This is a genomic window from Gammaproteobacteria bacterium (assembly GCA_041395725.1).
Lineage (GTDB): Bacteria > Pseudomonadota > Gammaproteobacteria > Pseudomonadales > Pseudohongiellaceae > NORP240.
In genome coordinates this window covers 115,343-173,013 of record JAWKZW010000001.1, presented here as the reverse complement: position 1 = coordinate 173,013, position 57,671 = coordinate 115,343, and the positions used below count along the sequence as shown (strand labels likewise).

At 58.0% G+C, this 57,671-nt stretch carries 52 protein-coding genes, 1 pseudogene and 1 riboswitch (1 of these 54 cut by a window edge); of the genes and pseudogenes, 34 read left to right on the top strand and 19 right to left on the bottom strand.

All coding sequences use genetic code 11. The features are described 5' to 3' along the window. Window positions 1-3 precede the first annotated feature (3 nt). From R3F50_00745 to R3F50_00730, 4 genes are all read left to right on the top strand, one after another. Window positions 4-1,203, top strand: coding sequence for a DnaT-like ssDNA-binding domain-containing protein (locus tag R3F50_00745; GenBank protein ID MEZ5488833.1), 1,200 nt, complete (start codon window positions 4-6; stop codon window positions 1,201-1,203). Beyond that, window positions 1,142-1,831 (top strand): replication protein P, encoded by a 690-nt coding sequence (locus tag R3F50_00740; protein MEZ5488832.1) that lies wholly within the window; start codon window positions 1,142-1,144, stop codon window positions 1,829-1,831. The genes R3F50_00745 and R3F50_00740 overlap by 62 nt, the downstream gene beginning before the upstream one ends. A gap of 107 nt (window positions 1,832-1,938) precedes the next feature. Beyond that, a complete protein-coding gene (locus R3F50_00735) occupies window positions 1,939-2,631 on the top strand; it encodes a transposase (GenBank protein MEZ5488831.1) in 693 nt (230 codons plus the stop codon). Between the two features lie 123 nt (window positions 2,632-2,754). Then, window positions 2,755-3,849 (top strand): hypothetical protein, encoded by a 1,095-nt coding sequence (locus R3F50_00730; protein ID MEZ5488830.1) that lies wholly within the window; start codon window positions 2,755-2,757, stop codon window positions 3,847-3,849. A 53-nt stretch (window positions 3,850-3,902) separates the two neighbouring features. On the opposite strand, the gene R3F50_00725 is transcribed toward R3F50_00730, so the two are convergent. Then, window positions 3,903-4,904: a dihydrodipicolinate synthase family protein gene (locus R3F50_00725; GenBank protein ID MEZ5488829.1), complete on the bottom strand. Its 1,002-nt coding sequence runs from the start codon at window positions 4,902-4,904 to the stop codon at window positions 3,903-3,905. A gap of 259 nt (window positions 4,905-5,163) precedes the next feature. Between R3F50_00725 and zwf the strand changes: the two genes are divergently transcribed. Genes zwf through eda form a run of 4 tightly spaced genes read left to right on the top strand, consistent with a single transcriptional unit; the run spans window position 5,164 to window position 9,830 of the window. Continuing rightward, window positions 5,164-6,618, top strand: coding sequence for a glucose-6-phosphate dehydrogenase (zwf, locus tag R3F50_00720; GenBank protein MEZ5488828.1), 1,455 nt, complete (start codon window positions 5,164-5,166; stop codon window positions 6,616-6,618). Between the two features lie 6 nt (window positions 6,619-6,624). Then, window positions 6,625-7,362 (top strand): 6-phosphogluconolactonase, encoded by a 738-nt coding sequence (gene pgl, locus R3F50_00715; GenBank protein MEZ5488827.1) that lies wholly within the window; start codon window positions 6,625-6,627, stop codon window positions 7,360-7,362. After that, the gene (gene edd / locus R3F50_00710) at window positions 7,359-9,182 is read left to right on the top strand and encodes a phosphogluconate dehydratase (protein MEZ5488826.1); all 1,824 of its coding nucleotides are present in this window, start codon (window positions 7,359-7,361) and stop codon (window positions 9,180-9,182) included. The genes pgl and edd overlap by 4 nt, the downstream gene beginning before the upstream one ends. Before the next feature lie 12 nt (window positions 9,183-9,194). Beyond that, the gene (eda, locus tag R3F50_00705) at window positions 9,195-9,830 is read left to right on the top strand and encodes a bifunctional 4-hydroxy-2-oxoglutarate aldolase/2-dehydro-3-deoxy-phosphogluconate aldolase (GenBank protein MEZ5488825.1); all 636 of its coding nucleotides are present in this window, start codon (window positions 9,195-9,197) and stop codon (window positions 9,828-9,830) included. 136 nt (window positions 9,831-9,966) lie between these two features. Here eda and R3F50_00700 read toward each other — a convergent pair whose 3' ends face one another. The 8 genes from R3F50_00700 to ettA all read right to left on the bottom strand — a co-directional run bounded on the left by R3F50_00700 (window position 9,967) and on the right by ettA (window position 24,880). Continuing rightward, window positions 9,967-11,556 (bottom strand): glycogen/starch synthase, encoded by a 1,590-nt coding sequence (locus R3F50_00700; GenBank protein ID MEZ5488824.1) that lies wholly within the window; start codon window positions 11,554-11,556, stop codon window positions 9,967-9,969. Between the two features lie 23 nt (window positions 11,557-11,579). Next, a complete protein-coding gene (gene glgC / locus R3F50_00695; GenBank protein MEZ5488823.1) occupies window positions 11,580-12,842 on the bottom strand; it encodes a glucose-1-phosphate adenylyltransferase in 1,263 nt (420 codons plus the stop codon). A gap of 216 nt (window positions 12,843-13,058) precedes the next feature. Next, window positions 13,059-15,485: a glycogen/starch/alpha-glucan phosphorylase gene (locus tag R3F50_00690; protein MEZ5488822.1), complete on the bottom strand. Its 2,427-nt coding sequence runs from the start codon at window positions 15,483-15,485 to the stop codon at window positions 13,059-13,061. Between the two features lie 49 nt (window positions 15,486-15,534). Next, on the bottom strand, window positions 15,535-17,676 hold the full coding sequence (gene glgX, locus R3F50_00685) for a glycogen debranching protein GlgX (GenBank protein MEZ5488821.1): 2,142 nt from the start codon (window positions 17,674-17,676) through the stop codon (window positions 15,535-15,537). Then, window positions 17,677-19,890: a 1,4-alpha-glucan branching protein GlgB gene (gene glgB / locus R3F50_00680; protein ID MEZ5488820.1), complete on the bottom strand. Its 2,214-nt coding sequence runs from the start codon at window positions 19,888-19,890 to the stop codon at window positions 17,677-17,679. After that, on the bottom strand, window positions 19,887-21,944 hold the full coding sequence (gene malQ, locus R3F50_00675; protein ID MEZ5488819.1) for a 4-alpha-glucanotransferase: 2,058 nt from the start codon (window positions 21,942-21,944) through the stop codon (window positions 19,887-19,889). Before malQ ends, glgB begins: the two co-directional genes overlap by 4 nt. An 84-nt stretch (window positions 21,945-22,028) precedes the next feature. Further along, a complete protein-coding gene (locus R3F50_00670; GenBank protein ID MEZ5488818.1) occupies window positions 22,029-23,033 on the bottom strand; it encodes an ROK family protein in 1,005 nt (334 codons plus the stop codon). Between the two features lie 179 nt (window positions 23,034-23,212). Beyond that, window positions 23,213-24,880 carry an energy-dependent translational throttle protein EttA gene (gene ettA / locus R3F50_00665; GenBank protein ID MEZ5488817.1) on the bottom strand — a complete coding sequence of 556 codons (1,668 nt, stop codon included), beginning with the start codon at window positions 24,878-24,880 and terminating at the stop codon, window positions 23,213-23,215. A gap of 419 nt (window positions 24,881-25,299) precedes the next feature. Between ettA and glyA the strand changes: the two genes are divergently transcribed. The 15 genes from glyA to R3F50_00590 all read left to right on the top strand — a co-directional run bounded on the left by glyA (window position 25,300) and on the right by R3F50_00590 (window position 36,672). Further along, complete coding sequence (gene glyA / locus R3F50_00660) at window positions 25,300-26,553, top strand: serine hydroxymethyltransferase (protein ID MEZ5488816.1); 1,254 nt, start codon at window positions 25,300-25,302, stop codon at window positions 26,551-26,553. 109 nt (window positions 26,554-26,662) lie between these two features. Further along, window positions 26,663-27,139: a transcriptional regulator NrdR gene (gene nrdR, locus R3F50_00655; GenBank protein ID MEZ5488815.1), complete on the top strand. Its 477-nt coding sequence runs from the start codon at window positions 26,663-26,665 to the stop codon at window positions 27,137-27,139. Between the two features lie 138 nt (window positions 27,140-27,277). Continuing rightward, window positions 27,278-28,390: a bifunctional diaminohydroxyphosphoribosylaminopyrimidine deaminase/5-amino-6-(5-phosphoribosylamino)uracil reductase RibD gene (ribD, locus tag R3F50_00650; GenBank protein ID MEZ5488814.1), complete on the top strand. Its 1,113-nt coding sequence runs from the start codon at window positions 27,278-27,280 to the stop codon at window positions 28,388-28,390. Window positions 28,391-28,540: 150 nt separating this feature from the next. Then, entirely contained in the window at window positions 28,541-29,212 is a 672-nt protein-coding gene (locus R3F50_00645; GenBank protein MEZ5488813.1) for a riboflavin synthase, read from the top strand. A gap of 23 nt (window positions 29,213-29,235) precedes the next feature. Then, window positions 29,236-30,342 carry a bifunctional 3,4-dihydroxy-2-butanone-4-phosphate synthase/GTP cyclohydrolase II gene (gene ribBA, locus R3F50_00640; protein MEZ5488812.1) on the top strand — a complete coding sequence of 369 codons (1,107 nt, stop codon included), beginning with the start codon at window positions 29,236-29,238 and terminating at the stop codon, window positions 30,340-30,342. A gap of 84 nt (window positions 30,343-30,426) precedes the next feature. After that, window positions 30,427-30,903, top strand: a complete 477-nt coding sequence (gene ribE, locus R3F50_00635; protein MEZ5488811.1) for a 6,7-dimethyl-8-ribityllumazine synthase — start codon at window positions 30,427-30,429, stop codon at window positions 30,901-30,903. 224 nt (window positions 30,904-31,127) lie between these two features. Continuing rightward, window positions 31,128-31,589 (top strand): transcription antitermination factor NusB, encoded by a 462-nt coding sequence (gene nusB, locus R3F50_00630; protein ID MEZ5488810.1) that lies wholly within the window; start codon window positions 31,128-31,130, stop codon window positions 31,587-31,589. Window positions 31,590-31,598: 9 nt separating this feature from the next. Further along, window positions 31,599-32,624 carry a thiamine-phosphate kinase gene (gene thiL / locus R3F50_00625; GenBank protein MEZ5488809.1) on the top strand — a complete coding sequence of 342 codons (1,026 nt, stop codon included), beginning with the start codon at window positions 31,599-31,601 and terminating at the stop codon, window positions 32,622-32,624. Further along, window positions 32,624-33,106 (top strand): phosphatidylglycerophosphatase A, encoded by a 483-nt coding sequence (locus tag R3F50_00620; protein MEZ5488808.1) that lies wholly within the window; start codon window positions 32,624-32,626, stop codon window positions 33,104-33,106. The genes thiL and R3F50_00620 overlap by 1 nt, the downstream gene beginning before the upstream one ends. Window positions 33,107-33,179: 73 nt before the next feature. Then, complete coding sequence (ribA, locus tag R3F50_00615) at window positions 33,180-33,767, top strand: GTP cyclohydrolase II (protein ID MEZ5488807.1); 588 nt, start codon at window positions 33,180-33,182, stop codon at window positions 33,765-33,767. Window positions 33,768-33,822: 55 nt separating this feature from the next. Then, a complete protein-coding gene (locus R3F50_00610) occupies window positions 33,823-34,458 on the top strand; it encodes a histidine phosphatase family protein (protein ID MEZ5488806.1) in 636 nt (211 codons plus the stop codon). A gap of 158 nt (window positions 34,459-34,616) precedes the next feature. Then, window positions 34,617-35,102, top strand: coding sequence for a DUF6152 family protein (locus tag R3F50_00605; protein MEZ5488805.1), 486 nt, complete (start codon window positions 34,617-34,619; stop codon window positions 35,100-35,102). Window positions 35,103-35,178: 76 nt separating this feature from the next. After that, complete coding sequence (locus R3F50_00600) at window positions 35,179-35,748, top strand: N-acetyltransferase (GenBank protein ID MEZ5488804.1); 570 nt, start codon at window positions 35,179-35,181, stop codon at window positions 35,746-35,748. 3 nt (window positions 35,749-35,751) lie between these two features. Next, on the top strand, window positions 35,752-36,225 hold the full coding sequence (locus R3F50_00595; GenBank protein MEZ5488803.1) for a GFA family protein: 474 nt from the start codon (window positions 35,752-35,754) through the stop codon (window positions 36,223-36,225). Window positions 36,226-36,279: 54 nt separating this feature from the next. Continuing rightward, window positions 36,280-36,672 carry a cytochrome c gene (locus R3F50_00590; protein ID MEZ5488802.1) on the top strand — a complete coding sequence of 131 codons (393 nt, stop codon included), beginning with the start codon at window positions 36,280-36,282 and terminating at the stop codon, window positions 36,670-36,672. 13 nt (window positions 36,673-36,685) lie between these two features. Here the strand turns inward: R3F50_00590 and R3F50_00585 are convergent, their stop codons facing one another. Together R3F50_00585 and cobO are read right to left on the bottom strand one after the other, a co-directional pair. After that, entirely contained in the window at window positions 36,686-37,594 is a 909-nt protein-coding gene (locus R3F50_00585) for a cobalamin-binding protein (GenBank protein MEZ5488801.1), read from the bottom strand. Continuing rightward, complete coding sequence (gene cobO / locus R3F50_00580) at window positions 37,594-38,208, bottom strand: cob(I)yrinic acid a,c-diamide adenosyltransferase (protein MEZ5488800.1); 615 nt, start codon at window positions 38,206-38,208, stop codon at window positions 37,594-37,596. Before cobO ends, R3F50_00585 begins: the two co-directional genes overlap by 1 nt. A 134-nt stretch (window positions 38,209-38,342) precedes the next feature. Further along, window positions 38,343-38,493, bottom strand: a riboswitch (cobalamin riboswitch). A gap of 217 nt (window positions 38,494-38,710) precedes the next feature. Between cobO and R3F50_00575 the strand changes: the two genes are divergently transcribed. Beyond that, window positions 38,711-39,730 carry a hypothetical protein gene (locus R3F50_00575; GenBank protein ID MEZ5488799.1) on the top strand — a complete coding sequence of 340 codons (1,020 nt, stop codon included), beginning with the start codon at window positions 38,711-38,713 and terminating at the stop codon, window positions 39,728-39,730. A 212-nt stretch (window positions 39,731-39,942) separates the two neighbouring features. Here R3F50_00575 and dxs read toward each other — a convergent pair whose 3' ends face one another. The 3 genes from dxs to R3F50_00560 form a co-directional block, all read right to left on the bottom strand. Continuing rightward, complete coding sequence (gene dxs / locus R3F50_00570; protein ID MEZ5488798.1) at window positions 39,943-41,853, bottom strand: 1-deoxy-D-xylulose-5-phosphate synthase; 1,911 nt, start codon at window positions 41,851-41,853, stop codon at window positions 39,943-39,945. A gap of 23 nt (window positions 41,854-41,876) precedes the next feature. Then, complete coding sequence (locus tag R3F50_00565; GenBank protein ID MEZ5488797.1) at window positions 41,877-42,785, bottom strand: polyprenyl synthetase family protein; 909 nt, start codon at window positions 42,783-42,785, stop codon at window positions 41,877-41,879. Between the two features lie 65 nt (window positions 42,786-42,850). Next, window positions 42,851-43,108 (bottom strand): exodeoxyribonuclease VII small subunit, encoded by a 258-nt coding sequence (locus R3F50_00560; protein MEZ5488796.1) that lies wholly within the window; start codon window positions 43,106-43,108, stop codon window positions 42,851-42,853. Between the two features lie 133 nt (window positions 43,109-43,241). Here R3F50_00560 and R3F50_00555 point away from each other — a divergent pair, with 133 nt between their 5' ends. The 8 genes from R3F50_00555 to R3F50_00520 all read left to right on the top strand — a co-directional run bounded on the left by R3F50_00555 (window position 43,242) and on the right by R3F50_00520 (window position 51,504). Further along, on the top strand, window positions 43,242-44,063 hold the full coding sequence (locus R3F50_00555; GenBank protein MEZ5488795.1) for a hypothetical protein: 822 nt from the start codon (window positions 43,242-43,244) through the stop codon (window positions 44,061-44,063). 59 nt (window positions 44,064-44,122) lie between these two features. After that, a complete protein-coding gene (locus R3F50_00550; GenBank protein ID MEZ5488794.1) occupies window positions 44,123-44,506 on the top strand; it encodes an MAPEG family protein in 384 nt (127 codons plus the stop codon). 255 nt (window positions 44,507-44,761) lie between these two features. Then, window positions 44,762-45,271, top strand: coding sequence for a MarR family winged helix-turn-helix transcriptional regulator (locus R3F50_00545; GenBank protein MEZ5488793.1), 510 nt, complete (start codon window positions 44,762-44,764; stop codon window positions 45,269-45,271). 127 nt (window positions 45,272-45,398) lie between these two features. After that, on the top strand, window positions 45,399-47,099 hold the full coding sequence (locus R3F50_00540; GenBank protein MEZ5488792.1) for a peptide ABC transporter substrate-binding protein: 1,701 nt from the start codon (window positions 45,399-45,401) through the stop codon (window positions 47,097-47,099). A gap of 106 nt (window positions 47,100-47,205) precedes the next feature. Next, entirely contained in the window at window positions 47,206-48,138 is a 933-nt protein-coding gene (locus tag R3F50_00535) for an ABC transporter permease (protein MEZ5488791.1), read from the top strand. Continuing rightward, on the top strand, window positions 48,138-49,505 hold the full coding sequence (locus R3F50_00530) for an ABC transporter permease (protein MEZ5488790.1): 1,368 nt from the start codon (window positions 48,138-48,140) through the stop codon (window positions 49,503-49,505). Before R3F50_00535 ends, R3F50_00530 begins: the two co-directional genes overlap by 1 nt. After that, the gene (locus R3F50_00525) at window positions 49,502-50,551 is read left to right on the top strand and encodes an ABC transporter ATP-binding protein (protein ID MEZ5488789.1); all 1,050 of its coding nucleotides are present in this window, start codon (window positions 49,502-49,504) and stop codon (window positions 50,549-50,551) included. The genes R3F50_00530 and R3F50_00525 overlap by 4 nt, the downstream gene beginning before the upstream one ends. Beyond that, a complete protein-coding gene (locus R3F50_00520) occupies window positions 50,548-51,504 on the top strand; it encodes an ABC transporter ATP-binding protein (protein ID MEZ5488788.1) in 957 nt (318 codons plus the stop codon). The genes R3F50_00525 and R3F50_00520 overlap by 4 nt, the downstream gene beginning before the upstream one ends. Window positions 51,505-51,602: 98 nt before the next feature. Here R3F50_00520 and R3F50_00515 read toward each other — a convergent pair whose 3' ends face one another. The 4 genes from R3F50_00515 to R3F50_00500 all read right to left on the bottom strand — a co-directional run bounded on the left by R3F50_00515 (window position 51,603) and on the right by R3F50_00500 (window position 53,860). Next, the gene (locus tag R3F50_00515) at window positions 51,603-52,259 is read right to left on the bottom strand and encodes an OmpA family protein (protein MEZ5488787.1); all 657 of its coding nucleotides are present in this window, start codon (window positions 52,257-52,259) and stop codon (window positions 51,603-51,605) included. A 316-nt stretch (window positions 52,260-52,575) separates the two neighbouring features. Beyond that, entirely contained in the window at window positions 52,576-53,154 is a 579-nt protein-coding gene (locus tag R3F50_00510) for a GNAT family N-acetyltransferase (protein MEZ5488786.1), read from the bottom strand. Between the two features lie 104 nt (window positions 53,155-53,258). Then, window positions 53,259-53,549: a HigA family addiction module antitoxin gene (locus tag R3F50_00505; protein MEZ5488785.1), complete on the bottom strand. Its 291-nt coding sequence runs from the start codon at window positions 53,547-53,549 to the stop codon at window positions 53,259-53,261. 20 nt (window positions 53,550-53,569) lie between these two features. Then, a complete protein-coding gene (locus R3F50_00500; GenBank protein MEZ5488784.1) occupies window positions 53,570-53,860 on the bottom strand; it encodes a type II toxin-antitoxin system RelE/ParE family toxin in 291 nt (96 codons plus the stop codon). A gap of 336 nt (window positions 53,861-54,196) precedes the next feature. Between R3F50_00500 and R3F50_00495 the strand changes: the two are divergent. After that, a pseudogene (locus tag R3F50_00495) lies at window positions 54,197-55,125 on the top strand (integron integrase). A 233-nt stretch (window positions 55,126-55,358) separates the two neighbouring features. Continuing rightward, window positions 55,359-56,318 (top strand): dienelactone hydrolase family protein, encoded by a 960-nt coding sequence (locus tag R3F50_00490; protein MEZ5488783.1) that lies wholly within the window; start codon window positions 55,359-55,361, stop codon window positions 56,316-56,318. Window positions 56,319-56,363: 45 nt separating this feature from the next. Here the strand turns inward: R3F50_00490 and R3F50_00485 are convergent, their stop codons facing one another. Next, on the bottom strand, window positions 56,364-57,671 hold the 3' portion of the coding sequence (locus R3F50_00485; protein MEZ5488782.1) for a phospholipase D family protein. 210 nt of this gene lie beyond the right edge of the window; the window shows 1,308 of its 1,518 coding nt (coding positions 211-1,518); the start codon falls outside the window, past its right edge — the gene reads right to left on this strand; its stop codon occupies window positions 56,364-56,366.

Sequence of the window (57,671 nt, the reverse complement as noted above, 5' to 3'; positions counted from 1 at the left end):
CCCATGGCTTCCAAGCTGGTTCCTGAACGGCCGCTGGTCTTTTCGCCGACTCTGGCCGCCACCATAGGACTGGAGGAAGCAATTTTTCTGCAGGTGTTGATGGATTTTGCCGCCCATCGCCCGACCCGCCTGCAGGATCACTATCACTGGGTGGCAATCACCGATGGCGACCTGGAAACCGCGTTGCCATTCTGGCCCATCGGTGAAATCAAGCGTATTGAAGCGAGCCTGCGCAACCTGGGCATGATCCTGCGCAAAGCGGAGGCGGGGTCCAGTGACAGATTCCTGTATGCACTGTATGAAAAGGCAGAGCCAGAAACAGAGCCGGTAGCGTCGGCACCGACTGTGGATACTGCGCCTCACCCCGTTGTGGCACAGGCGACAGAGCCACCGCAGCGTCCGGTGGACCCGGCGCAGATCTTTCGGCGTGGCGCCGGCGGGAGCCCGATCCCTCTGGACTGGATGCCGGGTGAGGAGTGGCTGATCCAATGCCGTCAGCACAACATCCCCGATCAGTTCAGTCTCGGTCTGGTACCGGAATTTGTCAGCTACTGGCGGGAGCGGGGGCAGGCGCAATTCTCCTGGGGTAACAAGTTCTTCAAACACGTGTTGCGCAGCTGGCGGGAGGAGCAGTCCAGGCAGGGCGCTCACGAACTGGCCAGCACCATGCATCGCGACTGGGAGCCCAGTCAGGACGCCCTGGAAATTCTGGTGCACGCCGGCATTCCGGAGGATTTTATCGAGGACGCAATCCCTGAATTCGTGCTGTACTGGCGCGAGCGTGGCATTCGAATCAGCACCTGGAACAGCAAATTCATCGAGCATATCCGCCGCCAGTGGGACAAGTACAACGCGTCCTTCGGTCATGACGATACGCCACGGCCGATCCCATTGGACTGGCAGCCCAGCCCGGCCTGTTTCGAAATTCTGCAGCTGGCGGAAATCGATCTCGACTATGCCCGCACCAAGCTGCCTGAATTCGTGCTGTACTGGCGTGACAGTCAGCAGGCGCGGGCATCGTGGAACACTGTTTTCCTGCAGTTCATTAAACAGGACTGGGCAAGGCGACTTAATGCGCCGCTCGAGGTAGAATCCGCCCATGGAAACCACCAGATCCCTGCTAGAGAAGGCCAGCACAGCGTTGAAGAAAAGCTCCGTCAGCTCACCGACCGCAGCTGGGCAGAAAACGCCCGCCACTGGTGAGCAGCGGCCGGTAACCTATGCAGGCCCCGGGGTCGGGCACGCGCCGGAGTCTGACGGAGTCTTCGAGCCGGGCCGGGTCGACGCCATCAACCAGGTGTTTTCAGAATTCGCGTTTGCCTACCATAATCAGTTTCACAAGGCCTACCCTGATCAGGCCAGTGTTAACCTCGGCAAAGAATACTGGCTGAGCTGCCTGGCTGAATTCTCCCCCCGGCAGATCACCCGCGCCGCGCGCAAGCTGGTAAAAACGTCGGAGTACCTGCCGACGGTGGCAGCCGTGGTCAAAGCCTGCGAGACCGGCCTTGAACTGTTCGGGCTGCCGGCACCTCGGGCCGCCTATCTGGAAGCCTGTAAAGCCCCTTCACCGAAAGACGCTTGTAACTGGAGCCATCCCGCCGTTTATTATGCCGGCAAAGCCAGTGACTGGTTTATCCTGGCCAGTGAGCCGGAGTCTGTCGCCCTGCCGATCTTTCAGTACAACTACCAGCAGATCTGTCAGCGGGTCATGGCGGGTGAAGAATTCGCCATCACTCCACCGCCCGCCCTGAGTGATCGGCACGGAAAAAAGCTGACCTCGGCCCAGCGCAAGGAACAGATGCGCAAGCTAAGGGAGAAGCTCGGAATTTAGACAGGGGGGACAGGCCACGGTTTTCTGAAAAAGCTATACGTTATTGGGGGCTATAGTCCACTTTCAGCCTTCGTAATGCGGAGTGCTTACTTTTCAGGGGGCATGGAATGCCCAGGAGAGCTCGTCTTGCCATTGCCGGGATTCCCTGGCATATCATTCAGCGCGGGAACAAGCGCAGCGCTTGTTTTTATCATGAAGAAGATTACCGATTCTATCTTGCGCAGTTAGAGCTGCAAGCAATGAAATTCGGTTGTCATGCGCATGCCTATTGTCTGATGACAAACCATGTGCACCTGCTGGTGACTCCTGTCAAGAAAGAGTCAGCTTCGCTCATGATGAAGAATCTGGGCCAACGTTTCGTGCAGTACATTAACAAGAGCTATCGCCGTTCCGGGACTCTTTGGGAAGGGCGGTTCAAGTCGTGCATTACGCAGGAAGAACGTTATGTGCTGACTTGTTACCGGTACATTGAATTGAATCCCGTTAGAGCAGGAATGGTATCGCAACCACAGGATTACCTGTGGTCAAGTTACAAGTTCAATGCGCATGGCCAGCCTGACTCTTGTATCACACCACATAGACTGTACCTGAGCCTTGCCGCCTCTCAAGAAAACAGGCTCGCAGCTTACTGTGCTCTTGTCGAGAATGGGATGAATGAAAAAGACATCAAAGCCATTCGGTCAGCCACGAAGGGAAATTTCGTGCTTGGTAACAATCGGTTTCAAAGACAGATCGGAAACGCACTTGGTCAGCGAACGCAGCCCGGAAGACCTGGCAGACCCCCAAAAGAGTCAGATTAAACGTGGTCTGTCCCTTCCTTTGTCAGGTATTGCCGAACTGTCACTTCGAATCTATTTGCTATATCTGATGAGGCGAATTCAGTATGTTGCGAGACTAGACTGGTCGAGCTGGAGAGTCTGTTTATGAAATCATGGCTTGTTGTAACGGCGCTTATACTGGGTAACGTTCTGTGGCTGCAGGCTTCTGCGCGCCAACCTTCAGGGGCCATGCTGTCCGAGTCCGCCCTGGCAATCACCCAATTACGCACGGACCTGTTGCTGGACCCAGGCCTCCTGACGAAGGATAAGGCTGATGTCGAAGCGGCACTGCCCGCTGTGGCAGAGGCGGAAACCTTTGGCATTCGTCAACGGGAACGGGAAGCCACGATCGACAGGCTGCTCCATGAGCGCGGCATTTACGGCGAAGGTCTGCCCGAGGCTTACAGCGAATACGGCAAGCTGCATTTCGATAATGGAAACTACCAGCAGGCCGCGCAACTTTTTCGTCAGGCCTGGCACACGAGCCGGGTCAATGCCGGCCTGTACAGTGAGACACAGCTCAGTTACCTCAACTCACTGATTGAGTCGCTGATCGAGCTGGAGCACTGGGAAGAAGTCCATGACCTTCATCAGCTGGGGTTCCTGGTCGCCAGTCGGATCTATCCACCTGATGACATCCGTTACCTGATTGCAGCCGAGTTTTATGCCAGCTGGAAATGGCAGGCCATCGAAGGAAACCATGTGTCGGGCGGGTATCGCGGCGCCTTCGATACAGCGCAACAGCTCAGTGCGTTCTACACCGAAGTGATCGACAAGGCGGAGCACGCGGACAGCGCCCACACCGAAAGGCTGGTCAGCCTGGTGCTGGGCAAGGCCCGCACGGACATCAGCATTGCCAGAGCGCTGCTTCGTTCCCATGCGGCGCGCAGCGCCCTCGGGTCCGGCCGTTATATTACCGAAACGGAATGCTTTGACGCCGACCCTGATCTGCCCGGCCCGGCGCGTCGCTGTCGGCAGGTGCAACTGGCTCTTTACGAGATGGATGAAGCGCCGGCCTTTTCCGTCAATTTTGCCCTGGGGCGCTACCTTACGCAGGTGAACCAGTCCGTGGCGCGCCTGGAACGCATCAAGGCCTCGACAGACCGGTTGCAGCAGGCGGAGCGGGACTGGATTGATTCCCTGATCAACACCCTGCACCGTGAAGCGCAGGGTTTATCGCGCCCTCCCCGACAGTTCTGACCCGCCAATTCTGAAGGCACAGTTACGGAGAAGCGCCGTGGGTACGGCCCGGATCAACCGGGGATAGGGATCTTCAGATAGGGTTGCAGGCTTGCCAGCCGGTACTCTATCTCCTCCACCTGGTGCGGGGCGAAGCGATACTCACCTCGCCGGGACAGGGTGGTTTTGAAAATACCTCGGCGCTGCAGCACATAGAGTCTGACCCCCGGGATGGTACTGTCCAGATTCAGCATCAGCAGCAGTCTGCTGAAACAGTCCCGCAATTGTTCCTGCTGGCCCGATTGCTGTAGCTCCCAGAGGCGGGCGTAGATGTCGCCGTACATGGCGCCCCCGGTCATCACGCCATCCACGCCAAGACGCATTTCGTAGAGCCAGCTGCGACCGAATGAGGCGGTGATGACGCTCTTGATAGGATTGGGTCGGTGCTTTACTTCCTCGATAATGCGCTGCTGGACGTTACCGTATTCTTCTTTAATATAGGCACAGTTGGGGAAGTCCGTGGCCAGGCGGACCAGGAAGTCCACGCTCAGTTCCAGGTCCGGGCCGCCACTGGTCTGTACGAACACCGGCCGCGAGGTGACCTCGCAAAGAAGCTGGTAATACCGGTAGATGTCGTCGAGTGTGGTCGCATCGGTAGGGGGTATGGCGATCATCCCATCGGGCGCCAGCGCCTCGGCAAAGCGGGCGTATTCCAGCATGCCAGCGGTATCGTCAGCCTGCACGCCCAGCACCAGCACCATGTTCCGGCCGCGGTTGGCCTCCGTCAGTACTTCGAAGCCGCGCATTCTTTCTGCCGTGGAAAGGTAGCGTTGCTCACTGGAGTTCTGTGGCCACACCAGCCCCTGGACTCCGCAGGTATCCAGAAAAGCGACCTGGTGGGCCAGACTCTCGTAATCGACTTGCCCAACAGCCGTGTAGGGTGTGCTGAGTATCATCAGGGCACCGCGCATGGGGTTACCCGGCTGGGCAAACAGTTTATTCATTGATGACAGGGCGGTCAGGGTAGTAGCAGTAAGATACTGGCGGCGGGTCAGTTTCAGGTTTTCCAGTGCCATCGGCGGCCTCCAGGGCGGTTTATTATTGTGGGCAGGAACTGATGGTACTATACGCCAGAGAAAGGGATCAGAGTACATGGGTTCCTTTGGTTTCAGGCTGGGTCTTCAGACTGGCCGGAAACTTGCAAGAAACTTACCGGAAAGTTGCAAGAAGTTTGCAACTGGCGTGCCTTGGCAATCAGCCATTGGCTAACAAACTTCCGCTTGATCTGTCGGCTACGATTCTCGATGGCTTCAGCCCAACGTGTGGCACTCAACTATGCTATGTGATTTATTGATAATCGGCGGTGACGGTGATCTGGCGTTCCGCAAACTGTATCCATCCCTCTATCAGCTGGATGTCGCGGGATGCCTGCCTCCCTGTCTTAAGATTGTTGGTATTTCCCGGTCGCAGGGTGATCAGCAGTCCTTTCGGGCCAGGGTGCGGGAGCGCTTCGAAAGTTTTCACGAGGAAGCCATCGATGAGCAGTTGTGGAAGCGATTTTCCGCGCGCCTGCAGTTTGCCCAGGTTGACGCCACTTCCGAGTCCAGCCTGTTACCCCTGCGGGAAAAGTATTTCAGTGACAGCGGCCGTGATCTGATTGTTTATCTGGCAACCCCGCCGACCATTTTTGCACCGGTCTGCAAGTCCCTGTGGGCGGTTGGCCTGGTGCGCCCGGCTACGCGTATTGTGGTGGAAAAGCCTCTGGGCGAAGACCTGGAATCCTTCCGGGCAATCAACGCCAGTCTTTCAGCACTGTTCAAGGAAGAGCAGGTGTACCGTATCGATCACTACCTGGGCAAGGAGACGGTGCAGAATCTGCTGGCGATGCGGTTTGCCAATGCTCTGTTCGAACCGCTGTGGAACAACAACTACGTGGACCATGTCCAGATTACGGTGGCTGAGACTGTCGGCATCGAGGGGCGCTGGCAGTTCTATGACGAGGCAGGTGCCATGCGGGATATGGTGCAGAACCACCTGTTGCAGCTGCTTTGCCTGGTGGCCATGGAGCCTCCGGCGCGCAACGATCCGCAATCGGTGCACGATGAGAAGCTGAAAGTGCTGCGGGCGCTGAAGCCTATGACCAGCAACGAGGTGCGGGAAAACACAGTTCGGGGTCAGTACCAGCGCGGTGCTGTCAACGGAAACCCGGTTCCCGGCTATCTGGAAGAGGAAGGCGCCCGGCCGGATTCAAGCACCGAAACATTTGTTGCGATCAAGGCCCAGATCAGCAACTGGCGCTGGTCCGGGGTACCGTTTTATCTGCGCACCGGTAAGCGTCTGGTCAAGCGCTATTCCGAAATTGTCATCCAGTTCAAAGAGGTGCCCCATGCCATCTTTGATGAGGAGATCGAACGGGAGGAAGCCAACCGGCTGGTTATTCGCCTGCAGCCGGACGAAGGCATCAGGCTGATGGTCCGCAACAAGGTGCCGGGTCTGGACGACCCCATGGAGCTGGAACAGGTGGCGCTGGATCTGTCCCTGTCCCGGAGCTTTCCTGATCGGCGCGCGCCCGGTGCCTATGAACGGTTGTTACTGGATGTGATGCGGGCCAATTCCACCCACTTCATGCGCTCCGACGAACTGGAGGCGGCCTGGGCCTGGGTGGACGGCATCATCGCCGGCTGGCGCAAGGTCAACAAGCGGCCCCTGGGTTACACGGCCGGGAGCTGGGGTCCGTCCGACGGCATTGCGCTGATTGCCCGCGATGATCGCAACTGGGATGAAGGGTAGCCTGTCATGAGCTGGCAGATACACAGCTTTACCAGTGACAGCCTGCTCGTCGAGGAACTGGCGGCGGATATCTCCCGCCACCTGCAGGCGGCCATCGACAGTCGTGGTCAGGCCAGCCTGGCAGTCTCGGGTGGCAGGACGCCGCTGCTGCTGTTCGATCGCCTGTCCGCTGCCGTGATCGAGTGGCAGAAGGTGACCGTTACGCTGGTCGACGAGCGCTGGGTTGATGAGGACCACCCGGATTCCAATGCCAGCCTGGTCAAGTCCTGTTTGCTGAAGGGGCCTGCCGTTCGAGCCCGCTTTCTGGGCCTGAAGACCCCCCAGGCCGACCCCTTTTCCGCCGTGGACCAGGTCGAGCGGGCGCTGGGCAGTCTGCCGCTGCCGCTGGATGTGGTGGTGCTGGGCATGGGGCTGGATGGCCACACCGCCTCTTTCTTTCCTGCTGCCCGTGGCGTGGACCAGGCGCTTGACCCGGCTACTGCCCGACTTTGCAGTGCCGTGGAGCCGACAACGGCTCCCCATCCGAGGATCACCCTGACCCTGCCGGTAATCCTGGCTGCCCGGCGTCTGTACCTGCATATTGCCGGGCCCGGGAAAAAGGCGGTACTGGATCAGGCCACGGCGACCGGCGTCCCCGCTGATACAAAGGTCCCGGGTCAACGGCAATTGCCCATTGGTACAGTGCTGCAACAGTCCCCTGGGGCGGTGCAAATTTACTACGCCGAAAACGGAGTCACTTTATGACACAGTTACATCCCGAGCTAGAGCGTCTCACCGGGGAACTGGTGGAACGCAGCCGCGCCAGCCGCTTAGCCTACCTGGATCGGTTGAAGCGTACCGGGGATCAGGATCCCCCGCGTCGCAAGCTGTCCTGTGGCAACCTGGCGCACGGCTATGCCGCCTGTAATGAGAGTGACAAGCAGGCTATCCGCCTGATGCAAAGCGCCAACCTGGGCATAGTCACCGCCTACAACGACATGCTCTCGGCCCACCAGCCCCTCGAGGAATATCCGCGCCTGATCAAGCAATACGCCAATGAAAGGGGCTCCACTGCCCAGGTGGCAGGCGGTGTGCCGGCCATGTGCGACGGCGTCACCCAGGGCCAGGTGGGGATGGAGATGAGCCTGTTCAGCAGGGACACCATCGCCATGGCGACGGCCATCAGTCTCAGCCACAACCTGTTTGACGGTATTCTGTGTCTTGGAGTCTGCGACAAGATCGTGCCCGGGTTGCTGATCGGCGCCTTACAGTTCGGTCATCTGCCGGTGGGATTTATACCGGCCGGTCCGATGCCTTCAGGGATTTCCAACAAGGAAAAAGCCCGGGTGCGGGAGCAGTTCGCGACCGGGCAGGCCAGTCGCGAAGAGCTGCTGGATGCCGAGTCTGCGTCTTACCACAGCCCCGGTACCTGTACCTTCTACGGCACCGCCAACACCAACCAGATGCTGATGGAGGTGATGGGGGTGCAGTTGCCAGGCTGTTCGTTCATTAATCCGGCCGATCCCATGCGCCCACTCATGACCCGTGCGACTGTAGACAGGGTGATTGAGGCGGCCAACAACCCGGGCACGGCCAGCCTTTGTGCTGTCGTGTCTGAAGCTTCGATTATCAATGCCTGTGTGGCACTGCTGGCCACTGGCGGTTCCACCAACCATACCCTGCATCTGGTTGCAATTGCGCGGGCGGCCGGTATCCAGCTGCGCTGGCAGGATCTTGACCGTTTATCCCGTAGTGTGCCTCTTCTGGTGAGGGTCTATCCCAATGGTGTGGAAGACATCAACAGTTTTCAGCAGGCCGGCGGGACAGCATTCCTGATTCGTGAACTGCTTGAGGCCGGACTGCTGAACGATCAGGTTGTTACTTTAATGGGGCCAGGGCTCTCTTCCTATACCAGGGCGCCGAAGCTGCAGGGCCCGAACCGGCTGTCCTGGCAGGAGAAGGTTGAATCCAGTGCCAACGAAGCCGTGCTGCGTCCCGCTGCCGCGCCTTTCAGTGCGGAGGGCGGGTTGCGGCTGCTGCAGGGTAATCTGGGTGAGAGTGTTATCAAGCTGTCTGCTGTGCTGCCCGAACACCGTCATATCAAGGCACCCTGTCGGGTTTTTCACGATCAACAAAGCATGAAACAGGCGTTCCAGAACGATGAGTTGCGGGGAGATTGCGTGGTCGTCGTACGCTTCCAGGGTCCCCGGGCGAACGGTATGCCCGAACTACATCAGCTGACCCCTTACCTTGGCGTCCTGCAGGATCGAGGCTGCCGGGTAGCCTTGATTACTGACGGGCGCATGTCCGGGGCATCCGGCAAGGTGCCGGCGGCTATTCACCTGGCCCCGGAAGCCCTGGCCGCGGGACCTATCGCCAGGCTGCGCGACGGCGACGTCATTGAACTGAACGGCGAGGCAGGCGAACTCAATGTACTGGTCGATGCGGCGGAATTCGAGAGTCGCGAGGCCGCCGTGTTTGATCCACGGGGTGGGGATACGCTGGGTCGCTCGCTGTTTGCCTGTTTCAGGGACCAGGTGGGCGTAGGTAGCGACGGCGCCTCGGTATTCAACTTTGACCAATAAGGAGAGACAGTCATGAGCATGCCTTCGTCTGAATCGCTGCGAGAACTGTTAGGCAGGCTGACTGTGATACCGGTACTCACAGCCGACAGTGTTGAAGCGGGTGTGGCCGTGTGCCAGGCCCTGCAGGCGGGGGGCATTCACGGGGTGGAAATCACCCTGCGCACACCGGCGGCCCTGGATGTGATCCGTGCGGTCCAGGAGCGGCTCGACGATTTCCTGGTAGGTGCCGGTACGGTGAAGACGACGAACGATCTGCGCGAACTCAAAAACCTGGATGTGGCTTTCGCCGTGAGTCCTGGTCTTACCCGTCGCCTGTCGGACTGCGCTTTTGAACTGGATGTTCCCCTGCTGCCTGGCGTCGCCACGGCGTCAGAAGTGCTGGCGGGCCTCGAAGCAGGGCGGGATTTTTTCAAGCTGTTCCCGGCCCAGGCAGCAGGGGGCATACCGTTACTGAAATCCCTGGCTGCACCGTTCGCCGAGGTGAAATTCTGTCCGACCGGAGGCATCGGGGCGGACAATTTCAGAGAGTATCTCGCCCTGCCCAACGTGGTCTGTGTGGGAGGCTCATGGATGGTCGGGGCCGATCTGCTGACGGCCGGCGATTGGGGGCAGGTGGAAAGACTCAGCCGGGCATGTTTCGATCGGTGAACGTCTGCCCTGGTGCTGCCGCGTGTCGAAACGAAGTATTCCTTCATGGGGCCGTCAGGCTGGTAAGCCAGACCCAGGCCATGACAGCACCCGAACAGACTCCGGCTGTTCGCTGCAATAAGCAGCCAGGGGTGTCTCAGGTGAGCTTTTTAGCGGCAGATCGTCTGGATTTTGGCCGATCTGCACGGTACAGGTGTTCCAGATACTGATCTATGGAAGTATCCCAGGTGAAGCGTGACTGCTTTGCCGCCCTGGCGATCTTCTGCCACTTCCGGGGCTTATCCCGATACAGGGACAGCGTCTGCTGCAGTGTGTCCAGCAGGTTCTGTTGTTTGTCTGCCAGATTGTCGCCACCGAAACTGAAGCCATTTTTGCCGTTGATGACGGTGTCGTTGAGTCCGCCTACCTGGTGAACCAGGCAGGGAACGCCGGCGCGCATGGCCAGCATCTGGCTGATTCCACAGGGTTCGTAAATGCTGGGCATGACAAACAGGTCGCCAAATCCGTACAGGGCGGCTGACAGGGGTTCAGAGTAGCCATCCAGGTACAGGAAGTTCTGATGTGCCTGCATGACGCGGGTGAAAAACCGGGCATAGTCCGGATCGCCACTGCCCAGCATGATGAACGTGCCTTTATCGAGCTGTTCCAGCAGCAGGTCCATTAGCGGTCGGTGGTACAGATTCTGTATCAGCAGGTATAATTTTTGCGCGGTCAGTCGGCCGATTGACACCAGGCAGGGCCGGGCAATGTCCCCGGCCCGGGTCATTCCATGCAGTCTCTTCAGGGCGTAGTAGTGGGCGGTCTGATTTCCCAGGCCCCTGTCGACCCAGCGATCCAGATTTTCCTCGATCAGGCGGAAAGTGGCCGTTGCCGTGGGTGGTTCAGGCACTGACTCGTAGTCGCAGCCATTTAGAATGCCCAACAGTCGGCCCTCGGCCTGGGCCCGCTGCAGATCCAGCTCCAGCCCCTCGCCGCCGACAATCCCCTCGCTCCAGTCGCTGGGTCGCAGGATTTCTCTGGCATAGGTGGGGGACACGGTGTGTACCCGATCCGCCAGATTAATCCCCGTGCGCATCAGGTTGATGCAGTCGCGATGGGACGGATCGACAATCCCGGCCGGCTGATAGGGCAGGGTGGGAAACCAGCTTTCCAGGGCCGAGTGTACACCGCGCAGCGGTCTGACTCCCTGCAGGGACAGGTTATGAATAGTGAAGACGGCGGGTAGATTGTGCAGCTTGATATAGCGGGGATCGAAAGCCCGCAGCAGCAGCAGAGGGGCGGCATGCCAGTCATGACAGTGCAGCACCTGCAACGGCGGGAGCAGATCCTGGACCAGCAATTCGGCCACCGCTGCGCAGAACAGGGCAAACTTGTGCGCATCGGTGGCAAAAGGGCCGGCATTGTCGTCGACATAGATGCGCCCCGCGCCCGCCGCAGAGAACAGCGGGTGTTCCAGGACAATGTGCCGGACACCCGGCACGGATCTTGGTGCCTTGACCTCAAACACGGTCAGGTTTTCCGGGACACCGCAGAACCAGACCTGCAGCCGGGCCAGTTCCCGGGCCTCCCCGCCTGTGGCGAAGATCCCGTAACCGGGTGTAATAACGGAAACTTCGTGACCCGCTTTGGCCAATCCAATGGGCAGGTCGCGGATAACGTCCCCCAGTCCGCCCACCTTGCCACCCGGCAGGGCGTCATTCTCTGCTGCCACAAGGCCTATGTGCATAGTGGATACCGGCGTCTGCGCACCTAGATGACTTCCTGGCCCAGGGCCTTAGCCGTCACCAGCGTGACACCCTGGTCAGTCACCCGGTAGCCGCGGTGGCGGTCTTCGTCGGCATCAAAACCGATGACCGCGCCCTCCGGGATCTCGCAGGCACGATCGACGATGACTTTCCTTAACTTCGCGTTGCGGCCCACTTTGACCTCGGGCAGGATTACCGAGTGCTCGACGGTGGCAAAGGAATTGACCCGTACACTGGAAAAAATCACCGAGTGGCGGACCGTCGCGCCGGAAATGATCACCCCCCCGGCCACCATGGAGTCCAGTGCCTGGCCCCGGCGCTCATCATCGTCAAACACAAACTTGGCGGGCGGCAACTGTTCCTGGAAAGTCCAGATCGGCCAGCGGCGGTCATACAGGTTGAGGGGGGGTGTCGGCGCTACCAGCTCCATGTTGGCTTTCCAGTAGGCATCCAGCGTTCCCACGTCGCGCCAGTAGGGCAGAATATCGGCATCGGGATCGACGAATTCGTAGGCATAAACCCGGTGATCCTTGATGATGCCCGGAATGATGTTCTTACCGAAATCGTGCTCCGAAGACTGATCACTGGAATCCCGACGCAGCTGGTCAAAGAGGAAATCCGCATTGAACACGTAGTTGCCCATGCTCGCCAGGCAGTAGCCGGGCTTGCCCGGCAGTTCAGCTGGCGTGGCGGGTTTCTCGTTGAAATCGACGATGCGGTTGTTGCTGTCAACAGTCATGACACCGTAGGAGTTGGCAGCCTCGTCGATCGGCACAACCATACAGGAAACCGTCATGTCCGCATTCATTTCCGCGTGATAGGCAAGCATGTCGCCATAGTCCTGCCGGTACACGTGATCACCGGAAAGGATCAGGATAAATTCCGGAATTTCATCGCGGATGATGTCCAGGTTCTGATAGACCGCATCGGCGGTGCCCAGATACCAGTTTTCGGAATAACGCTGCGATGCCGGCAATATCTCTACGCCTTCACCCAGCTCCTTTTTGAAATGCCCCCAGCCGCGCACCAGGTGTTTGACCAGCGAGTGGGACTTGTACTGGGTAACCACGCCGATTCGGCGCACACCTGAATTAATACAGTTGGAGAGAGGAAAATCGATGATGCGGAACTTTCCGCCAAAATACAGCGCAGGCTTGGCTCGCCAGTTGGTCAGTTCGTGCAGGCGCGACCCTCTTCCGCCAGCCAGAATCAGTGCATAGGTATCCCGTGTGAGCTTGCTGACAAAGCGCGGAGCTGAAGCGTACATAGTAGCGTTACCTGTTCTCTGCTGTTGGTATGAAGATCTTTCGGTCCAGTGTCTCGTGCTGCATGTAATGATTGGGTTCAGACTTTCCAAGCATAGCAAATTGTGAGGAGGGAACCGCGGCTTTTTGTGCCGCGTTGGGGTAATTATGCTACCTCAATACCCCCTCTATCGCTCCCTTTCCCTACTCTATCAAATTCCGCGTCACGGTCGTCAGAGTCAGGCGACGCCAGTGTCCAGTTTCCAGATCTCTGTGGCATATTCCCGGATGGTCCGGTCACTGGAAAAATAACCGCTGCTGGCCGTGTTGAGAATGCTTTTACGAGCCCATTCCGCCCGGTTGTTGAACAGCTGACCAACTTCCCGCTGGCTGTCCACGTAGGTGCGGAAATCTGCGGCTGTCATCCACGGGTCATGGGGGTTGCGGATCCCGTGGCAGATAGAGTCGAAAATACCGTTTTCCCCCTGGTCGAAAAAGCCGGTCTCCAGCATTGCCATGACGGTGGAAAGGTCTTCATCGGCCGCGATGATTCCATTAGGCTGGTAATCACTGCGCAGGGCCTCCACTTCTTCGGCGTTAAGGCCGAACAGGAAAAAGTTTTCTTTGCCCACGGCTTCGCGAATTTCAATATTGGCTCCATCGAGCGTGCCGATTGTGAGCGCGCCATTCATCATAAACTTCATGTTCCCGGTCCCCGATGCCTCCTTACCGGCGGTGGAGATCTGTTCAGACAGATCGGTTCCGGCGCAGATAACCTCCATGGCGGTGACATTGTAATCAGGCAGAAAAGCCATCCGTAACAGGGGCGCTGCTCTGGGATCGTCGTTAATCACACTGGCGACATTGTTAGCCAGTTTGATGATCAGCTTGGCCATTTCGTAGCCGGGTGCCGCTTTACCCCCGAGCAGCACACAGCGCGGTACCATCCCTCTGGTGTCGCCCTTCAGAATCTGATCATACAGGTAGATGACATGGAGGATATTCAGCAACTGGCGCTTGTATTCATGAATACGCTTTACCTGCACGTCGAACAGCATGTCCGGGTCGAAACTCACACCACAGCGGCTCTTTACCAGTCTGGCCAGCGCCTGCTTGTTTGCCTGTTTGACTGCCAGCCAGCGGGATTGAAATTCAGAATCTTCAGCGAAGTCTCTGAGTTTCTGCAGTTCGCTGAGATCGTTGCGCCAGCTGCCGTCGATCGCTTCCTCGATCAGCCCGGCCAGTCCCGGATTGCAGAACGCCAGCCAGCGTCGAGGGGTCACGCCGTTGGTTTTGTTATTGAACTTCTCCGGCCACAATTCGTAAAAATTTCTGAACAGGCCTTTCTTGAGCAGTTCCGTATGCAGCGAAGCGACCCCATTGACGGAGAAGCTGCCGACTATGGCAAGGTGAGCCATGCGAACTGTGCGAGTCTGGTCGTCGATGATAGACATGGCCCTCAGCCGCTCACTGTCGCCGGGCCAGCGATTGGCTACATCGTGCAGAAACCGGGCATTGACTTCGTGAATAATCTCCAGCAATCGCGGTAGCATCTCCTGGAACAGGTCCAGTGACCACACCTCCAGTGCTTCGGGCAGCAGGGTGTGGTTAGTATAGGCCATGCTGCTGGTGGTAATTTCCCATGACCTGTTCCAGGCCAGCGCGTAGTCGTCAACGAGCAGGCGCATCAGTTCCGCAATGGCGATCGCCGGGTGGGTATCGTTCAACTGGAAACAGTTCTTCTCCGCAAAGTTCTCGAAATCGAAACCGTTACGGGTGACCCAGCGGGACAGAACATCCTGCAGGCTGGCGGAGGTCAGGAAGTATTGCTGGCGCAGGCGCAGAACCTTGCCGTTTTCGCTGGCATCGTTGGGGTACAGCACCATGGAGATCTGCTCAGCGGCGTTCTTTGCCGCCACCGCTTCGGTGTAGCTTCCAGCGTTGAACTCGTCCAGGTTGAATTCTTCCGTGGCGGCCGATTTCCATAGCCGCAGAGTGTTTACCACATCGTTCTGGAATCCCGGTATCGGCATGTCAAACGGTATGGCAAGCACGTCGTGGGTGTCCACCCAGCGGACATGCCGCTTGCCCTGGGTGTCGATATCCACGGTGGTATGACCAAAAAATTTGACCACGCGGGTATCCTGGGGAGCCTCGAGCAGCCAGGGGTTGCCGTTCTGCAGCCACTGGTCAGGCTGTTCCACCTGATACCCGTGGCGGATGCGCTGGCGAAACATGCCGTAGTCATAAAGAATGCCATAGCCGGTGACCGGCAGGCCCAGGGAGGCGCAGCTGTCCAGGAAGCAGGCTGCCAGCCGCCCGAGGCCGCCATTGCCAAGGCCGGCATCCCGTTCTTCATCGGCCAGTTTTTCCAGAGAGACCCCGAACTCCTGGAGTGCTTCGCGCAGTTGCTCGTCCATGTCCATGTTCATTACCGCGTTGTTGAGTGCTCTGCCCATCAGAAATTCCAATGACAGATAAGCCACCCGCTTCGGCTTCTCATGGTGGTAGCGGTTGCGCGTGTCGCGCCAGCGTTCCACCAGGCGGTCGCGCACCGTCAGAGCTGCCGCGGTATACAGATAGAGATGGCTGTGATCGGCCTGATCCCGGCCCAGGGTATAACGGAAGTGGCGTTCCAGATCGCTGGTAAAACCCTCTTTGCTCATTTTCAGCCAGCGGTTGTGACTGTTCAAATCCAGGTCTTCAGTGTGTTCTTTACTCATAAATTGACATCGTGGAGGTATCGAGATTAGAGGATTGGCTGTCCCGACGAGCCAATAACATGACTGTCGAACAGGAGAAAAGTCTGAGCTGACGCTCAACCATACAGTTGCCCGGGTCGGGAATGCCGGATTCCAGTGCCGTATCGAAAAGTATCTCCCATTGGCGGAAATCTTCCAGTTGTGGCAGTTTGAAACTGACGGCGTCGCGGCCGGCATGAAAGATAATAAACAGCCTTTCTACGCTGTCAGCCTCCGGATTGTACCAGTTGAGCAGGTGACCCAGGGTGCGGGCCTGATTATCCGACCAGTGGCTGGGCTGCATCGGTTCGCCGTTCTTACCGTACCATTCCACCACGGGTTCTTTGCGTTCTTCGCTAAAATGAATGTACTGATCCAGGGAAAAAATACGGAACCGATTCCGCAAGGCGATCAGGTGGCTGACAAACTGCCGTTGCCGGTGCCCGCGGCTGTCAATGCCATCCCAGTTTATCCAGTTGAGCTCGTTGTCCTGGCAGTAGGCGTTGTTGTTGCCCTGCTGGCTGCGCCCCAGTTCGTCCCCCGCTGCAAGCATCGGTGTGCCCTGGGAAAACAGCAGTGTGGCGAGCAGATTGCGTTGCTGACGCCAGCGTAAAACGTTGATGGAGGCGTCGTCGGTGGCCCCTTCAACGCCGAAATTGTCGCTGTAGTTTTCGTTGTGCCCGTCCTGATTGTTCTCCAGGTTCAGTTCGTTGTGGCGATCCCGGTAGCTGACCAGATCCGCCAGTGTGAAGCCGTCGTGACTGGTCACAAAATTGATACTGGCGCTGGGCCTGCGGCCGGAATGTTCGAAGATGTCGCTGGAGCCGTGAATGCGCCGCGCCAGATCCGGCATCACTCCGGAATCGCCACGCCAGAATCGCTTGACAGTGTCTCTGTACCGATCATTCCATTCGCTCCAGCCGGCCGGAAACTGCCCCAGCTGGTAGCCGCCAGGCCCTATGTCCCATGGCTCGGCGATGAACTTGCTGCCGGCCAGCACCGGATCCTGGAGAATGGCGTCGAAGAAGCCGCTGCCCCGGTCGAAACCCTGCTGTTCCCGTCCCAGTACCGGCGCCAGGTCAAAGCGGAATCCATCCACCTGCATGGTTTCCACCCAGTAGCGCAGGCAGTCCATGATCAGCTGGATCACCCGCGGATGCAGGACGTTGATGGTATTGCCACAACCGGTATCGTTGATGTAATAACGCCGGTCCTCCGGTTGCAGCCGGTAGTAGGAGAAATTATCGATACCCTTGAAAGACAACGTTGGGCCCAGACGGTTGCCTTCGGCGGTATGATTGAAAACGATATCCAGGATGACTTCCATGCCGGCATCGTGAATCGCATCCACCATGGTACGGAATTCCAGGATATTGTTGCTGCTCTGGTAGTGCTGGTGCGGGGTGAAGTAGGCCATTGTGTTATAGCCCCAGTAGTTGGTAAGCCCGCGTTCGTGGAGAAAGGGTTCGCTGATGAAGCTCTGTACCGGCAGCAGTTCGATGCTGGTGACGCCCAGGCTTTTCAGATAGTCCAGCACCCGCGGATGGGCCATCCCGGCAAACTTGCCCCGTTCACTGACAGGAATGTCAGGATGCAGGCGTGTGAATCCTTTCAGGTGCGTTTCATAGATGATAGTGTCAGCCTTCTGAATTCGATTGCTTACCGGTGGCGGACGGGAATGATCCTCCACGACCACACACTTTGGCATAGTGGCGGCGTTGTCGCGCTTGTCCATGCTGAGATCAGACTCCGGACTTTCGGGGTCATAGCCATAGTGCAGGTCGGACCAGACCAGTTCGCCGTGCAGCTGTCTGGCATAGGGGTCAAGCAGCAGCTTATTGGGATTAAAGCGATGTCCAAGGTGAGGCTGGTAGGGCCCGTAAACACGGTAACCGTATAGCGTACCCGGCCCTGCGCCGGGCAGATAGCCGTGCCAGACCTGGTTGCTGACGGCTGGCAGCTCCAGGCGCCCCAGTTCTGTACTGCCATCTGCGGCGAACAGACAGAGTTCGACCCGCTCCGCATGGGCGGAAAACAGGGCAAAGTTTACGCCGCCATCCTGGCAGGTGGCCCCGAGGGGGTAAGGCAGTCCGGTCTCGAGTCTCAGATTCTGCATTTATCGTGTAACCTGCTTTTTGAGAAAGACGGCGGCCAGGGGCGGCAGGGTCACACTCACAGAGCAGGGCCTGCCATGGCTGCTGATGTTTTCCGCCTCGACACTGCCCAGGTTGCCATGGTCGGTGCCACCATAATGCCCGCTGTTGGTGTTGAGGCATTCCTGGTAAGTTCCTGGTCCGGGTACCCCGAAACGAAAATTCTGGTACAGCGTCGGCGTCAGATTGCAGGCCACGATAACCTGGTCGGCCGCGGTCCGGCCTTTGCGGATGAAGATAAAAATTGCGCCGGTATGTTCTCCGGCGGTAATCCATTCGAAACTCTCCAGGTCATTGTCTCGGCTCCAGAATGCAGGGTTGTGCATGTAGAGTGCGTTCAGGTCTTTAACCAATCGTTGTATACCCTCGTGTTCTTGCTGGGCAAGCAGATGCCAGTCCAGACTCCGGTCATGATTCCATTCCTGGCGCTGGGCTATTTCGCAGCCCATGAACAGCAGTTGTTTACCAGGGTGCGACCACATGAAGGCCAGATAAGCGCGCAGATTGGCAAATTTCTGCCAGTCGTCGCCGGGCATTTTTTCCAGCAGGGAGCGCTTGCCGTGTACCACCTCGTCGTGACTGACAGGCAGAATAAAGTTTTCGCTGAAGCCGTACAGCAGACCGAAAGTCATTTCGTTCTGGTGATACTGCCGGTGAATGGGGTCACGACTCATGTAAGTGAGGGTGTCGTTCATCCAGCCCAGGTTCCATTTGAAGCCGAACCCCAGGCCGCCGCTGTCAGCGAAGCGTGTGACACCTGGCCAGGCGGTGGACTCTTCGGCCACCATCATAATGTCCGGAAAGCGCTGATAAGTGCGTGTGTTGATCTGCCTCAGCAGTTCGATGGCGCCAAGGTTTTCCCTCCCGCCAAGGTGGTTGGGCAGCCACTCGCCGTCTTCACGGCTGTAATCCAGGTACAGCATGGACGCCACCGCATCGAAGCGCAGGCCGTCGATATGGAATTCCTCCAGCCAGTACATGGCGTTGCTGATCAGATAGCTGCATACCTCCGGCCGGTCGTAATTGAAAATGTAAGTCTTCCAGTCCGGATGGAAGCCCTGGCGGGGATCGCTGTGCTCGTAGAGGTGGGTTCCGTCAAACTCTCCCAGGCCATGCTCATCGGTAGGAAAGTGACCCGGCACCCAGTCCAGCAGGACGCCGATATTATTGCGATGGGCAAGGTCTACCAGATAGCGGAAATCATTGGGCGAGCCGTAGCGGCAGCTGGGCGCGAACATACCCAGCGGCTGGTACCCCCAGGAACCATCAAACGGGTGCTCATTGATCGGCATCAGTTGCAGGTGGGTGAATCCCAGCTCCGTGACATAGGGGATCAGGGCATCCGCCAGTTCCCGGTAATTCAGAAACTGACCGCCATCTCCACCACGGCGCCAGGAGCCGGCATGAACCTCGTATATGGAAACCGGTGAATCAACCTGTTGCCGGCTTCCCCTGTGTTGCATCCAGGACAGGTCCCGCCAGGTGAACTTTTCCTCCAGGGGGATTCGTGACGCGGTGCCCGGTCGTAATTCCATCTGCCTGGCAAAGGGGTCAGCCTTGAGTGGCAGCGGTCGGCCGTCGGCAGCACGAATGGCGTATTTGTAGTGGTCACCAGGCTGCGCACCGGGCAGGAACAACTCCCAGATGCCACTGTCAAAATGCACCCGCATGGGATGGGTTCGTTCATCCCAGTTATTGAAATCTCCAACCACCGCTACGCGGCGGGCATTGGGCGCCCACACGGTGAAGCGCACGCCAAGTACGCCCTCCTGGGAAAGACGGTTGGCACCGAGCATACGGTAGGCGTTCTCATGGGATCCCTGATGGAACAGGTACAGGTCGTCCGCACTGAGGGATGAGGCGAATCGGTAAGGGTCGTCGATGTCGATACTGCTCAACGGGTAATGGACCCGCAACCGGTATTTGGTCAGATCCGGGTAAGGGACAATGCCCTCGAAGAAGCCGTGGCTATGCAGCCGTTGCAGTTCTCCCAGATGAGTCTCGCTGTCCGAGCCGAGCACTTCAACGGCTTCGGCACCGGGCAGGAAGGTGCGGATTACCCGTCCGGAGAAATCCGCGACATGGTGAATTCCCAGGACCGCAAACGGGTCATTGAAATTTCCTGACACGACGGATTCTATGACCGCGTTGTCGATGGTCTGCTGGTAACTGCTCATGTGCTGGCTCTCGCTCCGACAAAGGCTTCCAGGAGCTGCCGGCGTCCGGGGTCCGCAAACAGTTCCTCGACAGGAGTTGATAATTTCCGTCGCCAGTTTGGATACTGGTCGCTGGTGCCGGGAATATTAATGGGCTTTTCAACCAGGCACAGATCCTCGGGTTGCAGGGATACCAGCCTGGATGCGCTGCCGGCGCAGGCCTGTAGAATTGCCTGGCACAGAGTGTTGTCAAAAATTCTGTGGATATTAAAGTCCGCCCAGTTCTCGGGTAGCAAGTGTAACTCATTAAGCCAATGCAAAATCTGGATCAGGTCAGACTCCCGAGCGCCGATTGCCCCGGTCAATTGTTCAGGGTTGTCAAACAGTCCGATTTCATGCCGCAGGGCCAGATCGCTTTTCGACCACCAGGCTGCCAGGGTAGGGACGTCATGGTTGGCCACCATCGCCAGGGCGTTCGGGTTCCAGTCCCGAGGGTGCCGGAAATGCACCGGGTCGTGCTTTTCAAAATAGAACAGCAGGTTTGACAGCATCCCTGCCTCCCCCATCAGATGCCTGATCCCGGGGGGCACAGTGCCCAGATCCTCGCCAATGATAACGCAGCGCTGGCGGTGGCTTTCCAGCTTCAGAATCGCGAACAGGTCGTCAGCCGGATAGCTGACATAAGCGCCTTTGCCTGTGTGGTCCTGGCCAGGGCACCACCACAGTCGCATCAGGCTCATGATGTGGTCGATGCGCAGGGCGCCGCAATGTGCCATGTTATCTTTGGCCAGCTCGATGAAATGGGCGTAGCCGGATTGCCTGAGTGCCAGCGGATTCATAGGGGGCAGCCCCCAGTTCTGTCCCTGGGGCGCCAGCGGGTCAGGTGGTGCGCCGACACTGGCGGTGGCGCAGAACAGCTCCGGGTTGAGGGCCACCTCGGCCCCGTTGCGGTCGCTACCCACCGCCAGATCCCGGATCAGGCCCACGGCCATGCCTTTCTCACCTGCCAGGTCCTGACAGGCTTGCAACTGGGACTCGGCCAGCCACTGCAGGTAGTAATGAAATTCCGCGTGCCGGGACATATGCACTGACAGCCTGTGGCGGTGGGCCTGAAATTTACCGAAATTTTTCAGGGCCTTGCCTTTCTGTTGCAGCCACGCGCGAAATGCCTCGCCCCTGGCACTGACCGTTTCCAGGTGGTGAGCCCGGAAATGCTTGAACATTTTCGACAGGACCCTGTGCTTGAGGTGACTGACGGCATCGTAGTCAACCAGCTCCAGGTCACGCAGTTCGTCGAGGCGGGCTTGAAACGCCGGTCTGGACACATAGTCCCGGATTGACTCGCTGTCCCGGAAATCCTCTTCCCGTTCCACGTCGATGTAGAGCGGGTTCAGGAAGCGGCGATCCAGCGGGCTGTAGGGGCTGCAGTTGTCAGGGGCCAGGTCGTCAAGAATATGCAGCGGATTGAGTACGACGAAATCCAGTCCGGATTCGGCTGCCTGGCGGACAAAGTCACGCAGGTCGGTAAAATCGCCCATTCCCCAGTTGCGGGCCGACTTGAGTTCGTAGAGATGTACCGACAGACCCGCCAGACGTCGATCAGACTCGCACCAGAAGGGCTGGTAACCTTGGGCCGGTGCGGCAATGAGCAGGACTGCCCGGTTCTGCTCACGGGCTGCAAGCGTCAATCGGTGATAGCCGGCCGGAAGCGGCGGTAAGGCCAGCTGCCTGACACTACCCCTGCCGGTCGCTGGATCAGGCGGGTTCACTTCGGCCAGGGTCAGCGGGTCGAAACTGCCGGCATGGGTAACGTCTGCTTCTGTCTGCAGGTGCCAATTGAAACCGGCCTGCAGATCACGCTCCGACAGGGTCAGCTGCAGTTGTAGCGGTCGGTCGCATGCCACCACCGTGGCCGCCGGCAGCCAATGGCCCTGTATCCGCTCCCGGCTGTCCTTCAGCAAGGCACTCACATCACTGTTCGGAGTCAGTCTGACGCCCATCATCGCCAGGACGGCAAGCCGATTGGAATAGGTGATTTCCTGCTCTTCGCCGTGGCAGTTTATGAAGCTGTTCATAATTCCGTGCAACGCCAGGAGCTCATGAACTTCCCGCCCTGGCGGGAATGCAGCTTGAGTGATTTCGGTGTCTACCATACTGGATTAAGTCTGTTCCCTTTCCCGCGAACTGTTCACAGGGCCTGATTGTCGGACATAACTCACGGCGCCAAGCAGTCCCGGTTGGGGATTGAGCACCCTGGCTATGGGTATACGCCGACAGTAGTCGCTGTACCGGCCCTTGTTGTCAAAGTGTTCGAGAAACAGTGCCTCATCGAACAGCTCGCCGAGGCCCTGCAGCAGTCCCCCGGAGAGATAGATGCCTCCCTTGGCTCCGAAAACCAGCGCCAGGTCGCCACAGATACTGCCGAACACTTCCGTGAACAGGCGGATTGCTGCGAGGCAGCGGGCGTCCCCGGCCAGCGCACGCTGCGAGATCTGCTCGGGCGCCAGTTGCTGAGTCTCGCCGTCAATCAGAGCCAGGCCCCGATACAGGTTTGCAAGCCCCGGGCCAGAAATCAGCCGTTCTGCCGACAGGCGCGGGAAGACCGTCCACAGGGCCGTCAGCACCTGCTGTTGCAGGCCGGACTGGGGTGCGAAGCTGATGTGCCCGCCCTCAGATTCTACCACCTGTCCGCCAGGCAGCAGTGCCGAGACTCCCAGGCCGGTTCCCGGACCGATAATGGCCCTGTTAAGGCCTGTCGATGGCGCATCCGCTGCGCGCAGCCACGCCAGGTCCGCAGCCTGAAAAACAGGAATGGCGTGGGCCTGGGCAGAGAAATCATTGAGTGTAACAACCTGGCAGTGAAACCTTTGCGCCAGCCGGGTGAGGTCTATGCGCCAGTGCAGGTTGACCAGCTCGACGGGTTCGGACTGCACGTCACCGGGCAGTGCCAGGCACAGAAATACCGGCGGGCCTTCGGCGGCACCCAGAGTCCGCAACCGTGCCTGGTAGTGCTGCAAGGCGTCGTCAAGCTGGCTGAAACGCGCACAGTCATAGACCTCAACGCACTGCAATGGTGCATCCCGGGTGTTGAGGGCGCCGAAACGGATGTGGGTACCGCCAACATCCACAATAACGGCGAAAAGGCCGTCCTGCTGCTTGTCCATGATACCGTCTGGTCCTTGCTCCGGGGGAGCTGCCCGCGAAAAATTTCTATAGCCGTTGTAGACCCAACCTTGGGAAACGCCCGGGGAGAGGCAACCTTCGATCAATTGTCGCAACCAGTTGATTTAACGCTGCGCGCGGCGCTCAGCTGGCAGGGCCCCCGCAGGCAACACCACTTTCTCTAGGCCAGCTTTTTGTACTTGATGCGGGTCGGTTGCGCGGCCTCACCGGCCCGCTTTTTGTGTTCCGCTTCGTAGTCTGAGTAGTTCCCGGCATGAAACACGACCTGGCTGTTGCCTTCGAACGCCAGGATATGGGTACAGATACGGTCCAGGAACCAACGGTCGTGGGACACGACTATCACATTGCCGGGAAAATTCAGCAATGCCTCTTCCAGGGCACGCAGGGTTTCCACATCCAGGTCGTTGGTCGGTTCGTCCAGCAGCAGTACGTTGCCGCCACTTTTCAGCAGTTTGGCCAGGTGCAGGCGGTTACGTTCCCCGCCTGACAGGTTTTTCACGTATTTCTGCTGGTCAGTTCCGCGAAAATTGAAGCGTCCCACGTAGGCGCGGGAATTGATTTCGTATTTGCCGACCTGGATGATGTCCTGGCCATCCGAGACTTCCTGCCAGACGGTCTTTTCACCGTCGAGACTGTCCCGGCTCTGATCTACATAGGCCAGGTCGACGGTGTCGCCCAGCTCGATGCTGCCATTGTCAGGTTTTTCCTGGCCCACCAGCATGCGCAGAAAGGTGGTCTTGCCGGCCCCATTACCACCGATAATGCCCACGATGCTGCCCTTGGGCACACTGAAGGAAAGATTCTCGATCAGGCTGTGGTCGCCGAACCCCTTGCTCAGATTCTTGACCTCCATGACCTTGTCGCCCAGGCGCGGTCCGGGTGGAATATAAAGCTCCTGGGTTTCGTTGCGCTGCTGAAACTCGCGGGAGTTGAGCTCCTCGAAGCGGGCCAGGCGCGCCTTGCTTTTGGACTGCCGTCCCTTCGGGTTGGTCCGGACCCACTCCAGCTCGGACTTGATGGTGCGCTGATGGGCGTCTTCCTGCTTCTGTTCCATTTCCAGGCGTTTTTCCTTGGCCTCCAGCCAGGTGCTGTAATTGCCTTCGAAAGGAATGCCGTAGCCGCGATCCAGTTCCAGGATCCAGCCGGCCACGTTGTCCAGGAAATAACGATCGTGGGTGATGGCCACTACGGTGCCGGGGAAATCATGCAGGAAGCGCTCCAGCCACGCCACGCTCTCCGCGTCCAGGTGGTTGGTCGGTTCATCCAGGAGCAGCATATCCGGATTTGACAGCAGCAGCCGGCACAGCGCCACGCGGCGTCGCTCGCCGCCCGACAGGGTGCTGACTTCGGCGTCCCATGCCGGCAGCCGCAGTGCATCGGCGGCGACTTCCAGCTTGCGCTCAACGTCCCAGCCATCGGCGGCGTCAATGGCATTCTGCAATTCGCCCTGCTTGGCCAGCAGGTCGTTCATCTCGTCATCGTCCATGGGTTCGGCGAAGCGGTCGCTGATGGCATTGAAGTCTTCCACCAGGGCCAGGGTTTCGCGCACGCCATCTTCGACGTTGCCGCGCACGTCCCGGGAGTCATCCAGTTCGGGTTCCTGGGGCAGATAACCGATTCTGATGCCCGGCTGTGGCCGGGCCTCACCAATATAATCCTTGTCGACACCGGCCATGATGCGCAACAGAGTGGACTTACCACTGCCGTTGAGGCCCAGCACCCCGATCTTGGCGCCGGGGAAGAATGACAGGGAAATGTCCTTGAGGATCTCCCGTTTGGGTGGCACGACTTTGCCGACCCGGCTCATGGTAAATACATATTGCGCCATAGCTTTTCTGGTTCCTGCAGTTTTACTGGTGGTCAAGAAGAGGTATTTTTACCCGGCAGTTAATGCTGTCGCTGGTTACAGGTGGTTCACTTCGCTGCGTGGCCGGCGACCGGGCCCTTCCAGGAGCGGTGCTGCCGGCGGAGTCGCATCCCCGGCCAAGGCTGAAACGGGCGCGTATTATGGCATAAATATGTACTGCTCGCGCGGATCCAATGCAACGGGTAGAGGAGGCTGTCAACCACCAGATTTTGTGCATTTGGGGTGCCGGTCCGCTCATCATCATGTAGAATACGCGCTTCCCGATTTTCACCACCTGGCGAACCTCTGGCTGAGCAATACAGCGGGGCCCGAAAGACTCCCGCGGTGCACTGCGATATGTATTGAGAGCTTCCCCAGCCACTGCGCCTGCGGAGACCTGAATGTTTGACAAAGAAATGACTATTGCCGGTTTTGATCCCGAACTCGATGCGGCCATGCAGGCTGAGAGTCGTCGTCAGGAGGAGCATATCGAGCTGATTGCGTCGGAAAACTACGCCAGTCCGCGGGTCATGGAAGCCCAGGGGTCGGTGCTGACCAACAAGTACGCCGAAGGCTATCCGGGCAAGCGCTATTACGGTGGCTGTGAGCACGTGGATGTGGTCGAGGAACTGGCGATCGCCAGGGCTAAAGCGCTGTTCGGGGCCGATTATGCCAATGTGCAGCCACACTCTGGTTCCCAGGCCAATGCGGCGGTGTACATGGCGCTGATGGAGCCTGGCGACACCGTGCTGGGCATGAGTCTGGCGGATGGCGGCCACCTGACCCACGGTGCCAGCGTGAGCTTTTCCGGGCGTATTTACAATGCGGTGCAATACGGCTTGAACCACGAAACCGGCGAGATCGATTACGAGCAGGTGGAGGCTCTGGCCAGGGAGCATAAGCCGAAAATGATCATGGCCGGGTTCTCTGCCTATTCCCGGATCGTGGACTGGCAACGGTTTCGGGACATCGCAGACAGCGTTGGCGCTTTTTTCGTGGTGGACATGGCCCATGTCAGCGGTCTTATCGCGGCCGGCGTGTATCCCAGTCCGGTCAACATTGCCGACGTCACTACCTCGACGACCCACAAGACCCTGCGCGGCCCCCGGGGCGGCATCATCCTGGCCAGGTCTAACCCGGAGCTGGAGAAAAAACTCAATTTTTCCGTGTTTCCGGAAAGCCAGGGTGGTCCGTTAATGCATGTGATTGCTGCCAAGGCAGTCTGCTTCAAGGAAGCCATGAGCGATGAGTTCCGCGCCTATCAGGCTCAGGTGGTAAAAAATGCCCAGGTGATGGCCAGGGGTTTTATTGACCGGGGTTATGACGTGATTTCCGGAGGAACCGACGATCACCTGTTTCTGCTCAGTCTGATCAAACAGGATGTAACCGGTAAAGATGCCGATGCGGCGCTTGGTCGCGCCAATATTACGGTCAACAAGAATGCGGTGCCGAATGATCCCCGCTCACCGTTTGTGACCAGTGGCCTGCGCATTGGTACGCCGGCTGCCACTACCCGTGGTTTCGGGGAGGCGGAATTCGCCGAGCTGACCGGGTGGATGTGCGACGTGCTGGATGACATTCACAATGATAGCCGAATTGCCGAAGTAAAGGACAAGGTCAAGGCCTTGTGTGCCCGGTTCCCGGTCTATCGCTGAGGCCGGGTCGTTCTGTCGGTGCATAACTCGGAAATCCTGGCAGCAGCAGCGCCGGGGTATGATTGGTAACGGGTGAATGCCCGAGGCCCGCGGGTCTGGAGATATAACTATGCACTGTCCGTTCTGTAATGCCGTTGATACCAAGGTGATCGATTCCCGCCTCGTTGCTGAGGGTAATCAGGTTCGTCGTCGCCGCGAGTGCCTCACCTGTAACGAACGGTTCACAACCTATGAGGCCGCCGAGCTGGTGATGCCGAGGATCATTAAGCAGAATGGTGAGCGTGAACCCTTCGACGAAGAAAAACTGCATTCGGGTCTGATCAAGGCGCTGGAAAAAAGACCGGTCAGTATAGAAAAAGTTGATGAGGCGATAAGCCGTATCAAGAACAAGTTGCGCGCAACGGGTGAGCGTGAGATCCAATCCCGCCTGGTCGGCGAAGAGGTGATGCTGGAGTTGCGTAACCTCGACGAAGTGGCCTATGTACGCTTCGCTTCTGTTTACAAGAGTTTCAAGTCTCTCGATGAATTCACCCGCGAGATCGACGAACTGACTCGCTCAAGTGACACCAGCGGCAGGAAATCCTAGCCCGGTGGGCTGAACAAAAGTAAGGTCCAGGCGTAGCGTTTATGTTGATGTTCTTTTTCACTTCCTACAGGCGAGCCGGTATTGCAATCCACTGAGTCTGCCAGGCTGGGGGTCGATGTTATCGATTACCCGCTGCACATGCTTCATGCGCTGCAACTTGCCGGGCGGGCATTGACGACTACGCCCAATCCACGGGTCGGCTGTGTGGTGGTTGCTGCCCAGGGGGATAACCGCGTGATCGGCGAAGGCTGGCATCAGCGCGCAGGCGCCGCCCACGCGGAGATCAATGCGCTAGCCATGGCCGGCGACCGTGCCCGGGGCAGTACCGTGTTTGTCACGCTGGAGCCCTGCGCTCACCATGGTAAGACACCGCCCTGTGTCGATGCGCTGGTGGATGCGGCAGTGAAGACCGTGGTTATTGCCACACTGGACCCGTTTCCGGAAGTGTCGGGCCGCGGGGTCGAGCATCTCGAGGCCGCCGGCATCGAAGTAATCCACCTGACCGATTTCGAGGCCCGGGCCAGAGCGGTCAATGCCGGTTACTTCAAGCGTTTTACCCAGGGCTTGCCCTTCGTCCGCTGTAAGCTGGCGATGAGTCTGGACGGCCGGACCGCGGCGGCCAATGGGGAGAGTAAATGGATTACCGGCCCCGAGGCCCGTGCCGATGTGCAACGGCTGCGGGCGGGCAGTTGCGCCATCCTCACCGGAGTCAACACGGTGCTGCAGGATGATCCGTCGCTGACTGTCAGGCCCGGGGAGCTGGTTCTGCCCGCATCGCAACGGCAGGACGCGGGGATGTCCCTGTCCCGTCAGCCGCGCCGGGTAATCATGGATTCCAGGTTACGAACCCCGGTCGGTGCGAAAATTTTCCAGCAACCAGGCGCCACAACCCTTTTTACCCTGGCTGAGGAGCCCGTGAACTATCCCGGCGACACCGGGGTGATAGTCACTGTGCCGACCGATGACAGTGGCGGCAGAGTCGACCCTGCGACTGTGCTAGAATTGCTCGCCTCCAGATTTGCCGTCAATGAGGTGTTGCTGGAGGCGGGTCCGACCCTCAGTGGTGCCTTCGTTCAGGCCGGACTGGTGGATGAGCTGGTTATCTACATTGCCGGGAAGCTGCTGGGCGATAACGGCATGCCTCTGATGGAACTGCCAGGGTTGCGCTCGATGGCTGATCAGATCGAACTGGTGATTGAAAGCGTGAGCCGGGTCGGTGACGACAGCCGTATTGTCGCCACTTTCAAGTGACCTGCAAGTGATCAGGCCGACAACCAACCAGATGAACAGGCAGTCGCGCGGGCACAGCGGGGCAGGGGTGCTCTGGACCTGTCTGGCCACCGCCCCGTCAGAGGTATGGAAACCCGCCCGGAACGGCTTGCTCAAGCACATTGAGAACGTATGTTTACAGGAATAATAGAGGCCATTGGCAGGATCGCTGAATTGCGTCAGCGGGACAACGAATGGCGGATCAGCATAGACAGCGGAACACTGGATCTGTCGGATGTTAAATTGGGTGACAGTATCGCGGTAAGCGGTGCCTGTCTGACCGTGGTCGCATTAAGTCCGCGAGGATTTCAGGCTGATGTTTCCAATGAAACGATGGGCCTGACCAACCTAGGTCTGCTGGAGCAGGGCTCGGCGGTAAACCTGGAAAAGGCACTGACCCCGTCCAGCCGACTGGGCGGCCACCTGGTCAGCGGCCATGTGGACGGCGTCGGCGAACTGGCAACCCTTGAACCGGATGGCAAGAGCTGGCGCCTGGAATTCAAGGTACCCGACGGGCTGGCGCGTTACATTGCCACCAAGGGCTCCATTTGCATCGACGGTACCAGCCTTACCGTCAACGAGGTGAAAGGGGCCAGGTTTACGGTCAACATTATTCCCCACACCCAACAGGAGACCGTCATCCAGCACTACCGCCCGGGTACGCGGGTGAATCTGGAAGTCGACCTGGTCAGCCGTTATCTGGAGCGGCTGCTGCTGGGTGATGCGGCCGCCGATCCGGAGCAGTCGTCGTCGACACTGACCCGGGAATTTCTTGGCAGGCATGGATTTGGGGGCGGGCGTTAGCAGTCGCCGGTGAGAAGGGATTTATGGAACTGAATACAACGGAAGAACTGATCGAGGAAATTCGCCTGGGGAGAATGGTCGTCCTGCTGGACGATGAGGACCGCGAAAATGAAGGCGATCTGGTCATTGCAGCCGAACGGGTGCGCACCGAGGACATCAACTTCATGGCAACGAATGCCAGGGGGCTGATCTGCCTGACTCTCACCCAGGAGCGTTGTGAATACCTCAGGCTGCCGCTGATGGTGGACGCCAACCGCACGCCGTTCAACACCAACTTCACGGTCTCCATCGAGGCGGCTCAGGGAGTCACCACCGGTATTTCGGCGGCCGATCGTGCGCGGACAATTCAGATGGCGGTAGCCCGTGACTCCAGGCCGGAGGACATCGTGCAGCCTGGTCACATTTTTCCTATTATGGCCCAGCCCGGCGGAGTCCTGCGGCGGGCCGGTCATACTGAGGCCGGCTGCGATCTGGCCCGCCTGGCAGGTTACAGCCCGGCGGCCGCCATTGTGGAGATCATGAATGATGACGGCACCATGGCGAGGCGTCCGGACCTGGAAAAATTCGCCGAAAAACATCAGTTAAAGATCGGCACCATCACCGACCTGATACACTACCGGATCGCCAATGAAACAACGGTGACCCGGCAGGAAACCCATGACCTGCCAACGGAGTTCGGGGTATTTCAGCTGCACACCTATCATGACTCCATTACCGGTTCCACCCACCTGGCGTTTACCCGGGGTGAGATAGTCGCTGAAGATCCGGTCCTGGTCAGAGTGCATATTCCCAATACCCTGCGTGATCTGTGCCAGGCGTTCAATGCGTCCGGGACCAGCTGGTCCTTCAGCAAGGCGCTGGAAAGTATTGCCAAAGAAGGCACCGGGGTGGCGGTGTTGTTGTCGGGTGACGACTACCCCGAGGACGTAAACAGCACTCTGTCCGCCATGCTGGATAATGAACGGCGGCCCGGCACCGGAACCCGTGCGGGTACGGACCTGACGATCGGGACCGGATCACAGATCCTGCGCGACCTGGGTGTGGGTAAAATGCGCCTGCTGAGTTACCCGGCCCGCTTCGCTATTTCAGGGTTCGATCTGGAAGTTGTAGAATTCGTACCTTTCGAATAACAGCATGGGCGGCTCGCCAGCAGGGCGTGGCAAAGACGAAAATACCTATCGGAATCAAGGCAGGGAACGGGAGAGGCAGATCAGATGGCAAACATTAAAACGATCGAAGGGGATTTCAGCATCGGCTCGGCAAATTTTGCCCTGGTGGTGTCCCGCTTTAACAGCTTTATCGTCGATCACCTGGTTGCCGGAGCCATTGACGCGCTTACCAGGCATGGGGTGATGGAAAAGGACATTACCATCGTCAAAGCTCCCGGCGCCTATGAATTGCCGCTGATCACCAAGCAGGTGATCGGGACGGGGAAGTTTGATGCGGTAATAGCCCTCGGCGCGGTTATCCGCGGCGGTACACCACACTTTGAGTACGTAGCCGGGGAATGCGTCAAGGGACTCAGTCAGGTAAGCCTCGAAAGTGGCGTGCCGGTGGCCTTTGGAGTGTTGACGGTCGATACCATCGAGCAGGCCATTGAACGGGCCGGAACAAAGGCCGGTAATAAGGGCGCTGAGGCGGCTCTGTCGGCGCTCGAAACGCTGAGCGTCGGCCGCAAACTGCAGGCCTGATCGATACCGGAAATGCGGCTTTCTCTGCTGTAATGCAGTTTGGCCGGGGCTCGCGAATCTCTGGGCTACCGTGTGGTTTCCCAGGCATTTATTCCAGACAACCAGATTCCCGATAGGCGTGGAATTTGCTTCGATAGTGTCGGCGCAGGGCGAGCTTCTGTAACTCCCGGCGCGCGGGCATGACATTCCAGAACGATTCCCTAGTGGAACAGGTTATTCTCAACATGCAACAACCCCGTCATAAGGCAACCCCCGGCATTGCACAAAGGCGCAAGGCCCGCAGGCTGATAATGCAGGCCCTCTATCAATGGCAGTTAAATGGTGGTGAGCTGACCGAAATCGAAGCACAGTTCCGGAGCGAGTTCATTGGCAAAACCGACTGGGACTATTTTCACGAGGTGTTTACGGCGATTCCCGGGCAGGCAGCTGAACTTCAGGGGTTATTGGTGCCGTACCTTGATCGTGACTTCAAGGCCCTGGACCCGGTCGAAAAAGCCATCCTGTGGATTGGTGCTTTCGAGTTGAAGTACCGCATCGAAATTCCCTACCGAGTGGTCATTAATGAAAGCATTGAACTGGCCAAGTCGTTCGGTGCCACCGAAAGTCACAAGTATATAAACGGCATTCTTGATAAGTTGGTGAAGGACCTGCGGCCCCGGGAGAAGCGCGGATCAGTCGGGGATTAAAGCATTTTCATGTCGCAACGGGAATTTGACATCATCAACAGGTATTTCCGCGATTCGGGTCTGGGATTTGCGGCCGACGGCGTTGATCTGGGTATCGGCGATGATTGCGCTCTGCTGCGTGTAGGTGCGGATAACCAGTTGGCGGTTTCCATGGATCTGTTGCAGGAGGGCGTGCACTTCCCTGCCGCCGCCGACCCCCAGTTGCTCGGGCAGCGCGCCCTGGCGGTTAATCTGAGCGACCTGGCCGCAGTGGGGGCCGAGCCGCTGTGCTTTACTCTGGGTCTCAGTCTGCCTGAGCCGGACCAGGCCTGGTTGGCAGGTTTCAGCAAAGGGCTTGCGCTCATGGCCAAAAAGTTTCGCTGTCCGCTCGTGGGCGGGGATCTGATCCAGGGCGTACGCCAGGTGGCAATTCAGGTTCACGGTCTCCTGCCCGTCGGGCAGGCTCTGCGTCGGTCCGGCGCGAAACCGGGACACCTGGTGTATGTTACCGGTACCCTGGGTGACGCGGCAGCTGCCCTGGCACTGCTTGAGAGGCGTGACAGTGCCGACACCGGTAATGCAGCATACTGGCCATTCCAGAAAGCCAGGTTGAGTGGCAAACAGCGGGATCACTTTCTGCAGGCCTTTTATGCGCCGACACCCAGAGTACAGGTGGGCATGGCACTTAGAGGGTTGGTCAGCGCGGCTATCGATATTTCCGATGGACTGTTGAGCGATCTGGGGCACATCGTGGAACTCGGCCAGGCAGGTGCGGAGATCGATGTTGTGCAGCTGCCGTTTTCCAGGTTCATGCAGGATACTGTCAAGGACGATGAGCGGTTATCTCTGGCGCTGGGTGGCGGAGATGACTATGAGCTTTGCCTTACTGTCGCCCCGGAGCATTGCGGTGCCGTGGAAAAAGCCGTGGCGGCCCTGGGGGTCCGTTTGACCCGCATCGGTGAGATTGTGACGGGCGAGGGCGTACAGTGCCTGGACAGTCATGGTGAACCGGTTATTATCACCCATACCGGTTACAGCCACTTCGGCAAGGAGTGATGATGCAGACTGGAATAAACATCTGGCGCAATCCGTTGCATGTGCTGGCATATGGTTTTGGCAGCGGTCTTGCCCCCTGGGCCCCGGGAACCTGCGGTACAGTCGTGGCTGTGCTGCTTTATCTGCTGTTTCCGCCCATGCACTGGACGGTTTACCTGCTCATGCTGCTGGTGACATTTCTGGCGGGAATCTGGATCTGTGGCAGAACCAGCAAAGATTTTGGCGTGCATGATCCGGGCGGAATCGTCTGGGATGAATTTGTAGGCTATTGGGCCACCATGTTTCTGGCACCGACAGGCTGGCAGTGGGTCATTGGCGGCTTCATCCTTTTCCGCCTGCTGGACATCCTTAAACCCTGGCCCATCAAGTGGGCTGACAGCCGCGTCAAGGGCGGCCTGGGGATCATGCTGGATGACCTGATAGCGGGTATAATGGGCGCGCTCTGTCTACAGGCAGTGGTCCTGTTAACCGCTTCCACCTAGGCAGGAAAGACTGGCCGGTACCCGTAAACGGGGCCGGGCACACTGACTTATCGCAACTTATCGGGAAATGCAATTGACTATTAAACATGTCGCCTCGGCGAAACTCCCGACGCAGTGGGGGATTTTCACAATCCATGGCTTCGAGGATACCGCGACAGGCAAGGAACACGTGGCTCTGGCCATGGGCGATACAGGTTCGGGAGACCCTCTGCTGACCCGCATTCATTCGGAGTGTCTTACCGGTGACTGCCTGTTCAGCCAGCGCTGCGATTGTGGCCCGCAACTGCAGTTCGCTATCGAAAGCGTGGCAGCCGAGGGACGAGGCCTGATTCTTTACCTGCGCCAGGAGGGGCGGGGTATCGGTCTGCTCAACAAGCTGAAAGCCTACGAGTTGCAGGATTCCGGTGCGGATACAGTGGAGGCCAATGAACAGCTTGGCTTTGAGGCGGACAGTCGGGAATACCTGATCTGCCAGCCCATGCTGGACTATTTCAAAGTTCGCAGTGTGCGCCTGCTGACTAATAATCCCCGCAAGGTTGACGCGCTGGCTGAGATGGGCATTGAAGTAGCAGAGCGCCTGCCCATACACGTGGGTATCAATTCCCATAACGAAAGTTACCTGGCTGTAAAGATCGACAAGCTGGGACACCTGGAAAAGTAGCGCCATCGGTATCATCGTCGACATACTCCGGCACGGGCAGCCTGAAGGCGGCGAAGTGCTGCGTGGCAGGGTGGATCACTGCCTGGCAGAAGAGGGCTGGCGGCAGATGTGGCAGGCCACCGGTCTTGACCTCGGAGTGCCAGCAGCAGTAAGCAACAAGCCAACGGGAAAAGCCCGCCAGCTTAAAAGAATTAACAGTACAGAATCACCCCGCTGGGACGAGATCGTCACCTCGCCGCTGCAACGTTGCCGCCGCTTTGCGGAGCAGCTTGCCGCCAGCTTCGACCTGCCGGTTACCGTGGACCCTGCCTGGCAGGAAATTGACTACGGTGTCTGGGACGGCATGCCCCTGACTGAGTGGCGAAAAGCCGCAATGCCTCAATTCGAGTCATTCCGCCACGACATCGCCGCCCTCCATCCGCCTGGCGGAGAGGCATTTATCCGTTTTCGGGATCGTATCCTCGGCGCCTGGCAGCAGATCCTTCAGCGTCCGGATGGAGCGCGCGTGCTGTTGATCACCCACGGTGGTGTCATGCGGGTCGTGTTGCCCACGGTGCTGGGCATGCCGCTGAACCACACAGGAGTGCTGGAGATTCCGTTTGCCTGCCTCAGCAGAGTGGCAGTACACGGTCCGGCGGATGATCGAAAGAGTCGGCTGGTGGGCCATAATATCGGACTTACCTCGGACTGACAGGCATGCCACAAAGGGTTCACATTCGCCGAACCGGGGGCTAAACTCCTCCTTAGATAGAGAAAGGAACACCTGGCCAGAGGCGCCAGAGGTACCGTGCTGGCAGCCTGCAGTCTAAGGAAAGCAGTCTAAGGAAAGATGAAGCGAGGAGGGGAGTGATGCAATCAATACGCTACCTGCTGTTTACCTGCCTGATGACAGGGGGCAGCCTTGGTTACGCCGATCACGATCTACAGGATGATGTCCATTTCGACACCCTGCTCCAGTTCGGCGGCACCATCACCGGGTTGGAATGGGCTGAGCCGCACGTTCTGATCCGTATCACAGGCAATCCTGACTTACAGAATTCTCCACAATTTCTGGTGGAAATAGACTCGTCCTCGGAACTTGCGGCAAGGGGCCTTGGGATGTCAGATTTCGAAGTGCTGAGCCAGATCAGCATTATCGGGTATACGGCCAGAAGCGGCTCCAGCCTGCGTGAAAAGCGTATTCATGGACTCTATCTGGCACTTTCACCGAGGCACTATGTTTTAGTCAATGAACGTCTGTTTAATCTTTTACCGACTGTCGAGGGACACAATGTGATCATCGATGACAGTGGTAGCACCTCCGTGTTCGGGGAGCCAGAGCGATTACATGATTAATCAGAGGTTCTTCAGAGCAACCTGGTAAAGGCGGACCCCTTTCGAAAAAGCGGTTGAAAGTTTAAAGGAACTAAAGATGGTGCTGCAGCCGGTTTTTACTGAATTAGGACTGACCCAGCGTCAATTGCGGGATTCTGACCGGGGAAAAATCCACGCTTTGTTCGTCAGGACATTTACCGATTCCGAGGGACCGTCAGAGGGTGAACTCATAGGGCGGTTGGTACGCAAACTCATGGATGCAGGTGACTCGCAGGATGTCCGCTGTTTTGTTGCGTTACTTGGCCACGAAGTAATTGGCAGTATCTTTTTTTCGAGGCTGTGGTCCGAATCATCCACAGAGTCTTTTCTGCTTTCTCCCGTGGCAGTTGATACGGCGCATCAGGGCCAGGGGGTAGGGCAGAAGCTTATTCGCTATGGTATTGACCAATTGCGAGAGGAGGGTGTTCAGCGGGTTTTCACCTATGGAGATCCCAGGTTCTACTCCCGGGTCGGTTTTGAACATATTCCCGACGAGATTGCGAAAGCGCCGTTCAAATTAACTTATCCAGAGGCCTGGCTGGTTCAATCACTTGCTGAGCGGGGAGGCGAGCCTCAAAAGGGTCCCTTGCATTGTGTCGAGGCATTCAGAAATCCTCATCTCTGGTGAGGAATGAGTGCTCTTTTCACAAGACAGGTCACAAGACAAGGTGTTAACTGGCAAAGCGGGCGTGGGCCCGGGGTTGGTTTTATGACAGTTCGTGGGGAATGCTTCTGTGGCAATATAAAGTACGCTGTCAAGGGAGCGCTTCGCGATGCCAGATCCTGTCATTGCTCCCGGTGCAGAAAAGCCTTCAGTTCTCAGGCATCGGCCTATGCAGAAGTTGATTCGGGTGACTTTCAATGGCTCCAGGGGGAAGACTTGCTCAGTACCTATCAGTCCCAGGCGGAATTCGGGTTGCAGTTTTGTAGCGTTTGCGGGTCTACCTTGTGCGGGCTCTTCCAGGGGAAAGTGCACGGAATAACGCTGGGATGCCTGGTGGACGATCCGCAAATCGAGATTGGCAGACATCTCTATGTGGGTTCGAAAGCGGCCTGGGAAGTGATTCCTCAAGAGGTTACGCAATACGAGGAAGACGTTGGGTAACGGCCTGCCAGGCCACAGCGCGGAATAATTTATACCAATAGAAAGGAAAAGTAGATGTTAACGAATTTCAGACATGGGTTAGTGGTATTACTGGTGCCACTGTTTTTATCTGGCCCGGCAGCCTATGGCCAGCAGAAGACCGTGAAAGATGGCATCTTCACCGCCGAGCAGGTGGCGGCAGGGCAGGTCGTTTACGACGAGAGTTGCGGAACCTGCCACGATATGAAGTTCTATGCCGACATCTGGGAATATTGGCAGGATAAGCCTCTGCTGGACTTCTGGTTCACCATTGTCGCGGAAATGCCGGCGGAAAATCCGGGAGTGCTTCGGGACTCGGAGTACACCGACATTGTCGCGTATATTCTCTCCAACCGGGGCTACCCGTCTGGAGATACGCCGCTGGACAGGAATAACGGCATGGACAGCATCAGTATTGTGGCGCCTTGAAAGCAGGCCGCGCTCAGCGAGCCCTGTCTATCTGCTCGCACATACGGGAGACCCCTTGTAAGGCTCTTGGAGTATGGCGTTGTACCAGGTCCGGCGGAATGAAGTACAACCGCCCCTGCGCTACTGCCTCCAGTTGCGGCCAGGCCAGCCAGGCATCCAGCCATTCAGGGCGTGCTATATCCATGCCACTGGCAATAATCACCTGGGGGTTGCGCACCAGTACAGCTTCGGTGCTGACCTTGGGGGCCATCAGATTGAGGTCGGCGAAGATATTGCTGCCACCGCAAAGGGTAATCATGTCGTTGATCAGTTCGTCCCCTCCCGCGGTGATCAGCGGCTGGTCCCAGACCTGGTAGAAAACCCGCACTGTGGATTTGGCAGAATATTCGGTCCGTAACCTGTTCAAGGTGTCGTCGAAGTTTTCGATAACCGGCCGGGCCAGGTCGAGAGTGCCGGCAAGGGTTGCCATTCTTTCCAGGTGCAGGGGGATACTGTCCAGTTCCCGCGGCTCGGCCACGTAGACACTCAGACCCAGACGCTTCAGCCTTTCTACCGCAGCCGCCGGGTTGCCGGACTTCCAGGAGACTACCAGGTCCGGCTGCAGGGCGACTATGGCTTCCAGATCCAGCAGGTCATGCCTGCCAACCACGGGCAGTGCGGCGGCCTGGGCGGGATAGTCGCTGTACTCCACGACCCCAACGATACGATCGCCGGCGCCTGCCGCAAAAAGCATTTCCGTCAGAGAGGGTGCCAGGCTGATAATGCGGGTGGCCGGCTGCTCCAGTATTACCCGGTTGCCGTCGTCGTCCATCACCTCCAGGTCTTTCCCCTCCGATCCTGTTCCCTGGAGCGGGAGGAGGCCGCCGAGAAAGCCTGCTGCCAGGCAGATCAGCCTGCGACCTGCCGTTTCTGGAACGAACATTAATAATCGATCCCTTTCTGTACCTTGATGCCATCGTTGAAGGCATGCTTGGTGTCGTTGATTTCGCTTACCGTGTCGGCCATTTCGATCAGTTCTTTGCTGGCATTACGCCCCGTGATAATGACATGCTGGTCGGCAGGTCTTGCTGCCAGTGCATCCAGCACTCTCTGTTTGTCCAGGTAGCCATAGGTCAGCATATAAGTCAGTTCATCCAGCAACACCACATCGATGGTTCCGTCGCGCAGCAGTTTTTCCGCCTGTTCCCAGGTTCGCTCCGCGGCTGCGATATCAGCCTCGCGGTCCTGGGTTTCCCAGGTAAACCCCGTGGCCATGACATGAAACTCCACCAGAGGATGATCCTTGAACAACAGGTGTTCGCCGCATTCCCAGGTACCTTTGATGAACTGTACGACACCGCAACGCAGTCCGTGTCCGACGCTGCGGGCGACCATGCCGAAACCGGAAGAGCTTTTTCCTTTGCCGTTGCCGGTCAGTACCACCAGCAGTCCTTTATCGATAGTGGCTTTGGCGATCTGGCTGTCCACGTGCTCTTTCTTGCGCTGCATGGCCTTTTTATGGCGTGCCGAACGTTCGGCCGAAGTCTGGTTGCTCATGGTGAAATCCACTGGTTTGCCACGGCGGATACCGCGGTGCTGGGAAGAACAGGAAAAGAGGTCAGGGCGCCATTGTCAGGCACGCTGAGAGGCTGGGATAACATCGATAGAGCCCTCCGCTCGATGCGCTACTTCTGTGGATACAGTCGCCGGTCTGGTATCGGACTCAGGGTCAGCCGGAACTGAAGATTCCGGCCGCCTTTACCGTTGCGGGGGCAGTGCCGGATTTGCACCGGCTTCCCAGACTGACTCGACTCCTGGGGCGACCGCGCAAATAGAGAGTGGCGGCCACCGGTGTCTGTCAGATCGGGCAAGTCTAGCGGTACGCAGCGGTGAGGTCAAAATTCCTGGCTGCTTTCAGCATCCTGAAGGTCTGGTCGAGTCAGGCGAGCCTGCCGGACTCTGCTGTCCCCGGTCACTCACCCGTCCTTTCGGCGGATTGTACTGCAAGAGCGAATCGGGTAATGTGTAGCGGCTCAATCACCCTGAATTCGGAGGCGTCATGACCAAATCAAGAACGCTGAATCTCACCCTGGGCGTTATAGCCCTGAGTAGCTCACTTTCTCAACTCGCTTCGGCCGCGGAGCAATACACCGTGCCGCGCACCGAGTGGGGACAGCCGGATCTGCAAGGCGTGTGGAATTTTTCTTCCGATGTACCCATGCAGCGGCCTGCCCAGTATGGCGAGCGACAGTTCCTCACCGAACAGGAAGTCGCAGAGATTCGCGCCCGCCAGGCGGCCCGTGATGCGGCCACCGACTCGGCGCTGGCCATCGGTGGGGTGGACGAATCCTACAATGACTTCTGGGTGGAGAACGCCGGTATCGGCGACATTGTGCGGACTTCGCACATTGTCTATCCCCTGAACGGCCGGTTACCTGATCTGGTGGCCGGCGCAATCGCGGATCAGGGTGTTTACGGGGGCGATACCACCGGGGAGTCACGCCCGGTGCGCATCGGGGCCGGCGGTATCGGCACCGAGGGTCCGGAAGACCGTGGTCTGTCTGAACGTTGCCTGGTGGGTTTCAACGCGGGCCCGCCTTTCGTACCCAGCCTCTATAACAACAACGTACAACTGTTTCAGAGTGCAGACCATGCCGTTATTCTCACTGAAATGATTCACGATGCCCGTATAGTGCCACTGTACGACAGTCCGGCGGATTTTCCCGAATTGGACGATGACCTGACTTTCTGGACCGGTGATTCCAAAGGGTACTGGGACGGGGATGCCCTTGTCGTAGTGACCCGCAACTTCAATGGCCTGGCGGCCAGTTTCGGCTCAGCCGGAACGTCGGCTGATAAGGTCCTGACGGAACGCTTTACGCGGGTTGCCTATGACACGGTTAACTATGAGTGGACGATCGAGGACCCTGCTACCTGGACTGACAGCATTTCCGCCATTGTGCCCATGACCAAAGTGGCCGGGCAGATATACGAATACGCCTGCCATGAAGGTAACTACGGTATGGTGAATATCCTGCGGGGAGCCCGAGTGCAGGAACAGTTGGACGCCTCCGAGTAACCCGCCAGGCCGCCCGTCGACACCTGCCGGAAAATCCCTCCCGTTGACTTTAGCGGCGCCGGCGAGGTTATCTGTCAGGGTTATAAGGTTTACTTCAGATGGTCGGGGTAATGGCCCGGGAAGGAAGCACTTTCCTGGGTTCAGGATGCAGGGCCAGGGATAGTGGCGCTTCTCCCTTCGTTCAGCTTCCTGCCAGCTGCATCCGCTTCAGTTCAGACGGCCTCGGACTGGATCTTGCACTGCCGCAGCTTGTCCTTGACGGCGCGCAGAATACCGGCGCTGTCCAGCCCCAGTTCCGAGAGCATTTCTGGCGCCCGACCGTGGCTGAGAAAACTGTCCGGCAGCCCCAGATTCAGAATCGGGATCTGGTAATTGGCGCGGGCCAGGAACTCGTTAACGGCCGAACCTGCACCACCCATCACTGTGTTTTCTTCCAGGGTGACGATCAACCGGTGCCCGGTGGCAAGATCACCAATCAGGCCTTCGTCCAGGGGTTTGACGAAGCGCATGTCTGCTACCGTGGCGTCCAGTTTTTCCGCGACTGCCAGAGCCGGTGTCACCAGGCTGCCGAATGCCAGCAGGGCGACGCCATGCCCTTTGCGCCGCAACACCGCTTTTCCGATCGTCACCCCTTGCAGGCCTGTGTCGATAGCACTGCCCGGGCCCTTGCCGCGGGGATAGCGCACGGCGGCGGGCCCCTGATGATGGAACCCCGTGTTCAGGAGCTTGCGGGTTTCATCCTCATCGCTGGGTGCCATGATGACCATATTGGGTATGCAGCGCAGGTAGGTAAGGTCGAAGCTGCCAGCATGGGTCGGACCGTCCTCGCCCACCAGTCCGGCGCGATCGATGGCAAACAGCACATTCAGGTTCTGGAGCGCCACGTCGTGTATCAGCTGGTCATAGCCGCGCTGCAGAAATGTCGAGTAGATGGCGACAACAGGTTTCAGCTTGTCGCAGGCCATGCCGGCTGCCAGGGTAACGGCGTGCTGCTCGGCGATTGCCACATCATGAAATCTTTCCGGGAAGTCGGCGGCAAACTGCTGCATGCCGGATCCCTCGCCCATGGCGGGGGTGATGGCCGTCAACAGGGGGTCTGCACTGGCCATGTCGCAAAGCCATTGCCCGAATACCTGGGAGTAGGTAGGCCTGGGCGGTTTGGCGGCCGGCTCAGAAGCTTTTGACGGGGCTATTTTACCAAGGGCATGCATGCCGAACGGGTCCTGTTCGGATTTGCTGTAGCCCTTGCCTTTCTGGGTAACGACATGAAGAAGCTGCGGGCCGCGCAGGGTTTTAACGTTCTCGAGTATCTCCACCAGTCCTTCGGTGTCATGGCCATCCACCAGGCCGATGTAATTGAAACCGATTTCCTCAAACAGAGTTCCCGGGGACACCATGCCCTTCATATATTCCTCGGCCCGGTGTGCCGCTTTCAGGGCAGGAGGTATCCTGGCCAGTACTTTCTTGCCACCGCTGCGGATCACGTTATAAGGCTTGCTGGCCCACATACGGGCAAAATAACTGGAAAGTCCGCCCACGGCATGGGAAATGGACATGTTGTTATCGTTCAGAATGACCAGCAGGTTGTCGTTGACGGCCCCGGCGTGATTGAGGGCCTCAAACGCCATCCCGGCCGACATGGCGCCATCACCGATGACCGCTATACAGTGCCGGTCGGTACGGGTCAGCCTGGCGGCGATGCGCATCCCGAGGGCGGCACTGATGGAAGTGCTGGAATGGCCTACGCCAAAGGCATCGAACTCACTCTCCTGGCGGGCCGGGAAAGGTGCCAGCCCGTCGGGCTGACGCATGGTCAGCATGCGCTCGCGGCGGCCGGTGAGGATTTTATGGGGGTAGGCCTGGTGTCCCACGTCCCAGATGAGCCGATCTGCAGGGGTGTCAAAAACGTAGTGCAGCGCGACAGTGAGCTCGACCACTCCCAGGCCGGCCCCAAAATGCCCACCGGTCTGGCCCACTGAGTAAAGCAGGAACGCGCGCAGCTCTGTGGCAAGCTGCTGCAGCTGGGATTCCTCAAGGGCTCTGACGTCCGCCGGGCAATCGATCTGGTCCAGTAACGGCGTATCCGGCCGTTCGGTGGGTATTTCCTCAAACATGGTCGTCATTATCTACGCTCCGGCCACCCTCATCAATGAACCCGTTCAACGATGTAGCGGGCCAGTTGCCGCAGCATTTCCGCTTCATCCCCAAACCCTGCCAGCGCCTGCACGGCCTGATCAGCGAGGCCGATGGCCTGTGAACGTGCCTCGTCCAGCCCTAACAGGGAGGTATAGGTTGGTTTATTCAAGGCCTGGTCAGAACCCTGGGGCTTGCCCAGCACCGCGGTTTCGCTGATCACATCAAGCACATCGTCCTGGATCTGGAAGGCCAGCCCGATGCGCCCGGCAAAGGTCAGCAGGGAGGCCATTCGTTCCGGTTCCAGTTGCGGGCTGGTCAGCGCGCCGAGTTCCACGCTGGCCGTAATAAGGGCACCGGTTTTCAGGGCATGCATGGCCTTTAGCTGTTCAATGTCCAACGTCTTGCCCGCGGCCTCAAAGTCCACGGCCTGTCCGGCAACCATGCCGTGGTAGCCGGCTGCCCGGGCAAGGACTCCGACCATGCGTAACTGTTGGGCCGGTGACAGGGTTGTTGGCCGCTCGTGTGAAAGGACCTCGAAGGCCAGCGTCAGCAGGGCGTCGCCCACCAGGATCGCGGTGGCTTCGCTATAGGCTTTGTGCACCGTGGGTTTGCCGCGGCGCAGATCATCGTTGTCCATGGCCGGGAGATCGTCGTGAACCAGCGAATAGCAATGCACCAGTTCGACGGCAATAGCCGGGAGATCACCCTGGGCGAGTTCGCAACCTGCGGCCTGGGCAGCACCGTAGACCAGCATCGGTCGCACGCGCTTACCACCATTGAGGCTGGCGTAGGCCATGGCTTCCTGCAATTGCGCCGTCAGCCCGTTCGACTCAAACAGGCTGCCGAGACCCGATTCTACGCGCTGCTGGCAGCGGGTGAAGAATTCCTTCAGGGTGTCGGATGTCAGGGGGCTTGTCATGTGGGTGGATTCTTATCTCAGTACGGCCGGCATGGTGACGCGATGCCAGGTTGGGGGGGAGGCGCTTAATCCTCGTCGTCGAATCCCAGCGGCTCGGTGGTGCCGGCATCGTCCAGCAGGGTCTGGACTTTCTGCTCGGCTTTTTCCAGTGCGGTCTGACATTCTCTGGTCAGTTTGACGCCTTTTTCGAATGCCTGCAGCGATTCTTCCAGGCTCAGTTCTCCTTCTTCCATGGCGCTGACCAGCGCCTCCAGCTGATCCAGTGCAGTCTCGAAGTCGAATTGCTGAGCGTCCTGGCTGTCGGTCGATTTCTTTGCGGCCACGTTGCGGTCTCCCCCCGGTTTCGTCAAGCGGGTAATTGTAACCTATTGGCGCTTATAGCCGCGACGGAATTGACCTTCTCTGGTGCCGGCTTTACCCTAGGGCACAATTTGATGCTGCCTCGAGGGGGCGCTTGTGGATCTGACGTCACTGGAAGAGCTGGAGCACAAGGACCGAAGGATCTGGTTCGGCCTTGCCGTAACCTTCATCTGGGTTCTGCTGGGCATTATCTACATTGCCAGAAATGTTGGCTGGTCGTCCTTTGCTGCGCTGCCCATCGACCAGATGGGCACTTTTCTGGAAGGCGCCTTCGCGCCACTGGCGTTTCTGTGGCTTGTGATCGGCCTGTTCATTCAGCAGACGGTGCTGGCCGAGAATAACCGCGAACTGCGTCGGACCAATTTGCAGTCCGAGAAGCAGACCCAGGCTATTGCAGCCACGGAACTCAATGCACGGCAGGAAACTTTCTTCAAGATTGCCGAGAATACCCGCAAGCAGCTGGGAGCCATCAGCGGCATGTTGTTTATCTCCAGCCAGGGGCCGGCCGGTGACGAGAACTATTCGACTGAGGAGATCAACGAACTCTGGCAACAATATGCAGCGGGCGACTACGAGGTGTTTTCCCGCCGCTTTCTCATTATTTCTGCTGAGCCGGGCATTTCCATGGAAGATCTGTTGTACGGAACTGAAATTCGTCAGCGCCACAGTAACAACTTCATCGTCGGTTTTGACCGGTTGCTGAACCTGGCCAGTGGCTGCGATACCGACCACATTATCCAGGATGCACTGATATTTTCTGCCCATGGCCTGCTGAACAACCGTATGCGTGAGCTGCATCCCACGGTTAAGTTCAAACCTCTGGAAACAACCGATTCAGCAACCTATCTGCAGCAGGTCGTCGAGCTGGATACCCGGAAAAGCAGTCCGGGCGAAACTGTAAGGTCCGCCGCCCCCTGATATTACAGCCGCAAAAATTACTAACTGCAGGCCAGTCCTGCGATTGAGAGGATACAAAAATGGAAGCTGTTTACATCGTCATCGTTCTGGCACTGATCCAGTATTTTTTCTTCGGTATGCTGGTGGGGCGGGCAAGGATGAAATACAACGTTCCGGCGCCTGCCACCAGCGGTGACCCGATGTTCGAAAGGTATAACCGCGTGCACCAGAATACCCAGGAGAGTCTGCTGCTCTTCCTTCCCGGGATCGTGATATTCAGCCTCTTCAGCAGCCCAAGCATCGCGGCAGGTCTGGGGTTCGTCTGGATTATCGGGCGGTTCATTTACCTGCGCGCCTACACCAAAGAGCCAAAGTCCCGTGGTCTTGGCTTCGCCTTGACAGCGTTGCCGAGTCTGGTCCTGCTGATCGGCGGGTTGGTGGGGGCTGTCCGCTCGCTGCTCTAGTGCTCGGTAAATTTACAGAGCACTGACCTCTTCTCAAAGTAACAATTTGTTGCTTGTGTGCGAAAGTGGATCAGTAGACACTTTCCCTGCCTGGAGATCAGACCCCCTGCGGGGCTCTCAGAATCCTCTGCATGCTGGTAGTTCCAGTGTAATAAGCAAAGTGGTCTATTGCATGACGGCTGTCGTAGATATTGACGCAGCTTTATCCGAGAACGACTGTTAGACGTTAAGAGGTTTACTCAAATGGATCAGGGCGTGTCCTCCACATCTCAACAGATTGTCGCCTCCCTCAGACGCATCACCAGATCGATGGACCTGCACTCCCGGTCGCTTGTGCAAAGCCATGGGCTGACGGGGCCACAGGCCACACTTTTAAATGCCCTCAGGCAGGGCTCCATGTCGGCGGGCGATCTGGCTAACCGGATTAACCTGAGCCAGGGTACCGTCACCGACATCCTGATCCGGCTGGAAGGCCGGGGACTGGTGTCGCGAGCGCGGGATAGTGCCGACAAGCGGCGTGTGAACGTTACTCTCACCGATCTGGGCGAGGAGGTTCTCAAAAGCTCTTTGCCCGATATGCAGGCCCTGCTGACTGAACGGTTGGGAGAGCTGCCGGAGTGGGAGCAGTCGCAACTGCTGTCGGCACTGCAGCGGGTGGCGCACATGATGGAAGGAGAGGGTGCATTCGAGGATCGGGTGCGCTCAAAAAAGGGATTATCCCCGACTGAAAAGCCGGGGGCAGCGGTAACCGCCAACGCGGCCTGAGCCCGGCAACCCGGCCCCCCATTCGTATCGTCGATTCAGTCGAACGGCGGTCTCGCTTCGTATCGACTCTGCCTGTTGGCTGCGGTATGCTCCAGCACATTCTGTCCTTACTTATTTCAGGGTGGTCATGACCGGAAGACCGGAAATTCAGCCAGCCGGGCAAAATTTTACCCGCAGTGCCGGCAGACAACTGGCGCTCTATGCTGTCTACGCGGCCCTGGGCTTATTCGCTCTTATCTACCTGCTGTCGCTGATTTCGGGAGCGACGGGCAGCTCGGTCAGCGGTTCGGCTGTCGATGTTGAGAACAACAGTATAACGATTGCCCTGCGGGAAGAACCACCGCAACTTGACAGCAGCCGGGCTACCGACGCCGCCAGCTTCGTGGTGATTGCCCATACTATGGAAGGGCTGATCGCCTACGATGATACCAGCCAGCTGGTACCGGGTGTGGCCGAGCGCTGGGAAATCCGGGAGGACGGCGCCACCTTCTGGCTTCGGGAAAATGCCCGCTGGAGCGATGGAAAACCGGTCACCGCCCACGATTTTGTTTTTTCCTGGCGACGGGTAGTCGACCCTGCAACCGGCGCCGAGTATGCCTTCATTCTTTATCCGGTCAAGAATGCCGAAGCGATCAATAACGGTGAGCTGCCGGTGTCCTTCCTTGGTGTAGAAGCAGTGGATGACTTCACCCTCGAAGTCGAGTTTGAGCAACCCACGCCCTATTTCGAAAAGCTGGCGGCGTTCAATACTTACTACCCGATCCGGGAGGATTTCTTCAACAGCACCAACGGGCGCTTCGGTGCAGATGCTGACATGCTGTTGTACAACGGGCCGTACGTCGTCACCGAATGGGTGCATAATGCCTCCATGCGCTGGGAGAAAAATCCCTACTACTGGAGCGACCAGAAGGGCCACCTGGATGCCATTAACGTGGGCTATATCACCCAGGACGTCAACGCCAAGCTGAATCTGTTCAGGGATGGTCAGATAGTCGATACACACCTGGTGGCGCCGATGCTGCCCAGTGCCATGGAACAGCGCTGGCAGATTCAGCTGTTCATGGAGGGCACGGTCTTTTTTCTTGAATTCAACCACCGGCAAGGGCGGCTTACCGACAATGTTCATCTGCGCAAGGCCCTGCAACTCGCCCAGGATCCGTCGGAGCTGGTTTACAAGGCACTCAAGGAGGCCAGTTACCTGCCCGCACCGAGCCTGTTCCCGGAATTTATCCGCGGCGTAAACGGGCCGTTCCGTAAAGAATACCCACCACCCGAGCACCGAATGGATCTGGCGGCTGCCCGCCGGCACCTGGAGATGGCAAGGCAGGAGCTGGGTATCGAAGAGTTTCCGCCATTGGTGCTGTTGACCGGTGATACGCCGGTTGCGCTGGTGGCCGCCGAGTACTACCAGGCTCTGTATAAGAAGCACCTGGGGCTGGACATTCTGATTGACGCCCAGATTTTCAAACAACGGCTGGCGAAGATGACCTCCGGTGATTTCGATCTGGTACTGGCGGGCTGGGGGCCGGACTACGATGACGCGCTCACTTTCGGTGACCTGTTCGCCTCCTGGAATCTGAACAACAGGGGGCGCTATAACAATCCAAGGATGGATGACCTGATCCGGACGGCACAGTCGTCCCTCGATGCCAGGGCGCGAATGGATGCGTTCGGCGCAATTCAACAACTGCTCTATGACGATGCCGTCATTATTCCCATGTATGAGCGGGGATGGTCCTTTGTCGTGGATCCGCGCCTGAAAGGCTTCAAGCGTCGATCAATCGGCCCGGAGGTTGACTACAACTATGCCTATATTGACGTGGACTAAGAGTAGCGATTGCCGTTACGGACGCCCGGGAAACCCTGGTGGCGGTCAGCGTATGGCGGCATTACTCAAGCGCTTCCTGATGGATTCATAGAGAGTATCCCGGTTCATGTGGTTGTATATCCTCAAGCGACTCGCCCAGGGCGTCATTACGGTGTGGTTTATCGCCACGGCGACGTTCTTCGCCATGCACAATGTGCCTGGCGACCCCTTGTTGAACGATCGGGCAGTAACGGAATCCATTCGCGCCAACCTGGAGGCCAAGTATGGCCTCGATCAGCCTTTGACGAAGCAATACACCATTTATCTGGGTAATCTGCTGCGGGGGGACTTCGGCATTTCCTTTACTCAGGAGAATCGCGAGGTAAATGACATCATTCGTCAGCATTTCCCCATCTCCGCGATACTGGGGATACTGGCGGTGGTGTTCGCGGCGGTCGGTGGTGTGCTCTGGGGCGCACTGACATCGCTGTACCGGAACCGCTGGCCGGACTATGTGATCATGTTTCTGGTTATCCTGGGTATTTCAGTACCCAGCTTCGTTATCGCGGCGCTGAGTCAGCTGGCGCTGGTCAATCTTAACAGCCTGTTCGGCAGGACTCTGTTGCCGGTAGCGGGCTGGGGCAGTGTCGCGCACATGCTGGTTCCTGCCCTGGTGCTGGGGCTGGGCACCATGGCCTACCTGACACGGCTGATGCGCTCCTCCATGCTGGAAGTGATCAGTTCCGACTATGTGCGCACCGCCAAGGCCAAGGGCCTGCCGGCCACCCGGATATTCAGCCGCCACCAGCTGCGCAACGCCATCCTGCCGGTAGTCACGGTGCTGGGGCCGGCGATTGCGGCGATCACCACGGGCGGCTTCGTGGTGGAGCTGGTCTTTGCGATTCCCGGCCTGGGGCGATTTTTTGTCGAGGCAGTCCAGCAGCTGGACTATACCGTCATTATGGGCACAACGGTTTTTTACGGTGCGTTCCTGGTGTTCATGGTGATCGTTGTCGACGTGCTGTACGGGCTCATCGACCCGCGGGTGAGGTTGCAATAATGACAGACCTGACCGCAGCCGATTTTTTCCCGCTGGCATCCACTGGCGCCAGGCACGGTATCAGCCGACCCTCACTTTCCTACTGGCAGGATGCCTGGATACGCCTGAAGGCCAATCGCCGGGCGCTGACCTCGCTGTATATTGTCGTGGCCCTGTTGTTGTTTACGGTGGCAGGTCCCTGGCTATGGCAGGTCGATCCGAGTGTGCAGGATCTGGATCAGATCAGTCAGCCACCTGGCACCGACCGCCGGGCGATCATAGTTGATGACTATCAGCCCTGGTACGGAGAGACTGAGCGCACTGATGTCAGCGGTCTGCATCTTGCCCAGCCAGCCACCACGCAGGTGGTGAGACTGGTCTGGGACGGGCTGCCGGGGGCCACCGGCCACCGGGTTTACCGGAACCTGTTTCCGGTCGGACCGGAGCTGGCATTCGGGGTTCCACTGGCCGAGTTCTACGACAACGAGACGCTGTACTTCGAAGACCGGCTGGATCTGCGCCCGGGCCGCTACTACTACTCGGTAGTGGCCATGGATCCACTGGGGCAGGTTGCCGATGCCTTCGAAACCATCGAGGTTCAGTTGCTGCGCGTCACAACCCGGGAAGAAGCCGTACAGCGGGGGCTGATTGATGCCGCCAGCGCTGTCGGTGTTGGCGATCAGGTGCTGCTGGATCTGCATCCGCTGGGTACCGACTACCTGGGCCGGGATATGCTGGCCAGGTTGATGGCCGGGGCCCGCGTGTCACTCTTTATCGGTATCGGTGCCCCACTACTTTTTGTCCTGTTCGGTATGGCTTATGGGAGTATGGCCGGGTTTCTGGGTGGTCGTGTCGATTCGGCCATGATGCGGTTCGCCGATTTTGTCGTGGCGTTACCGTTTCTGCTGTTTATGATTCTCTTCAAAATTGCTTTCGGGATCGGGCCAGGGGAGAGCGGGGTGTTTCCCATGCTGGTTGCCCTGGTCTTGCTCATGTGGCCCGCTACAGCGCGGCTGGTACGCGGGCAGATCCTGCAGATCCGCGAACAGGGCTATATTGCTGCCTCCAGGCTGCTGGGCGCAGGCACTTTCTACCTGGTCCTGCGGCACATGATCCCCAATACGCTGGGTGTCGTGCTGGTCACGCTGACGTTTGCCATTCCCAGTGCTATTTTCACGGAGGCGTTTCTGTCATTTATCGGCATGGGGGTCGCACCGCCGACCCCCTCCTGGGGGAGCATGTCCAACGAGGGTATCAAGACCATGTTGACTCATCCCCATGAACTGATTCTTCCCGCGCTGTTTATCAGTGTTACGGTGCTGGCTTTTAATCTGCTGGGAGACGGTCTGCGCGACGCGCTGGATGCGCGGATGAGGAACCAGGAATGAGCGGTAATGGTGAAGCAGCGCCGGCCCAGCCGATTCTGCTGGAAGTGGAAGATCTGACTGTCGAGTTTGATACCTACGGCGGGACCGTTCAGGCGGTTCGCGGTGTCAGCTTCAATGTCGGTGCTGGCGAGACGCTCGCCCTCGTCGGGGAATCCGGATGCGGCAAATCGGTCACTGTCCAGAGCATGATGGGACTGACGCCAATACCGCCCGGCCGTATCACTGCCGGCTCGGCGCGCCTCAGAGGCGCAGAAATTCTGGGTGCCACCATCGTGGAAGGCCGGGAAATCCGCGGTTCCCAGATTGGTATGATTTTTCAGGATCCCATGACCTCGCTGAACCCCACCATGACTATCGGCGACCAGATTGCTGAGCCTCTGCGGGTACACCGGGGGTTCAGTTACCGACAGGCTTTCAGCCGGGCCATCGAGCTGCTGGAGCTGACCAGAATTCCAGAAGCTGCCAGGCGCGCCCGTCAGTACCCGTTTGAATTCTCCGGCGGCATGTTGCAAAGGGCCATGATCGCCATGGCGATCGCCTGCAAACCGGCAATCCTGATTGCCGATGAGCCCACCACGGCACTGGACGTCACAATTCAGGCTCAGATATTAGACCTGTTGCAGGACCTGCAGCAGGAAACCGGCATGGCGATTATTCTGATTACCCATGATCTGGGTGTGGTGGCGCGCATGGCTGACGAGGTGGCGGTTATGTATGCCGGTCGGATTGTCGAACACGGTAGTGTCGACGACGTGTTCTACCGTTCAGCTCACCCCTACACCGTGGGGCTGAGGGCAGCCATGCCTAACAATGACCCCGCCAGGCAGCATCGGCTGGAGCCTATCGAGGGATCACCGCCGGATCTTTTTTCACCGCCGTCCGGCTGCGGTTATGCGGTCCGTTGCCCTCATGCCATGCAGGTGTGCCAGCAGCGACCGCCGGATGATTTTTTCTTGCTGGGCGAGCACTTCAGCCGCTGCTGGCTGCATCACTCGGAGGCGCCGGAAAGACCGGCGGGCCTGTTCTTCAGGGAGAGCGGGAGATGACGGTACTGGTGGAAACCGGCAACTTGACCAAGCATTTTAAAATTGGTCGCAATCAGGTTGTGCATGCGGTTGATGATCTGTCATTGGCTATCGCTGAACGGGAGGTCGTGGGCCTGGTGGGTGAGAGCGGGTCAGGCAAGTCTACGTTCGGCAAGACCCTGCTTGGTCTGTATGACAAGACTGGTGGGTCCGTTACTTACAGGGGGGAGGTGCTGCCGCAGAAATACCAGCCGCGGGATTTTCAGCGCCTGGCCGCAAAGATGCAGATGATCTTTCAGGATCCTTATTCATCGCTCAATCCGCGGATGACGGTGGGGGAGATTATTGGCGAGGGACTGCGCGTGCACAGTCGGGAGACCAGCACGATAATCCGCGAACGGGTTGCCCAGTGGCTGGAGCAGGTAGGCCTGAATGCCGATCACATGTCCCGCTATCCGCACGAATTTTCCGGCGGACAGCGTCAGCGAATTGGCATTGCCCGGGCCATGATTCTTGAACCGGAATTCGTGGTGTGCGACGAACCGATCTCAGCCCTGGATGTTTCAGTCCAGGCCCAGGTCATCAATCTGCTGAGTGAGTTGAAAAACCGCATGGGATTGACGCTGCTGTTTATCGCTCATGATTTATCCATGGTCAGGTACGTGAGCGATCGTATGGCTGTGATGTACCTGGGCTCCATGGTGGAACTGGGTCCGGCAGATCAGGTCTACTTTCAGCCCAGACATCCGTATACGGAAATACTGGTCAGTTCCAATCCGGAACCGGACCCCCGGATCGAGCGTCAACGTCAGTCCACCGCTATCAGTGGCGAAATCCCCAGCCCGGTCAATGTTCCGGCAGGGTGTCGGTTTGCCAATCGCTGCCCCAAAGTCATGGAGATATGTCGGCGGGAAACACCACAGCTGCTGCCGCTGAAAGAGGTGGATCGCCAGGTTGCCTGCCATCTGTATTGAGCCAGGGGCTAGAGTGCCCCAGCCGTGCGGGACACCCGGCTCGTTTTTCGAGGCAATGGCATCTTAAGGCGAGCCCGCCGGCCCAGCTTGAAGTGTCCCTAGGGCTGTACGGCTACAATTTCCAGTTCCACCCGTCGATTCTGTGCCCGACCGGCGTCGGTGTCATTGCTGGCAACAGGCTGGTCAGGGCCTACTCCCTGGGTAATGACACGGTTCTGATCGATTCCCCTGGCAGCCAGGTAATTGCCTACGCTCTGGGCCCGACGGTCGGACAGGCCATAGTTGTAATCAGCCGACCCGGTAGAATCCGTATGGCCGGTTACGCGGATCCGGGTGTCGGTATACTTGAACAGAACTTCCGAAACAGAGTCCAGTACTGGAAAAAAAGATTCTCTGATAGTGTACTCATTGGTGGGGAAAGTCACGTTGCCCGGCATCACCAGTTCCAACTGGTCGCCCTCACGCACAACCTGAACGCCGGAGCCAGCCAATTGTTCACGCATTTCCCGTTCCTGGGCGTCCATATAGGCACCGACACCGGCGCCGATGGCCCCGCAACCGAGTGCTGCATTACGGGCCCGCTGGCCACTCTCGGCAGCCCCGATAAGCCCGCAGACCACGGCCCCGGCGGCGCCGTATTGAACGGTGCGGCTGGTTTGCTGTTGACCCGTGTAGGGATTGATAGTTGTGCAGCCGCTGACCAGGAGAGCCAGCGTCAGGGCGGCAGTGGTCTGTAACGGGAAGTCGAATTTCATGGTGGTTTTCTCTTGGGTGGTTCACTGGTTCCGATGGTGTTCATTCGAGACCGTAGATCCGCGAGTTGTATTGCAGACCCGGGTGTCCGGGTATCTGTCTGGCGTACCGGTGATACTGCAAATGTGACATGCTGTTCGAAGTCAGGCCCAGGCCGCTTGTCGGGTTCTGTACCCTGGGCTGAAGATCACTGGCAATCTGCCAACCACACAATTGAGCGATACCGGTAGTAGGTATTAAGGATACTTCCCGGCATTTCCATCGCGACGGGTATCGTTGTTCCGGAAGTGTTGCCTGCATCTAATTTTTACACACGCATTATCCCATTGTCTGTTTCTGTTGGTTTGGCGATAGTGCGCACCACCTTTCGCGCGGCATTCTATACAGGCAATGCTCCCTTAAATGACGGGGTTCCGATACGCCTGGATGCAGGAAAGTCTCACCTGAATTGATCATATTCAGCCGCTCCATTACCGCGCGGGATTGCTGATTGCTCACAACCGCGAATGACACGATTTCCTGCAATTCAAGCTCTTCAAACCCGACCTTGAGGGCCGCTATAGCGCCTTCCGTAGCATATCCCTGCCCCCAGAATGGCCTGGCAAGCCGCCAAAGTACCTCGACGCAGGGTGAGCAAGGCAGATCCGCACCTGGAATATTGAGACCGACAATGCCGATGAATTCTTGAGCTCCCAACAACTCAACAGCCCAGACTCCCCAGCCTCTTTCCGCAAGCAGCGCCTCGCACTTTTCTGCAAGAGCATCGCTTTCAGATCCGCTTAACGTGTTCGGGAAATACTTCATGACCTGAGGATCTGCAGACATGGCGGCAAAAGCACCACGATCGCTGGCTTTCCACCGTCGAAGTTGAAGACGCTCAGTTCTCGGCTCGAACATCTGAATCCTGCTCAACGGGGTACCCTTATGACGTTCGAGTTACATAGCACTTCAAAAACCGGCGAGGCTTACCGCGTCCGGCGCCGAAGCCACGTAGTTGATTGTTATGCGCTTACCCTTGCCAGCGGCTCTATGTGAAAATCAGGGCGATTAACAGATAAATCATAAGTGGCCTGCAAATTTAGCCAAAATTCTGGTGAAGTTTTTAGGGCCTCACTTAGAAGCCAAGCGGTTTCAGGCGTTACGCCTCGTTTGCCCCGGACAATTTCGTTAATTCTTTGCACGGGCACTCCCAAGTGTTCGGCAAGTGCCGTTTGAGATTGCCCAAGTGGCTCCAAAAATTCTTTAAGAAGTATCACCCCAGGGTGGGTGCTTGCTCGATTTGTTGGAATCATGAAATCTATAACCTATTGGACTATTGGTAGTCGATTATTTGTACATCAAAAGCTTCTGAACCTTGCCACCTAAAGACTATTCGCCATTGCTTATTAATTCGAATGCTATAAAAACCAGCGAGATCACCTTTCAGTGCTTCAAGTCGGTTGCCAGGTGGGGAGCGTAGTTCTTTTAATGCAACTACGGCATTAAGCGTATCCAGTTTGTAGAGCGCGAATTCCCTCACCTCTGGAGGCAATCGCCTTACCTTGGCACTAGAAATGCCATTGTAGAGGTCTTCCGTGATTCGATCGCCAAATGACTTGATCATTTGTAGAGATTAACGGATACACGGTAGCCATGCAAATTATTTTTGGGTGCGGTAGTCACGAGGCGCGTAACGCCCTTGCTCAATGGACAAAGCCCGCTGGCGTGATCTTTGCGCAAGCAAAGGGCATGACAGCGGCCTTTTTAACATATTAGTGAGGTGGCTCTTTAATTTCTATTCTGATCTGGGCTCATATCATAACTGACTGATTTATCGCTATGTTCAGGGGCGGAATTTTACGGGCTAGCGTTTAAAGAGCTTCTGGCCTTATAACTGGCAGCTTTGGATTTCTGGTCTATTCTTTTTCAAGTAGAAAATGCTCGCAATGGATGCCAGGCTATGTCTCCCTCGCCCTTCATGCAGGCGCTGCTTGAACAATTGATCACGCGGCGCTATAGCAAGCGTACGATTGATTCCTATCTCTACTGGGTGCGGTACTACATCCGTTTCCACGGTAAACGCCATCCTGCGGAGATGGGGGCCGAGGAGGTGATGTCATTTTTGACATTCCTTTCCCTAGCGCTGCCCCTGGGTAGTCTTGGCGAACTTAACAGGTCTGTGCAGCAGCGAGAACTGCCAGTGGTGTTGACCCGGGAGGAGGTCCGCCGGCTGTTGGAGAGGTTACGTGGCAGCCAGTGGCTGCTGGCGTCCTTGCTCTATGGTTCCGGGCTGCGGCGTATTGAGGCGGTTCGGTTGCGCGTCAAGGATGTGGATTTCGATCATCTGCAATTGCGGATCTGGGTCGGAATGGGCAATAAACACCGTATCACGACTCTGGCGCCGGAACTCTTGCCGGCGCTGAAACGACAAGTGGAGAACCGCGCGCTCCTGGATGAGCAGGACCTGGACAGCGAAGGCTATACCGGTGTCTGGTTACCCCATGCGCTGGGTCCGAAGTATCCCGCCGCCAATCGCCAGCTCGGCAGGCACTATCTCTTCCCATCCTCTTCCCATCAACCCGCCTGAGTCTTGAACCGGGTGCCATAAATTTGCGGCGCCACCATGTGGATGAGTCGTCCATCAACTAGATACGCAAGCGGGCCGCGGCTACAGCGGGCATTGAGACGGATGTCACCTGTCATACCCTGCGGCACTCTTTTGCGACTCATCGGCTGGAAAATGGCACCGACATCCGCACCGTGCAGGAGCAGCTGGGGCACAGTGATATGAAGACTACCGAGCTTTATACTCATGTGTTGCGTCGGGGTGGAAGAGGGGTTATCAGTCCTTTGAGGCATTTACTGGCGGATGGGCGAGAGGGTGGCTGAAACGGCCTGGTCGGGGTTTTAATGCGTGTGTCGGTCCGGGGATAGTCTGTGGCTGCCCTGGCAGCCCGACCGATCCATGCCTGTCAACACCTCATCGGCGCGAATAATCGATTAGTCACCCGATTCCGGGGTGGCGAAATTTCGTAGCCCGCGCTTCCTGCCCGGTGCGCGGGATGCTATTGTTTCAAACCAGCCCAGAACAGAACTAAACAGAAGAATACAGGGGAAACACCATGTCATCGAAGAAACAGCCAGAAAAGGGAATCGCCTCAACTCCAGGGTCGTTGAAAGAGCGCCGCACGCTTCCTGCCGAAGCCATCGAAATATACAACCGCTACATTCATGACGAAATCAGTCGCCGCGAATTTCTTCGGGGCGTGCAGAAGTTCGCCGTGGCGGGCCTTACTGCCGGCGCCATCGTGGAGGCGTTGATGCCGAACTACGCGATGGGGCAGCAGATAGCGCGGGATGACGAGCGCATCCGCGCCGACTACGTGACGGTACCGTCACCCCAGGGCAGCGGTTATATCCGCGGTTATCTGGTGCGGCCCTTCAGTGCCGACAGCCGCAGCGAATCGCCGGCCCGGCTGCCGGGCATTGTCGTCGTGCATGAAAACCGCGGCCTGAATCCCCACACCGAAGACGTCGCCCGTCGCTTTGCCCTGGCCAACTTCATGGCGTTTGCGCCCGACGTGCTTTCTCCCCTGGGCGGCTACCCTGGTGATGATTTTCAGGGTGGCCAGCTGTTCCGGGAAATTCCCAACGAGCAGAAGTTTGAAGACATCGTGGCCTGCGCCCTGTGGCTGAAAAACCGCGCCGACTGCACCGGCAGGATCGGTGTCACCGGCTTCTGTTACGGCGGTGGCATCTCCAATCAGCTGGCGGTGCGACTGGGTGACGACCTGGCCGCCGCAGTACCGTTCTACGGTGGCGCGGTGGCTGCGGCCGATGTGCCCAGCATTAAAGCTGCCGTTCTCGTGCAGCACGGCGCGCTGGATACGCGGCTGGTGGATGCCTGGCCGGCTTATGAAGCGGCGCTGCGGGCCAACAATGTCACCCATGAGGGGCACATCTATCCCGACGCCCTGCACGGTTTCTTCAACGACGCCACGCCGGAGCGTTACAACGAGGCGGCGGCGACCGAAGCATGGACGCTCACTATAGACTGGTTCAATCGTTATGTAAGGGGGTAGCGGGCGCAAGGGAAAGAAGTCACCCCGGGGCAGGGCAGCGGGTGTTTACATTTCATTCTCAAGTGGCAGGTGCGCAAAGAGCCAGTCTTCGATGCGCTGCAGGGGTGACAATGCGGGCTGAGCCTCCAGCACCAGATCATCGGAAATCCAGATTACGTCGCCGTCCTCGGCGAATTCCAGTCGCCAGGCGTTGGCTGTGGAGAAATCAGGCTCCACCTGGCGGCGGAGTGCCTGGTTCAGGGGCTGGCTGGTTACCAGCAGACCCATCTCGGTATTCAGACGCAGGGAGCGGGGGTCGAGGTTGGCGCTGCCGATAAACACCCTGTCACTGTCGATGATCAGCACCTTGGCATGCAGTGCCAGCGACTTGGTTTCGACCGGGGGAATAATATAAAGATCCCGCTGTTCAGCGTCGACGCGAACTTCATGAAGCTGGGCGCCGTGGCTCATCAGGGTACTGATGTGGTTGCGATAGGCACTGTGGGCGGTCAGGTGGTTGTTGGAGCCGATCGAATTGGTGAGAATCCGCACGGTGACACCCCGTGCCGCCGCTCTCTCGATGGCGCCTTCCAGGATTGGTGTGGGGATCAGGTAGGCGGAAATGATCAGTATGTCGTCGGTGGCAGCGTCCATCAGTGAAACCAGGCCGTTCCTGACCTGTACCGGAGCGCTTCCTGGATCTGCCGGGTTGACTGTGGGCGGTTCGTCCACGTCCAGTTCTACCAGGCCCGTGTAGGCGCTGCTCACCAGCCTTCGCCAATGGGTGTGGCGCTCGGCCTCGCTCTCCTCGGTATGCAGGTGCAAAGTACTGTTTCTCACTTGCCGCGCCAATTCCATGTCTGCTTCTGCTGGTTCAATGTGAGTCATCGATTCGATGGGTACAGACCACTGGTCATTCCAGTAGGTATCAAAAGCCGTGGAAACTTGATCGACGATGGGGCCGCCGACGATAAGTTCCATGTCGCGAAAGTTCGCCGTGTCATTGAGGCCAAAGTATTCGTCTGCCAGATTGCGTCCGCCGACGATGGCGATCCGGTTATCGATGATCATGGATTTGTTGTGCATACGGTGATCGAGCCGGTGGAATTCAGCCAGGTTGAGTATCTGCCGTGTTACGACATTGCTGCTTCTTCTCGTGAACGGATTGTAGACCCGGTACTCGATATTCGGATGCCGGGCCAGCGCCAGCAGCATGCCTTCCTCGCCAGCCAGGAACGAGTCGTCGATAAGCAGTTTCACCGTGACGCCTCGTTCGGCAGCGTCCAGGAGGTGGTCGAGAACCAGTGCACCGACCGTGTCGAACGTCCAGAGAAACGTCTGCAGATCGATACTGTCGGCGGCCGTGTCGATGGC

Bases quoted from the DNA above. Each gene is read 5' to 3' on its own strand.
- R3F50_00745 (MEZ5488833.1), top strand. From the start codon at position 4: ATGGCTTCCAAGCTGGTTCCTGAACGGCCGCTGGTCTTTTCGCCGACT.
- R3F50_00735 (MEZ5488831.1), top strand. From the start codon at position 1,939: ATGCCCAGGAGAGCTCGTCTTGCCATTGCCGGGATTCCCTGGCATATC.
- R3F50_00730 (MEZ5488830.1), top strand. From the start codon at position 2,755: ATGAAATCATGGCTTGTTGTAACGGCGCTTATACTGGGTAACGTTCTG.
- R3F50_00725 (MEZ5488829.1), bottom strand. From the start codon at position 4,904: ATGGCACTGGAAAACCTGAAACTGACCCGCCGCCAGTATCTTACTGCT.
- zwf (MEZ5488828.1), top strand. From the start codon at position 5,164: ATGCTATGTGATTTATTGATAATCGGCGGTGACGGTGATCTGGCGTTC.
- pgl (MEZ5488827.1), top strand. From the start codon at position 6,625: ATGAGCTGGCAGATACACAGCTTTACCAGTGACAGCCTGCTCGTCGAG.
- edd (MEZ5488826.1), top strand. From the start codon at position 7,359: ATGACACAGTTACATCCCGAGCTAGAGCGTCTCACCGGGGAACTGGTG.
- eda (MEZ5488825.1), top strand. From the start codon at position 9,195: ATGAGCATGCCTTCGTCTGAATCGCTGCGAGAACTGTTAGGCAGGCTG.
- R3F50_00700 (MEZ5488824.1), bottom strand. From the start codon at position 11,556: ATGCACATAGGCCTTGTGGCAGCAGAGAATGACGCCCTGCCGGGTGGC.
- glgC (MEZ5488823.1), bottom strand. From the start codon at position 12,842: ATGTACGCTTCAGCTCCGCGCTTTGTCAGCAAGCTCACACGGGATACC.
- R3F50_00690 (MEZ5488822.1), bottom strand. From the start codon at position 15,485: ATGAGCAAAGAGGGTTTTACCAGCGATCTGGAACGCCACTTCCGTTAT.
- glgX (MEZ5488821.1), bottom strand. From the start codon at position 17,676: ATGCAGAATCTGAGACTCGAGACCGGACTGCCTTACCCCCTCGGGGCC.
- glgB (MEZ5488820.1), bottom strand. From the start codon at position 19,890: ATGAGCAGTTACCAGCAGACCATCGACAACGCGGTCATAGAATCCGTC.
- malQ (MEZ5488819.1), bottom strand. From the start codon at position 21,944: ATGAACAGCTTCATAAACTGCCACGGCGAAGAGCAGGAAATCACCTAT.
- R3F50_00670 (MEZ5488818.1), bottom strand. From the start codon at position 23,033: ATGGACAAGCAGCAGGACGGCCTTTTCGCCGTTATTGTGGATGTTGGC.
- ettA (MEZ5488817.1), bottom strand. From the start codon at position 24,880: ATGGCGCAATATGTATTTACCATGAGCCGGGTCGGCAAAGTCGTGCCA.
- glyA (MEZ5488816.1), top strand. From the start codon at position 25,300: ATGTTTGACAAAGAAATGACTATTGCCGGTTTTGATCCCGAACTCGAT.
- nrdR (MEZ5488815.1), top strand. From the start codon at position 26,663: ATGCACTGTCCGTTCTGTAATGCCGTTGATACCAAGGTGATCGATTCC.
- ribD (MEZ5488814.1), top strand. From the start codon at position 27,278: ATGCTTCATGCGCTGCAACTTGCCGGGCGGGCATTGACGACTACGCCC.
- R3F50_00645 (MEZ5488813.1), top strand. From the start codon at position 28,541: ATGTTTACAGGAATAATAGAGGCCATTGGCAGGATCGCTGAATTGCGT.
- ribBA (MEZ5488812.1), top strand. From the start codon at position 29,236: ATGGAACTGAATACAACGGAAGAACTGATCGAGGAAATTCGCCTGGGG.
- ribE (MEZ5488811.1), top strand. From the start codon at position 30,427: ATGGCAAACATTAAAACGATCGAAGGGGATTTCAGCATCGGCTCGGCA.
- nusB (MEZ5488810.1), top strand. From the start codon at position 31,128: ATGCAACAACCCCGTCATAAGGCAACCCCCGGCATTGCACAAAGGCGC.
- thiL (MEZ5488809.1), top strand. From the start codon at position 31,599: ATGTCGCAACGGGAATTTGACATCATCAACAGGTATTTCCGCGATTCG.
- R3F50_00620 (MEZ5488808.1), top strand. From the start codon at position 32,624: ATGATGCAGACTGGAATAAACATCTGGCGCAATCCGTTGCATGTGCTG.
- R3F50_00605 (MEZ5488805.1), top strand. From the start codon at position 34,617: ATGCAATCAATACGCTACCTGCTGTTTACCTGCCTGATGACAGGGGGC.
- R3F50_00600 (MEZ5488804.1), top strand. From the start codon at position 35,179: ATGGTGCTGCAGCCGGTTTTTACTGAATTAGGACTGACCCAGCGTCAA.
- R3F50_00595 (MEZ5488803.1), top strand. From the start codon at position 35,752: ATGAGTGCTCTTTTCACAAGACAGGTCACAAGACAAGGTGTTAACTGG.
- R3F50_00590 (MEZ5488802.1), top strand. From the start codon at position 36,280: ATGTTAACGAATTTCAGACATGGGTTAGTGGTATTACTGGTGCCACTG.
- R3F50_00585 (MEZ5488801.1), bottom strand. From the start codon at position 37,594: ATGTTCGTTCCAGAAACGGCAGGTCGCAGGCTGATCTGCCTGGCAGCA.
- cobO (MEZ5488800.1), bottom strand. From the start codon at position 38,208: ATGAGCAACCAGACTTCGGCCGAACGTTCGGCACGCCATAAAAAGGCC.
- R3F50_00575 (MEZ5488799.1), top strand. From the start codon at position 38,711: ATGACCAAATCAAGAACGCTGAATCTCACCCTGGGCGTTATAGCCCTG.
- dxs (MEZ5488798.1), bottom strand. From the start codon at position 41,853: ATGACGACCATGTTTGAGGAAATACCCACCGAACGGCCGGATACGCCG.
- R3F50_00565 (MEZ5488797.1), bottom strand. From the start codon at position 42,785: ATGACAAGCCCCCTGACATCCGACACCCTGAAGGAATTCTTCACCCGC.
- R3F50_00550 (MEZ5488794.1), top strand. From the start codon at position 44,123: ATGGAAGCTGTTTACATCGTCATCGTTCTGGCACTGATCCAGTATTTT.
- R3F50_00540 (MEZ5488792.1), top strand. From the start codon at position 45,399: ATGACCGGAAGACCGGAAATTCAGCCAGCCGGGCAAAATTTTACCCGC.
- R3F50_00535 (MEZ5488791.1), top strand. From the start codon at position 47,206: ATGTGGTTGTATATCCTCAAGCGACTCGCCCAGGGCGTCATTACGGTG.
- R3F50_00530 (MEZ5488790.1), top strand. From the start codon at position 48,138: ATGACAGACCTGACCGCAGCCGATTTTTTCCCGCTGGCATCCACTGGC.
- R3F50_00525 (MEZ5488789.1), top strand. From the start codon at position 49,502: ATGAGCGGTAATGGTGAAGCAGCGCCGGCCCAGCCGATTCTGCTGGAA.
- R3F50_00520 (MEZ5488788.1), top strand. From the start codon at position 50,548: ATGACGGTACTGGTGGAAACCGGCAACTTGACCAAGCATTTTAAAATT.
- R3F50_00515 (MEZ5488787.1), bottom strand. From the start codon at position 52,259: ATGAAATTCGACTTCCCGTTACAGACCACTGCCGCCCTGACGCTGGCT.
- R3F50_00510 (MEZ5488786.1), bottom strand. From the start codon at position 53,154: ATGTTCGAGCCGAGAACTGAGCGTCTTCAACTTCGACGGTGGAAAGCC.
- R3F50_00505 (MEZ5488785.1), bottom strand. From the start codon at position 53,549: ATGATTCCAACAAATCGAGCAAGCACCCACCCTGGGGTGATACTTCTT.
- R3F50_00500 (MEZ5488784.1), bottom strand. From the start codon at position 53,860: ATGATCAAGTCATTTGGCGATCGAATCACGGAAGACCTCTACAATGGC.
- R3F50_00490 (MEZ5488783.1), top strand. From the start codon at position 55,359: ATGTCATCGAAGAAACAGCCAGAAAAGGGAATCGCCTCAACTCCAGGG.